The organism is Caulobacter sp. FW305-C-30-S16 (genome assembly GCF_058783025.1).
Genome location: NZ_JBYSYH010000002.1, coordinates 277,678 through 334,549, shown reverse-complemented (window position 1 = coordinate 334,549; position 56,872 = coordinate 277,678). Strand labels below are relative to the sequence as shown.

General features: G+C 69.0%; 49 protein-coding genes (2 of these 49 running past the window's edge). 23 read left to right on the top strand and 26 right to left on the bottom strand.

Features of this window, described 5'->3' with window-relative positions; all coding sequences use genetic code 11:
• The 3 genes from AC3WJT_RS08580 to AC3WJT_RS08570 form a co-directional block, all read right to left on the bottom strand.
• Positions 1-1,514 carry the 5' portion of a DUF885 domain-containing protein gene (locus AC3WJT_RS08580; RefSeq protein ID WP_492342691.1) on the bottom strand. 232 nt of this gene lie to the left of the window's left edge, so 1,514 of the gene's 1,746 nt are visible here — the first part of the coding sequence; the start codon lies at positions 1,512-1,514; the stop codon falls past the left edge of the window.
• Positions 1,515-1,582: 68 nt separating this feature from the next.
• On the bottom strand, positions 1,583-3,031 hold the full coding sequence (locus tag AC3WJT_RS08575; protein WP_492343338.1) for an MFS transporter: 1,449 nt from the start codon (positions 3,029-3,031) through the stop codon (positions 1,583-1,585).
• A gap of 155 nt (positions 3,032-3,186) precedes the next feature.
• Positions 3,187-4,344, bottom strand: a complete 1,158-nt coding sequence (locus tag AC3WJT_RS08570; RefSeq protein ID WP_492342690.1) for a saccharopine dehydrogenase family protein — start codon at positions 4,342-4,344, stop codon at positions 3,187-3,189.
• A 122-nt stretch (positions 4,345-4,466) separates the two neighbouring features.
• On the opposite strand from AC3WJT_RS08570, the gene AC3WJT_RS08565 reads away from it, so the two are divergent.
• A complete protein-coding gene (locus tag AC3WJT_RS08565) occupies positions 4,467-5,567 on the top strand; it encodes an acyl-CoA dehydrogenase family protein (RefSeq protein WP_492342689.1) in 1,101 nt (366 codons plus the stop codon).
• Between the two features lie 11 nt (positions 5,568-5,578).
• Entirely contained in the window at positions 5,579-6,772 is a 1,194-nt protein-coding gene (locus tag AC3WJT_RS08560; protein ID WP_492342688.1) for an acyl-CoA dehydrogenase family protein, read from the top strand.
• A 6-nt stretch (positions 6,773-6,778) separates the two neighbouring features.
• Here the strand turns inward: AC3WJT_RS08560 and yghU are convergent, their stop codons facing one another.
• The gene (gene yghU, locus AC3WJT_RS08555) at positions 6,779-7,657 is read right to left on the bottom strand and encodes a glutathione-dependent disulfide-bond oxidoreductase (protein ID WP_492342687.1); all 879 of its coding nucleotides are present in this window, start codon (positions 7,655-7,657) and stop codon (positions 6,779-6,781) included.
• A gap of 160 nt (positions 7,658-7,817) precedes the next feature.
• On the opposite strand from yghU, the gene AC3WJT_RS08550 reads away from it, so the two are divergent.
• Positions 7,818-8,588, top strand: coding sequence for an SDR family NAD(P)-dependent oxidoreductase (locus tag AC3WJT_RS08550; protein ID WP_492342686.1), 771 nt, complete (start codon positions 7,818-7,820; stop codon positions 8,586-8,588).
• A gap of 3 nt (positions 8,589-8,591) precedes the next feature.
• On the opposite strand, the gene AC3WJT_RS08545 is transcribed toward AC3WJT_RS08550, so the two are convergent.
• The 5 genes from AC3WJT_RS08545 to AC3WJT_RS08525 all read right to left on the bottom strand — a co-directional run bounded on the left by AC3WJT_RS08545 (position 8,592) and on the right by AC3WJT_RS08525 (position 15,510).
• On the bottom strand, positions 8,592-9,824 hold the full coding sequence (locus tag AC3WJT_RS08545) for a cytochrome P450 (RefSeq protein ID WP_492342685.1): 1,233 nt from the start codon (positions 9,822-9,824) through the stop codon (positions 8,592-8,594).
• Positions 9,825-9,883: 59 nt separating this feature from the next.
• Entirely contained in the window at positions 9,884-11,641 is a 1,758-nt protein-coding gene (locus AC3WJT_RS08540) for a carboxylesterase/lipase family protein (protein WP_492342684.1), read from the bottom strand.
• A gap of 86 nt (positions 11,642-11,727) precedes the next feature.
• The gene (locus AC3WJT_RS08535; protein ID WP_492342683.1) at positions 11,728-12,732 is read right to left on the bottom strand and encodes a zinc-dependent alcohol dehydrogenase family protein; all 1,005 of its coding nucleotides are present in this window, start codon (positions 12,730-12,732) and stop codon (positions 11,728-11,730) included.
• Between the two features lie 25 nt (positions 12,733-12,757).
• Complete coding sequence (locus tag AC3WJT_RS08530) at positions 12,758-14,497, bottom strand: N-acyl-D-amino-acid deacylase family protein (RefSeq protein WP_492342682.1); 1,740 nt, start codon at positions 14,495-14,497, stop codon at positions 12,758-12,760.
• 125 nt (positions 14,498-14,622) lie between these two features.
• Complete coding sequence (locus AC3WJT_RS08525; protein ID WP_492342681.1) at positions 14,623-15,510, bottom strand: LysR family transcriptional regulator; 888 nt, start codon at positions 15,508-15,510, stop codon at positions 14,623-14,625.
• A gap of 127 nt (positions 15,511-15,637) precedes the next feature.
• On the opposite strand from AC3WJT_RS08525, the gene AC3WJT_RS08520 reads away from it, so the two are divergent.
• The 4 genes from AC3WJT_RS08520 (at position 15,638) to AC3WJT_RS08505 (ending at position 19,579) form a co-directional block, all read left to right on the top strand.
• Entirely contained in the window at positions 15,638-16,072 is a 435-nt protein-coding gene (locus AC3WJT_RS08520; protein WP_492342680.1) for a PaaI family thioesterase, read from the top strand.
• Positions 16,073-16,167: 95 nt separating this feature from the next.
• The gene (locus tag AC3WJT_RS08515) at positions 16,168-17,868 is read left to right on the top strand and encodes a class I adenylate-forming enzyme family protein (RefSeq protein ID WP_492342679.1); all 1,701 of its coding nucleotides are present in this window, start codon (positions 16,168-16,170) and stop codon (positions 17,866-17,868) included.
• 103 nt (positions 17,869-17,971) lie between these two features.
• A complete protein-coding gene (locus AC3WJT_RS08510) occupies positions 17,972-19,180 on the top strand; it encodes an amidohydrolase family protein (RefSeq protein ID WP_492342678.1) in 1,209 nt (402 codons plus the stop codon).
• Positions 19,181-19,222: 42 nt separating this feature from the next.
• Complete coding sequence (locus tag AC3WJT_RS08505; RefSeq protein WP_492342677.1) at positions 19,223-19,579, top strand: thiol-disulfide oxidoreductase DCC family protein; 357 nt, start codon at positions 19,223-19,225, stop codon at positions 19,577-19,579.
• A 6-nt stretch (positions 19,580-19,585) separates the two neighbouring features.
• On the opposite strand, the gene AC3WJT_RS08500 is transcribed toward AC3WJT_RS08505, so the two are convergent.
• The 3 genes from AC3WJT_RS08500 to AC3WJT_RS08490 form a co-directional block, all read right to left on the bottom strand.
• On the bottom strand, positions 19,586-21,082 hold the full coding sequence (locus AC3WJT_RS08500) for a sulfatase-like hydrolase/transferase (RefSeq protein ID WP_492342676.1): 1,497 nt from the start codon (positions 21,080-21,082) through the stop codon (positions 19,586-19,588).
• Between the two features lie 87 nt (positions 21,083-21,169).
• Positions 21,170-21,412 carry a hypothetical protein gene (locus AC3WJT_RS08495; RefSeq protein WP_492342675.1) on the bottom strand — a complete coding sequence of 81 codons (243 nt, stop codon included), beginning with the start codon at positions 21,410-21,412 and terminating at the stop codon, positions 21,170-21,172.
• Between the two features lie 95 nt (positions 21,413-21,507).
• A complete protein-coding gene (locus tag AC3WJT_RS08490; RefSeq protein ID WP_492342674.1) occupies positions 21,508-22,989 on the bottom strand; it encodes a flavin-containing monooxygenase in 1,482 nt (493 codons plus the stop codon).
• A 175-nt stretch (positions 22,990-23,164) separates the two neighbouring features.
• On the opposite strand from AC3WJT_RS08490, the gene AC3WJT_RS08485 reads away from it, so the two are divergent.
• Complete coding sequence (locus AC3WJT_RS08485; RefSeq protein WP_492342673.1) at positions 23,165-24,592, top strand: amidase; 1,428 nt, start codon at positions 23,165-23,167, stop codon at positions 24,590-24,592.
• Between the two features lie 135 nt (positions 24,593-24,727).
• On the opposite strand, the gene AC3WJT_RS08480 is transcribed toward AC3WJT_RS08485, so the two are convergent.
• Positions 24,728-26,143: a protein adenylyltransferase SelO gene (locus tag AC3WJT_RS08480; RefSeq protein WP_492342672.1), complete on the bottom strand. Its 1,416-nt coding sequence runs from the start codon at positions 26,141-26,143 to the stop codon at positions 24,728-24,730.
• Between the two features lie 82 nt (positions 26,144-26,225).
• Between AC3WJT_RS08480 and nhaA the strand changes: the two genes are divergently transcribed.
• Positions 26,226-27,416: a Na+/H+ antiporter NhaA gene (gene nhaA, locus AC3WJT_RS08475; protein WP_492342671.1), complete on the top strand. Its 1,191-nt coding sequence runs from the start codon at positions 26,226-26,228 to the stop codon at positions 27,414-27,416.
• Between the two features lie 187 nt (positions 27,417-27,603).
• Positions 27,604-30,147: a TonB-dependent receptor gene (locus AC3WJT_RS08470; RefSeq protein ID WP_492342670.1), complete on the top strand. Its 2,544-nt coding sequence runs from the start codon at positions 27,604-27,606 to the stop codon at positions 30,145-30,147.
• Positions 30,148-30,341: 194 nt separating this feature from the next.
• Here AC3WJT_RS08470 and AC3WJT_RS08465 read toward each other — a convergent pair whose 3' ends face one another.
• The 9 genes from AC3WJT_RS08465 to AC3WJT_RS08425 form a co-directional block, all read right to left on the bottom strand.
• Positions 30,342-31,271: an alpha/beta hydrolase gene (locus AC3WJT_RS08465; protein WP_492342669.1), complete on the bottom strand. Its 930-nt coding sequence runs from the start codon at positions 31,269-31,271 to the stop codon at positions 30,342-30,344.
• Between the two features lie 4 nt (positions 31,272-31,275).
• The gene (locus AC3WJT_RS08460) at positions 31,276-33,153 is read right to left on the bottom strand and encodes an AMP-binding protein (RefSeq protein WP_492342668.1); all 1,878 of its coding nucleotides are present in this window, start codon (positions 33,151-33,153) and stop codon (positions 31,276-31,278) included.
• A 79-nt stretch (positions 33,154-33,232) separates the two neighbouring features.
• Positions 33,233-35,248: a beta-propeller domain-containing protein gene (locus AC3WJT_RS08455; protein WP_492342667.1), complete on the bottom strand. Its 2,016-nt coding sequence runs from the start codon at positions 35,246-35,248 to the stop codon at positions 33,233-33,235.
• A 65-nt stretch (positions 35,249-35,313) separates the two neighbouring features.
• Positions 35,314-36,279: an alpha/beta fold hydrolase gene (locus AC3WJT_RS08450; RefSeq protein ID WP_492342666.1), complete on the bottom strand. Its 966-nt coding sequence runs from the start codon at positions 36,277-36,279 to the stop codon at positions 35,314-35,316.
• A gap of 102 nt (positions 36,280-36,381) precedes the next feature.
• The gene (locus AC3WJT_RS08445) at positions 36,382-37,953 is read right to left on the bottom strand and encodes a long-chain-fatty-acid--CoA ligase (protein WP_492342665.1); all 1,572 of its coding nucleotides are present in this window, start codon (positions 37,951-37,953) and stop codon (positions 36,382-36,384) included.
• 236 nt (positions 37,954-38,189) lie between these two features.
• A complete protein-coding gene (locus AC3WJT_RS08440; protein WP_492342664.1) occupies positions 38,190-39,629 on the bottom strand; it encodes an aldehyde dehydrogenase family protein in 1,440 nt (479 codons plus the stop codon).
• A gap of 76 nt (positions 39,630-39,705) precedes the next feature.
• Positions 39,706-40,047 (bottom strand): hypothetical protein, encoded by a 342-nt coding sequence (locus AC3WJT_RS08435; protein ID WP_492342663.1) that lies wholly within the window; start codon positions 40,045-40,047, stop codon positions 39,706-39,708.
• Between the two features lie 4 nt (positions 40,048-40,051).
• On the bottom strand, positions 40,052-40,999 hold the full coding sequence (locus AC3WJT_RS08430; protein ID WP_492342662.1) for an SMP-30/gluconolactonase/LRE family protein: 948 nt from the start codon (positions 40,997-40,999) through the stop codon (positions 40,052-40,054).
• A 29-nt stretch (positions 41,000-41,028) separates the two neighbouring features.
• Positions 41,029-41,502, bottom strand: a complete 474-nt coding sequence (locus tag AC3WJT_RS08425; protein WP_492342661.1) for an NUDIX domain-containing protein — start codon at positions 41,500-41,502, stop codon at positions 41,029-41,031.
• A gap of 169 nt (positions 41,503-41,671) precedes the next feature.
• Between AC3WJT_RS08425 and AC3WJT_RS08420 the strand changes: the two genes are divergently transcribed.
• From AC3WJT_RS08420 to AC3WJT_RS08400, 5 genes are all read left to right on the top strand, one after another.
• Positions 41,672-42,418, top strand: coding sequence for an SDR family oxidoreductase (locus AC3WJT_RS08420; protein ID WP_492342660.1), 747 nt, complete (start codon positions 41,672-41,674; stop codon positions 42,416-42,418).
• Between the two features lie 12 nt (positions 42,419-42,430).
• On the top strand, positions 42,431-42,835 hold the full coding sequence (gene folB / locus AC3WJT_RS08415; RefSeq protein WP_492342659.1) for a dihydroneopterin aldolase: 405 nt from the start codon (positions 42,431-42,433) through the stop codon (positions 42,833-42,835).
• Between the two features lie 38 nt (positions 42,836-42,873).
• A complete protein-coding gene (locus AC3WJT_RS08410; RefSeq protein ID WP_492342658.1) occupies positions 42,874-43,392 on the top strand; it encodes a hypothetical protein in 519 nt (172 codons plus the stop codon).
• 64 nt (positions 43,393-43,456) lie between these two features.
• Positions 43,457-43,852: a DUF4870 family protein gene (locus AC3WJT_RS08405; RefSeq protein WP_492342657.1), complete on the top strand. Its 396-nt coding sequence runs from the start codon at positions 43,457-43,459 to the stop codon at positions 43,850-43,852.
• A 134-nt stretch (positions 43,853-43,986) separates the two neighbouring features.
• Positions 43,987-44,985: a tetratricopeptide repeat protein gene (locus AC3WJT_RS08400; RefSeq protein WP_492342656.1), complete on the top strand. Its 999-nt coding sequence runs from the start codon at positions 43,987-43,989 to the stop codon at positions 44,983-44,985.
• Here AC3WJT_RS08400 and AC3WJT_RS08395 read toward each other — a convergent pair.
• Entirely contained in the window at positions 44,982-45,869 is an 888-nt protein-coding gene (locus AC3WJT_RS08395) for a branched-chain amino acid aminotransferase (protein WP_492342655.1), read from the bottom strand. The genes AC3WJT_RS08400 and AC3WJT_RS08395 overlap by 4 nt on opposite strands.
• An 80-nt stretch (positions 45,870-45,949) precedes the next feature.
• Here AC3WJT_RS08395 and AC3WJT_RS08390 point away from each other — a divergent pair, with 80 nt between their 5' ends.
• Genes AC3WJT_RS08390 through AC3WJT_RS08380 form a run of 3 tightly spaced genes read left to right on the top strand, consistent with a single transcriptional unit; the run spans position 45,950 to position 48,475 of the window.
• On the top strand, positions 45,950-46,435 hold the full coding sequence (locus AC3WJT_RS08390; RefSeq protein ID WP_492342654.1) for a MarR family winged helix-turn-helix transcriptional regulator: 486 nt from the start codon (positions 45,950-45,952) through the stop codon (positions 46,433-46,435).
• A 1-nt stretch (position 46,436) separates the two neighbouring features.
• The gene (locus AC3WJT_RS08385; protein ID WP_492342653.1) at positions 46,437-47,129 is read left to right on the top strand and encodes a response regulator; all 693 of its coding nucleotides are present in this window, start codon (positions 46,437-46,439) and stop codon (positions 47,127-47,129) included.
• The gene (locus AC3WJT_RS08380; RefSeq protein WP_492342652.1) at positions 47,129-48,475 is read left to right on the top strand and encodes an ATP-binding protein; all 1,347 of its coding nucleotides are present in this window, start codon (positions 47,129-47,131) and stop codon (positions 48,473-48,475) included. Before AC3WJT_RS08385 ends, AC3WJT_RS08380 begins: the two co-directional genes overlap by 1 nt.
• A 113-nt stretch (positions 48,476-48,588) precedes the next feature.
• On the opposite strand, the gene proC is transcribed toward AC3WJT_RS08380, so the two are convergent.
• The 3 genes from proC to AC3WJT_RS08365 form a co-directional block, all read right to left on the bottom strand.
• Positions 48,589-49,386, bottom strand: a complete 798-nt coding sequence (proC, locus tag AC3WJT_RS08375; RefSeq protein WP_492342651.1) for a pyrroline-5-carboxylate reductase — start codon at positions 49,384-49,386, stop codon at positions 48,589-48,591.
• A 10-nt stretch (positions 49,387-49,396) separates the two neighbouring features.
• Positions 49,397-49,906, bottom strand: coding sequence for a type III secretion system chaperone family protein (locus AC3WJT_RS08370; RefSeq protein WP_492342650.1), 510 nt, complete (start codon positions 49,904-49,906; stop codon positions 49,397-49,399).
• 124 nt (positions 49,907-50,030) lie between these two features.
• On the bottom strand, positions 50,031-50,312 hold the full coding sequence (locus AC3WJT_RS08365; protein ID WP_492342649.1) for an accessory factor UbiK family protein: 282 nt from the start codon (positions 50,310-50,312) through the stop codon (positions 50,031-50,033).
• Between the two features lie 117 nt (positions 50,313-50,429).
• Between AC3WJT_RS08365 and lgt the strand changes: the two genes are divergently transcribed.
• The 5 genes from lgt to AC3WJT_RS08340 form a co-directional block, all read left to right on the top strand.
• Entirely contained in the window at positions 50,430-51,266 is an 837-nt protein-coding gene (lgt, locus tag AC3WJT_RS08360; protein WP_492342648.1) for a prolipoprotein diacylglyceryl transferase, read from the top strand.
• Entirely contained in the window at positions 51,266-52,330 is a 1,065-nt protein-coding gene (locus AC3WJT_RS08355; RefSeq protein ID WP_492342647.1) for a class I SAM-dependent methyltransferase, read from the top strand. Before lgt ends, AC3WJT_RS08355 begins: the two co-directional genes overlap by 1 nt.
• A complete protein-coding gene (pgeF, locus tag AC3WJT_RS08350) occupies positions 52,327-53,103 on the top strand; it encodes a peptidoglycan editing factor PgeF (RefSeq protein ID WP_492342646.1) in 777 nt (258 codons plus the stop codon). The genes AC3WJT_RS08355 and pgeF overlap by 4 nt, the downstream gene beginning before the upstream one ends.
• Before the next feature lie 266 nt (positions 53,104-53,369).
• Entirely contained in the window at positions 53,370-54,452 is a 1,083-nt protein-coding gene (locus tag AC3WJT_RS08345) for a mannose-1-phosphate guanylyltransferase (protein WP_492342645.1), read from the top strand.
• Positions 54,453-54,553: 101 nt separating this feature from the next.
• Positions 54,554-56,872, top strand: partial view of a glycosyltransferase family 4 protein gene (locus tag AC3WJT_RS08340; protein ID WP_492342644.1) — the 5' portion only. 132 nt of this gene lie beyond the right edge of the window; 2,319 of the gene's 2,451 nt are visible here — the first part of the coding sequence; it begins with the start codon at positions 54,554-54,556; the stop codon falls past the right edge of the window.

Genomic DNA, 56,872 nt, shown 5'->3' with positions numbered 1-56,872 from the left:
ATCGCCGTGTTTTCCGTCAGGCAGGCGGCGGCCTGGTCCCGGCTCCAGCCCATGGCGTGCAGGCCGGTGTCCATGACCAGACGGCAGGCGCGCCACATCTCCATCGACAGGCGGCCGAACTGCTCCTGCGGCGTGCGGTAGACGCCCATCTCCTCGCCGAGGCGTTCGGCATAGAGCGCCCAGCCCTCGACGTAGGCGGTGATGTCGTCGTTGCGGCGATATTCCGGGAGGCCGGTGTTTTCCTGCGCCAAGGCAATCTGCAGGTGATGACCTGGAACGCCTTCGTGGAGCAGCCAGGCCGGGAGGTTGTAGAGCGGCTCATGGGGTGCGGCGGTGGCGCTGTAGACGACGATCCCGGCCTGGCCGCTTTCGGGACTGCCCGCCAGATAGCCGTCCGACGTGCTCTCCAGCGCCGCCGGCTTGGCCCGGACGCCGTAGGTCAGGCGGGGCAGCAGGCCGATGTAACGCGGCAGCAGGTAGTCGATCCGCTTGGCGATCTCGCCGGCCTTCTCGGCATAGATTTCCGCCGTCGGCGCGTAGGAGGCAGGGTCGGCGCGCAGATGGTCTGAAAAGGCGCGCGGATCGCCGACGAAGCCGGCTTCATCCATCACCACCTGCATCGCTGCGCGGATGCGCGCCACCTCGGCCAGACCCAGCTCGTGGATCGCCGCGGGCGTCATGTCGGTGGTGGTCTCCTTGCGGACAACGAAGGCGTAGTAAGCCGCGCCGTCGGGCAGTGTGGTCGCGCCGAGCGCCGGCCGCGACGCGGGCAGGTATCGATCGCGGAGGAAGACGGCCAGGCGGCGCTGCGCCGGCTTCACCTGGGCCTCGATGATCCGCAGGCCCTCGGCGCGAAGCGCGGCCTGCGCGGTCTCGCTGACCGTCGCCGGCAGGGTGGCGAACGGCAGCATCAGCGGGCTCTGGTCGGCGGGCAGTTCAGCGGCCTTTTCCAGCACCTCGATCGCCCGCCGCGTCACCAGCGCCGGTTGGGTGAAGCCGGTGTCGACGCCGCGCTGGAGATTGACCGTCTCACGCTCGAAGTAGGCGGGAATCGCCGCAATCCTGGCCAGCCAGGCGCGGGCGTCCGCCTCGTCCCCCAGCCGCGTGACCTGCGCCGTGCCGTCGGGCGTGGTGTAGAAGCCCTCGCCGTTGCGGAAGGCCATGCGCTGTTCGTCGAGGGCGACCCCCTCGAGCGCGACGTCGATCTGGCGAGCCATGATGGCGCGGCTCAACACCTCGTCGTCGCCGGCGCCGCCCGCCGGGATCGCGGACAGTCTGGCCCGAAAGCCTTTCAGGGCGGCGGCCTGTGCGGCGATGGCCGCCGGCGAATTGTCCGGCCATCGGGTCAGCGCATCAGGGTCGCCCCGCGCGCCGGCGCGAATGGGGTCCTGAAGGTGGATGAAGGCGACATAGTCCCGGTCAAGATCACGCCACATCGCCGGCTTCGCTCCTGTCAGTCCGATCGCCAGGACGACGGCGAGAACCAGGGATGCCCCGGTATGAAGACGGATCATCGGAGACGACTCCCGGCGGCGGATGTCGCGAGCTTTGTCCGACCCTGCGACCGACGCAATACGTGACCTTACTCGCCCGCTGGCCTCGCCCGCAGCGCCCGGGTGATCTCGTCGTGGCGCGCGCGGGTGATGTTGTAGACCGCGAAGATCGCCATCGCGACGAGTGCGATGATCGCCGCGACCGGCCCCCAGATCAGCACCAGCCGGAACTGCACGTCGGCGGGAAGCTCCGCGCCGACGACACGGCCGACGTCCTCCGGAAAGCGGATCAGGTCCAGCGCGACGCCCGCGACCATGACGCCCAGGCCCGTGGCCGCCTTGCCGGCGAAGCCGAGGCCGGAGAAGTAGAGGCCCTCGCGCCGACGGCCGTAGAGGTGCTCGTGCTCGTCGGCCGCATCGCCCATCATCGAGGGATAGGCGACCGAGACCAGACCGACGCCGATCCCGGCGACGAAGGAGTTGATCTCCATCGGCAGCAGGGCCGCGTCGCCGAGGGGAACATCGACCCCCATCAGCATCAGCGTCTGCAGCACCACCCAGTTGCCGATGAGCATCACGAAGCCGATCAGGACGATGTTCTTCTTCTCCATCGCCTTCTGCAGCATGGGCGCGCCCATCACGCCGAGCAGGATGCCGAACAGGTAGGCGTAGCCGATGAACTGCAGCTGCTCGCTCTTCAGCCGCCAGACGAAGATGAAGGCGTGATTGTTGAGGCTGGCGTTCAGGCCGATGGCGATGAACACGACCACCGCCGAGATGAACAGCACGCGGAACGACCGGTTGGAGAAGATTTCCGCCACCTCGCCGGGCAGGCGCTTCCACATGGCGTGGGGGACCTGGTCGGGTTGCGGCAGCGCTGCGGCGTAGCGGCGCACGCCGAGGCAGCAGAGCGTCATGCAGACCATCAGCAGGGCGGCGACGAACCAGCCGAAGCCCGGATAGCCCTCCGGACGCTGGAGGGCGCCGTTGGCGAAGAACACCGAATAGCCGACCGCGTTGATCGCCACGCCGGCGCAGATCCCCGCCATCGCCCGGTAGACCACCACGCTGGTGCGGCCCGCGTAGTCGCTGGCCATCTCCGCCCCGAGCGCGATGTAGGGCACATTGAACAGCGAGATGAAGCTGCGGGCGGCGACCGACATGACCGCCAGCCAGCCGAACAGGGCCATCTGGCCGAGGCCCGGCGGCGGCGAGAACAGCAGCCCGACCGAGATGGCGATCAGCGGCGCCGCAACAATCATCAGCGGCAGCCGCCGGCCGAGGCGCGACTTGATGTTGTCCGACCAGGAGCCGACCACCGGGTCGACCACCGCGTCGAACGCGAGACTGACCGCCAGGGCTGCGCCGACCAGCGCCCCTGAAAGGCCGAGCACGGCGGAGTAGTAGAAGAAGATGAAGGCGATCGCCGCGTCGAAGCCGCCGCTCTGGGCCGCCTGGCCGAGGCTGTAGGACAGTTTCACCAGGGCCGAGGGCTTGTGCTCAAGCGGGGTCGCGGTCGGTCCGACCGGCTCTTCCATGATCGACAAGCGCTGCCCCCCAAGGCTGATTTTCTTTCGGGGAAGCCTAGCGGTCGGGCGGCGTAAGGCAATGACCTGACGCCCGATTCCGCCTTGCAGGCTTGGGAATTCTGGCTTCCCCTAGGTGATCCGGGCGTCTCGTCAGATCGCGGGCGTCAGGCGGTCTCGTCCTTGAACGTCAGGCCGGCGTTGGCGGCAAGGCGGTCGATCAGAGCCTGCCCCAGGGCCGCGCCCGGCACCCAGATGCCACCGGGGACTTCCGGCCGGTCCTGGACCAGGCAGATGGCGGTTTCGGCGATGATCTTGGAGGTCGAGCCGTAGCCCGGATCCTTGTCGCCATAGACCGAGCCGCGCACCTGCTTGCCGTCGGCGTCGACGCCGATGAACAGCAGGTCGTAGAAGCCGGCCTCGCGGTCTTCCTTGCTCGGCCCCTCGCCCGGCTTGGGCGCGCCCGCGCCGCCCATGCTGGTGAAGGACGTGTCCGCGCCGGGCAGGATCACGCTCATCTCGTCATAGACGAAGTCCGCGCCCCAGGGCTGACCCGCCAGGAAGTTGGAGCGGTGGACGTTCTTGGTGTTGATCGTCGCCATCATGAACGGCCCGACCTCCTGGCCGAGGTCCGGGTCGACATGCTTGTCCATGCCGGTCGGCTGGGCCGGGCCGGTGAAGCCGGGCGTCAGGGCGAACGGGTTGAACATCAGCATGCCGAGCGCCGGGTTCTTCTGGATCGCCGCCATGGTCGCCGCCCCGCTGGCCGCCGTTCCACCGGAGAGGCCGCCGCGCATCGACCGGACCCGGCCCTTCACGCGCGGAACCGCATGGCCCAGGTGTTTGACCGCCAGGAGCTGGGTGTAGAGGACGCCCAGTTCGAAGGGGATCGAATCGAAGCCGCAGGAGAAGACGATCCGCGCGCCCGAGGCCTTCGCGGCGGCCTCATGCGCCTCGATCATCTCGGCCATCCAGTTGGGCTCGCCGGACAGGTCGAGGTAGTCGGTCCCCGCTGCGGCGCAGTCGGCCACGAGGTCCGAGCCGTAGAGCTGGTAGGGTCCGACCGTGGTCAGGATGGCTTTCGCCCGGCCGACCATGGCCTTCCGCGAGGCCGCATCATTGGCGTCCGCGACGATCAGCGGGGTGTCCTTCGGGGCGCCGATCTCGTCGCGCACCTCGGCCAGCTTGGCGGCGCTGCGACCGGCCATGGCCCATTTCACAGACCCGCCGACGCCGTACTTCGCGGCGAGATACTCCGCGACCAGACGGCCGGTGAAGCCGGTGGCGCCATAGACGATGATGTCGAATTCAGCCGAGGGATTCATGACGGGCGCTCCGGTTTGTGGCGCGCAACCTCGCTGGACTTACAACGTAAGGCAATAGGGCGCAGACCCCCTCTTGCCTTCCCCGCCGTTCGCCTGCCATCCCTTGGAACAGGGAGAACGCCATGATCACATTCGCGCTCGATGAAGAGCAGGCCATGATCCGCGACAGCCTCAGGGCTTTCGCCGCGGAGGTGCTGGCGCCGGGGGCCCGGGCCATCGACGAGGCCGGGGAGACACCCGCCGATATCATCAGGCAGGGCTGGGACTTCGGGCTGATCGCGGCCTCGATCCCGGAAGCCTTCGGCGGCGGCGGCGGCGAGCGGTCCTGCATCACCAACGCCGTGGCGCTGGAAGCGCTCGGCGGGGGCTGCGCCAGCCAGGCCGTGGCCATCATGGCGCCGGGGCAGTTCGTCGGCGCGCTGATCGACTTCGGCACCGAGGAGCAGAAGGCCGAACACCTGCCCCGCTTCGCCGGCGCCGACCCGGTCGCGGCGGCCGTGGCCATCCAGGAGAGCCAGTTCGGCTTCGCCGCCGAAGCCCAGCGGACGACGGCCACCCGCAAGGGCAACGGCTGGGTGCTGGACGGCGAGAAGCGGCTGATCCCGCTGGGCGACCGGGCCGAGACCTTCCTGGTTCTCGCGCGCGAGGCCGACGGCGCTGTTCAGGCCTTCCTCGTGCCGCGTGACGCCGCTGGCCTGACCGTGGCGGCGGAAGCGGGCACCCAGGGCCTTAAGCCCGTTCCGAAAGCGAAGATCACGCTGAGCGCGGTCGAACTGCCCGGCTCGGCCCGCCTCGGCGGCGACGCCGGGATCAACGCCCAGCGGCTGGTGAACCAGGCCCGGATCGGCGCCGCCGCCGTGGCCGTGGGCCTGTGCCGCCAGGCCACCGACTTCGCCATCCCCTACGCCAAGGAGCGTGTCGCGTTCGGCGAGCCGATCGGCAAAAAGCAGTCGATCGCCTTCATGCTGGCCGACATGCACATCGAGTGCGAGTCGATGCGCTGGATGGTCTGGAAGGCCGCCAGCCTGCTGGAGCACAACGACCCGGGCGCGGCGAAGGCGTCGGTGCTGGCGCAGGACTATGTGCGCCGCAAGGCCGTGAAGATCGCCGATGACGCGCTGCAGATCTTCGGCGGCCACGGCTTCATCCGCGAGTTGCCGCTGGAAATGTGGCTGCGCAACGCCCGCACCCTGACCGTCCTCGACGGTCCGGTCTCGGTTTAGGGAGAACGACCATGGCTGATTTCCGTCTCTCCGACATCGACCAGCAGATCCTCGACAAGGTGGTCGAGGTCGGCAACTCGACCGTCCAGCACACCCGCTACTACGAAGATCACGAGCACGAGACCCCGCCCGCCCGGCTGGATGGCGAGGTCGGCTTCGAAGCGGTCTTCCCGCTGTTCGGTCAGCGCAAGCCGGACGACACCCCGCTCATGACCTTCATGATGGCGGTCAGCATGGTGCGCGGTTCCACGAACGGCGTCGTGCGGGGCCTGGGCCTCGGCATGCCCAACGGGCGCGCCGGCGGTCTCGGCAACGCGGCTTTGCAATCGGCGGGCACCGCCGAGCAGAAGGCCAAGTGGGGCAACCTGTTCCTGGCCATGTCGATCACCGAGCCGGGCGTGGGCTCGGACACCAAGGCCATCCAGTCCACGGCCCGCCTCGACGGCGACGAATGGGTGATCAACGGCGACAAGATCTTCGTCACCGACGGGGTGAAGTGCGACGGCGCCATCGTCTGGGCGACCATCGACAAGTCGGCCGGCCGGGCCGGGATCAAGTCGTTCCTGGTTCTGAAGGACGCGCCGGGCTTCCACCTGGTCCGCCAGGAGAAGAAGCTGGGCATCCGCGCCAGTGACACCGCCGCCTATGCCTTCGTCGATTGCCGCGTGCCGCGCGACGCCCTGCTGGGCGGCGACGAGACGGTCCCCAAGGACGGCGGCTCGGCCGGGTACAAGGGGGTGATGAAGACCTTCAACATGACCCGCCCGGCGGTCGCCTCCGGCGGCGTGTCCAAGGCGCTCGGCGCGTTCAACTTCGCCAGGGACGCCCTTGCGGCCGAGGGGGTCGAGGTCGACTGGAGCAAGAGCTTCAACCAGCGCAGCGCGGTCGAGCAAAAGCTGATCGAGATGGAGGCCGACACCGAGGCCGCCGCCCTGACTGTGCTGCACGCCGCCTGGCTCAGCGACACGCGCCTGCCGAACAACCTCGAAAGCTCGATCTGCAAGGCCAAGGGAGGCGAGGTCTGCCGGACCATCCCGCAGGCCGCGATGGACCTGCTGGGCGGCATGTCGGTCAGCCACGACCATCTGGTCGAGAAGTACCTTCGCGATGGCCGCATCAGCGACATCTACGAAGGCACCGGCCAGATCCAGCGGCTGATCATCGCCCGCGAGATCCTCGGCTACTCGTCCGAAGAGCTGACCTGACCGGGGTCAGTCCTTCGGAAGCAGCTTGTCCTGGGTCCGCAGGTCGAAGTCGCTGGCGTCATGGCGTTCGAGCAGTTGGCTGGCCGGGTCGCCCATCGCGCGATTGACCATGCGGCCGCGCTTGACGGCGGGGCGTTCAGCGATCTGGTCGGTCCAGCGCAGGACGTTCTTGTACTCCTGCACCTGCAGGAACTCGCCGGCCTCGTAGACGAGACCTTTGACCAGCGCGCCGTACCAGGGCCAGACCGCCATGTCGGCGATCGTGTAGTCGGCTCCGGCCAGGTACTCGCTCTCGGCCAGCCGGCGGTCGAGCACGTCGAGCTGGCGCTTCACCTCCATGGCGAAACGGTCGATCGGGTACTCCATCTTGGTCGGGGCGTAGGCGTAGAAGTGGCCGAAGCCGCCGCCCAGGTAGGGCGCGCTGCCCATCTGCCACATCAGCCACGACAGGGTTTCGGCCCGGGCGCCCGGCTCGGTCGGCAGGAACTCGCCGAACTTCTCGGCCAGATGGATCAGGATCGCGCCGGACTCGAAGACGCGGATCGGCTTGTCCGGATTGCTGCGGTCCAGCAGGGCCGGGATCTTCGAGTTGGGATTGATCGAGACGAAGCCGCTGCTGAACTGGGCGCCGGAGCTGATGTTGATCAGCCAGGCGTCGTACTCGGCGCCGCTGTGTCCCTTGGCCAGAAGCTCCTCGAGCATCACCGTGACCTTCACGCCGTTGGGCGTCGCCAGCGAGTGCAGCTGCATCGGATGTTTGCCGACCGGCAGGTCCTTGTCGTGCGTCGGACCGGCGATCGGCCGGTTGATGGCGGCGAAGCGGCCGCCGCTCTCCTTGTTCCAGGTCCAGACCTTGGGCGGGACGTAGTCGGTGGCGTCAGTCATCGGTCGGGCTCCCGGAATGTTGCGGGCCCGTCAGCGGCCCGTTCGTCTTTGCATGTGGGTGGCACACTCCCGATTGACGAGTCGAGTGCAGGATTTCTGGGGTCGCCCCCCGCTCACCGCCCCGCCTATGCTTCGCTCAAACCACACAAAGGGGAAACACATGGACCTCCAGCTCAAGGGCAAGACCGCCGTCGTCCTCGGCGGGACGCGCGGCATCGGCCGGGCGATCGCCGAAACCCTGGCCGCGGAGGGCGCCAATGTCGCCGTCTGCGCCCGCAACGCCGACCAGGTGGCCGAGACGGTCGCCGCGCTGAAGGCCACCGGCGTCAAGGCCACCGGCGCTTCGGTGGACATCATGGACGGCGCCGCGCTCAAGGCCTGGATCGCCTCGGCCGGCGACGAGCTGGGCGGCATCGACATGCTGGTGTCCAACGCCGGCGCCATGGCCCAGGGCGGAGACCCTGCCTCGTGGGAGCAGAACTTCCGGCTCGACGTGCTGGGCATGGTCAACGCCTTCGACGCGGCCAAGCCCTATCTGCTCAAGGCCGCCGAGACCCACGGCGACGCCTCGTTCGTGATCATCGCCTCCGTCTCGGCGGCCGAGACCGACAACGCCAGCTCCTATGGCCCGATCAAGGCCGCCCTGATCCACTACGCCAAGGGTCTGGCCCGGCAGTACGCGGGCCGCCACATCCGGACCAACGTCGTCTCCCCCGGCACCGTCTATTTCAAGGGCGGCGTCTGGAACATGGTCGAGACCAACATGCCGGAAATGTTCAAAGGCGCCATGGAGCGCAATCCGATGGGCCGCATGGCCACGCCGGACGATATCGCCAAGGCGGCGGTGTTCCTCTCCAGCCCGCTGTCGTCCTTCACCACCGGCATCAACATGCTGGTCGACGGCGCGATCAGCCGGCGGGTGAACTTCTAGGCGTCAGACCCGCACCGGCAACGTCTCCATGCCCCGGAAGAAGGGCATGGTGCGCCAGGCGGGCGTCTCGTCGGGGTTGGCCAGCGTCAGGTTCGGGAACCGCTCGAACAGCTTGACCAGGGCCACGCTCGCTTCGAGGCGGGCCAGCGGCGCGCCGATGCAGATGTGGGCGCCGCCGCCGAAAGCGATGTGCGGCTTGTGCTTGCGGCTGACATCGAAGCGGTGGGGTTCGGCGTAGGTCTCCGGGTCGCGGTTGGCGGCGCGCAGGGAGACCAGCACGGACTGCCCCTGCTTCATCGGACAGCCGCCCACCTCGGCGGGCGATGACAGCACCCGGCTGGTGACGTCGATCGGCGGCTCGTAGCGCAGCACCTCCTCGACCACCGCGTTGATGATGCCCGGATCGGCGCGCAGCTTGGCCAGTTCCGAGGGGTTGAGCACCAGCAGCCGCACGGCGTTGCCGATCAGGTCGGTGGTGGTCAGGTTGCCGCCGACCAGCAGCGCCTGGAGGTTCAGCCGGACCTCCTCGTCGTCGAGCGGCGCGCCGTCGGCGATCAGCTGGACCATGTCGCTGATCAGGTCGTCGCGCGGATTGGCGCGGCGGTCGGCCATGGCGTCGGTGAAATAGGCGTTCAGCGCGACCGCCGCCGCCTCCATCTGCGCCGTCTGTTCGGCGTTGCGGAACGGGTTCAGGCCCTGGATCACGCCCTCGGACCAGGCGCGGAAGTCCGCCAGCCGGCTGTGTTCGACCCCCAGGATCCGGGCGATGGCGTCGATCGGGATCGGCACGCAGAACCGGTCCATCAGATCGAACGCGGTCTCGCCCTCCAGCGCGTCGAGCGTCTCGTCGACCAGCGCCTCGACCTGCGGCCTGAACTTCGCCACCCGCGCGTACAGGGCCTGGGCCAGCGGCTGACGGATGCGGCTGTGGTCCGGCTCGTCGAGGGTCAGGATGCTGGTGATGTGCGTGCGCGGCACGCCGGCCATCACCTGGTCGCTGAAGTTGCGCCGCAGCACGCCGCCGCTCTCGCTGCGGACCGGGTCGCGCCAGAGATCGCGGTTGTTCACGATGCTCCGGACGTCAGCGTAGCGGGTCAGGATCATGCTGCCCGACATCGGATCATCGAGCACCGGACAACGGCTGCGCAGGTCGTCGAGCACGACATGCGGGTCGACCTGATACTGCGGGTTCGCCGGTGTGATGTCGACGATCGTCGGGATCGGCCGCTCGGTCATGGTCGCGTTTCCTCGTGCAGGACAACCGGCGCTTCGACGCGGCGCCGGTTCGTCCGGACCTACTGTCTTCCAGCCACGGTCGCAGGACAACCGGCTGGACCGGAGGACCGCAGTTCCGGGTTGTCGCGCACCAGCCGGGTGAAGATCTCGCAGCGTTGGGCGGACGTCTTCAACGTGGTGTCGGCGAGCAGATCGGCGACGATCCGCCCGCCGGTTTCGCGATCCGCGGACATGCGCACGCCGCCGCCCTTTTCCGTGTCGAACAGGATCAGCCGTTCGACCTGCGGGGCGCTGGACCAGGCCTTCCACTCCGGCAGGTCGCCCGCGACGCCCTTGCCCGGCGAACCGGTGGCCGCGAAGTTGACCCAGTAGCTCATCATCGCGTCGGACAGCTTCGTTCGGGTCGCCCGGTTGCCGGCGGTGAAGGCGTATTTGTCGAAGGCGCCGAGCAGCTTGAAGTTGCCGAAGACGAACGGGATTTCCAGGCTGTGGCCGGCGCCCAGCAGCTCGCCCAGATCGGAGCCGAGGATCTTGCCCTCCTCGTCCCAGTCGAACCGATAGGCCCAGACCGGCGCATGGCCGCCCTCGGTCATCCGGGCGGCCGGTTCATCGACCGCATTGGCTCGCCACATCCGGCTGGGGTAACGGGAAATCGCCGCATAAAACGGCTTGTCGCGGATACGCGGCAGCTTGCCCAAGACGAAGTTCACCAGCTTCGGATTCAGCGCATTGAACAGCTTCATCTCGTCGAGGTTGGCCCCGGTGATCACCGGAACCGCGTTGTAGCCGGCGGGATCGGTGAGCACGGCGTCCAGGCCGGCCGCCGGCAGCACCAGGCCATCGGCGATGACCCGGATGGGATCCAGGTCGCCGTCAGGCCGCTTGTAGGCGTCGTAGATCGCCTTCACCGGCGCTGCTCGCAGCGCCTCGCCCGTCACAGGCTTGCCGGCGCCGAGGATACGCGGCGCGATTGCGAGGCCGGCCTCGGGCTTGTCGCCCTCCAGCCCCTCGGCCTGCGCCAGCGGGGTGGAGCGGAACGAGCCGGACTGGATAATCGCGCGGTGGAACAGGCCCTTCGCGCGCGGGCTGACCAGCAGGCTGGCGACGTTGTGACCGCCGGCGCTCTCGCCGAAGATCGTGACGCGGCTCGGGTCGCCGCCGAACGGGGCGATCTCGTCGCGCACCCATTCCAGCGCGCGGATCTGGTCCAGCGTGCCGAAGTTCGGCGAGGCGTCGTCCGGAAGGGCGCCGCCTTCGCGCAGCGCCGGATGCGCCATCCAGCCGAGGGCGCCGATGCGATACTGGATGACGACCACGATCACCTGATGCTGCGAGACCATCACCGAGGCGTCGTACTGTTCGGCCCGGCCCCAGGTGTTCGAGCCGCCGTGGATCCACACCATCACCGGCAGCTTCGCCTGCAGGGCGTCGGCCTGGCTCATCGGCGGGGCGTAGACGTTGAGGTAGAGGCAGTCCTCCTGGCCGACGATCTCGCCGAAGCGCGACTTGTCGACGCCGTCGAGGGCGCTGAGCTGCTGGGGGCACCAGGGCGCGGGCTTCACCGCCTCGCGCCAGCCCGTCCAGCGTTCAGGGGGACGCGGCGCGCGCCAGCGCAGATCACCGACGGGCGCCTTGGCGTAGGGAATGGAGCGCCAGATGTGAGCCTGGGTGTCGGAGTCGATGAATCCGACGATGTCGCCCTGGGGCAGATTGCGGGTGGTCAGCCGGTCGACCTGGGGCGGTCCCGGATCTGCCGGGGGCGGACTCGCACAGGCGGCCAGAGCGAGCAGAGCCAGCAGCATGGCGACGCGTTTCATGTAACCCCCCGGTATTGTCCGCCCCTTGAGCTAGGGCGAGTTTGGAAAACGCCCAGCCGCCGGACGGCGACCGGGCGTCTCCGTCATCAGAACTCGAGACAGATCTTGCCGAAGTGCTTCTGCGACATCTGGTGCGCGAAGGCCGCCGCGATGCCTTCCAGCGGGAAGGTCGAGTCGATGATCGGCTCGAACGGATTGGCGTCGATGGCCGCGATCATCTCTTCCTGGTCCGTGCGCGAACCGACCGTCAGCCCCTGAATGCAGACGTTCTTGGACATCGCCAGCGCCGTCGGCACGTCGCCGTTGATCCCAGCCAGCACGCCGATCAGCGAGATGTGGCCGCCGATGGCGCAGGAGACGATCGACTGGGGCATGGTGCCCGAGCCGCCGATCTCGACGACGGCGTCCACGCCGCGGCCACCGGTCGCCGCCATCGCCGCCGCGCCCCAGTCGGCGGTCTCCTTGTAGTTGATCAGGTGATCGGCCCCGAGCGCCTTGAGCTTTTCCAGCTTCTCGGCCGAGGACGAGGTCGAGATGACCGTCGCGCCGGCCGCCTTGGCCAGCTGCAGCGCGAAGATCGACACCCCGCCCGTGCCCTGGGTCAGAACGATCGAGCCCGGCTTGATCTTCGCCTCGACGAACAGCGCCCGCCAGGCCGTGAGGGCCGCGCAGGGGAGCGTCGCCGCCTGCTTCAGCGACCAGCCCTTGGGGATGCGGGTGAAAGCCGTCGCCGGCATGGCCACGTACTCGGACGCGAAGCCGTCGGCGCCGTCGCCGGGCACGCCCATCAGGCGCGGCAGGGTCGGCTTTCCGGCATCCCAGTTCGGGAAGAAGGTCGACAGGACCTCGTCGCCGACCTTGAAGCGGGTCACGCCCTCGCCGACCGCCTCGACGACGCCCGCGCCGTCAGACATCGGGATGCGGCCGTCCGGGCAGCGGATCATGCCGGCCACGACCGCGAAGTCGTGGAAGTTCAGCGAGCTGGCGCGCACACGGACGAGCACCTCGCCGGCCTTGGGCGAGGGCTTCTCGCGCTCCTCGATCAGAATCTTGTCCAGCCCACCGGGGGCTTTCAGGGCGGCGACCTTCATGACGCGTATCTCTCTGTTCTGATGACTATTCCGCCGCCATGGCGGCAGATGTGTATTGCGGTCCGCGGATCAGCTTGCCGGGCATTTCGCCGGTCGCCTCGCCGTTTTCGTAGGTGACGACGCCGCTGACGATGGTGGCGACATAGCCGCTGGCCCGCTGGATCATGCGGCGGCCGTCGGCGGGCAGGTCGAAGACCATTTCCGGCGGCTGGATCGCCAGCGCGTCGAAGTCGATGATGTTGACGTCCGCCTTCATGCCGACCGCCAGCACGCCGCGGTCGTTCAGCCCGTAAAGGCGTGCGGTGTCGCGCGTCTGCATCGCGACCACCTTCTCCAGCGGCAGGGTCGGCCCGCGCTTCCGGTCGCGCACCCAGTGGGTCAGCATGTAGGTCGGGAAACTGGCGTCGCAGATCACCCCGCAGTGCGCCCCGCCGTCCGACAGGCTGAGCACCGTGTTGGGATCATGCATCATCGCGTGGATGTGGTCGAAGTTGAACTCGGTGTAGTTCAGCAGCGGCAGGTAGATGTAGCCCCGGCCATTGTTCTCCATGAGCATGTCGTAGACCACCGCGTCGGGCGCCAGGCCGCCGGCTTCCGCCAGCGCCTTGATCGAGTCCTCGGCGCGGGGCTCGTAGTCGAGATTCCCGTCCGGCTGCTGCAGCCGGAACATCCGGTCGAAGCCCTGGGTCATGATGGCGCCCAGCGGCCCCATCTTGCGGCTCGGGTCGGCCAGGATAGCGGCGCGGACCGCCGGGTCCTTCAGCTTCTCGAGGCGTTCCTCGAACGGCAGGTGCGCGAGATCGCGATAGGTCTGGCGACCGACGAAGGGGTGGATCGTGCTCTGCCAGCCCAGCACCAGGCCGGTCGGGCGGCAGGCGATCTGGGCGGCGATGCTCGCGCCCTGGGCGCGCGCCTGGCGGGTCAGCTCCAGCAGCTTGATCCAGTTGCCGGGCTGCAGGGGCGACTGCAGCAGGCTGTAGGTCACGGTCACGCCGGTATCCATCGACATGGACTTCATCCAGTCGAACTCCGCCTCGGCCGGGTTCATGTCCGACGACATCTCGAACACGCCAGGACCGACAGCAGCCATGGCCTTGCCGATCGCCAGCAGTTCGTCCGCGGCCGCCGTGGTGCCCGGCATGACCGTGCCGTCCTTGGTCGTGTGCACCACGGTGCGCGAGGTGGAGAAGCCGAGGGCGCCGGCCCGCATGCCCTCGGCGACGATGGCGGACATCGCGGCGATGTCCGCGGGCGTGGCGTCCTCGTTGCGCGCGCCGCGATCGCCCATGACGTAGGCGCGGACGGCGCTGTGCGGGACGTGGGTCGCCACATCGAGCACGCGGGGTTTGGCGTCGAGGCTGTCGAGGTATTCGGGGAAGGTCTCCCAGTCCCAGCTGATGCCCTCGGCCAGGGCCGAGCCGGGGATGTCCTCGACACCTTCCATCAGCTCGATCAGCCAGTCGTGGCGGTCGCGCTTCACCGGCGCGAAGCCGACGCCGCAGTTGCCCATGACCGCGGTCGTCACGCCGTGCCAACTGGACGGGGACAGATAGGGATCCCAGGTCACCTGGCCGTCGTAATGGGTGTGAATGTCGACCCAGCCCGGGGTGACGATCATGCCGGCCGCGTCGATCTCGCGCCGACCCTTGCCCGCCACCGTCCCAATGGCGGTGATCCGGCCGTTGTCGATGGCGATGTCGGCCGTGAAGGCGGGCGTCTCTGCGCCGTCGATGATCCGCCCGTTGCGGATAACCAGCTCATGCATGTCGCTCTCCCGTCGGCGGCCAGCCTCGATCAGACGACCGGGCGACCCTCGTTGGGCGCAATCATGAACGTGTCTTACGTGCGCGGAAAGTATGACCCGACGTCAGGTCCGGCGCCGCGCGCCGGTCAGGTCAGGTCCCGGGGGCGCGGCCAAGCGAAGGACCGCGCCTGGCGGATGAAGGCGCCGACAGCCGGCGAATGCGGGCGGCCGCGCACCGTCACCAGGCTGATGGTCCGCTCGAATTCCGGATCGATCAGCCTGCGGGCCACCAGCGCCGGGTCGGTGACGCAGAACTCCGGAATGAAGCCGATGCCGAGGCCGGCCCTGATCATCCCCTGCACCCAGTCGTCGCGCTCACTCGAGAACATCTTGCGCATGAGGACGCCCTGGCTGTGGAACGCCTGCCGCGCATGGTCGAAGTATTCGCAGCTGGCGCGGCTGACGTAGTTCTCCTCGTGAAGCTCTTCCGCACGCACGACATTCTGGGCGGCGAAGCGGTGCTCGCGCGGCACGGCGACGACGAACCGCTCCTGGAACAGCGGCAGGGCGTGGAAGCGGTCATCGATCGGACCGGGCAGGCCGAACAGGCCGACATCCAGATCGCCGGCGTCGAGCCGGTCCATCAGCACGGCGGCGGCCATGTCGCTGACCCGCAGGTCAACACCCGGATTGGCGGCCCGGAACGCCACGATCAGGTCCGAGACGATCGCCGGCCCGACCGTGCACATGGCGCCGATGTGCAGCGTCGCCTGTCCGAGGCTCTTCAGCGCCATCGCCTGCGACCGGGCCGCGTCGGCCTCGGCCTGGATGCCCTCGAAGTAGGGCAGCATCATCCGGCCGAGCTCGGAGAGGTGGGTCTTCTGGCGTTCGCGATGAAACAGCGGCCCGCCCAGTTCGGCCTCGAGCTGCTGGATGGCGCGGGTCAGGGCCGGCTGGGAAACGCCGGCCTGTTCGGCGGCGCGCGTGAAGTTCAGCGTCCGGGACAGCGCCAGGAAATACCGGATCTGCTGCATTTCCATCGTCATTCCCCCGCGCTCGACGGGACCCTAACGCGCGCCGCGCCAGAGACCAGTCCCTGACGCCTTGAGGCGCCCCTACGGCATGCGGATATAGAGATCTCGCGAAGCAGGGGGAGCCCATATGTCCGAGACCACACAGACCGGCGTCGAAGACCTGAACCGTACGCTGGGACTGGTCCGACGGATCGAAATGAATCCGGAAGGCCGGGCCACCCTGGAGTACGAGGCCGGGCTGCACATGTGCCATTCCGGCGGCGTCGTGCAGGGCGGATTCGTCACCGGCTGGATCGACGCGGCCATGGCGCATGCCGCCATCGCCATGTCGGGTCCCGGCATCGTGCCGATGTCGCTGGAGCTGAAGGTCAGCTTCTTCGCCCCGGCGCGCCCGGGCAAGGTGATCGCCGAGGCCTGGGTGGAGAAGCGCGGTCGCACGACCTGCTTCTTCGAGGGCCGGTTGCTGGATCCGGCGGGCAAGGTCCTGGCCAAGGCCAGCTCGACCCTGCAGATGGTCGACCGGACCAAGGTCGAGGCCGCCAGCCGCGCCGCCGCCGGCTGACAAGAATTCTCGCCCGGCGACACCGTCAGGCGCTATGACACCGCAACGCAGCAGGCCGCCAGAAGCCCGCGCAATCACACCGGGATGGAGACGAGATGCACTACGCTGAACTGAACGACGCCTGGGCCGAACTGACCGCGCCCGGCGCGGCCTTCGAGATCGCTGAAATCGAGGTCCGGGGCGCCCGCATCCGGTCGTTCAAGAACGCGCCGCCCAGCGTGCGCGAAGTCTGGCTCTCCACCCTGCCCTTCGCCGAGCGCGACTACCTGGTCTACGAGGGCGAGCGGTTCACCTACGCCGACGCCCACGCCCAGGTGGCGTCGATCGCCAACTGGATGCTGGCCCAGGGCGTGAAGCCCGGCGACCGTATCGCGGTGGCGATGCGCAACTTTCCCGAATGGATGCTGATCTACTGGGCGGGCTGCTGCATCGGCGTCGCCGTGGTCGGCATGAACGCCTGGTGGACAGCGCCGGAAATGGCCTACGGCCTGAAGGATTCCGAGCCGAAGCTGGTCTTCGCCGACGAAGAGCGGATCGCCCGGATCAACGAGGACCCCGCCATGCTCGGCGGCGCCCGGCTGGTCGCCGTCCGCGCGGACACCCTGCCCGCCGGCGCGACGCCGTGGTCGGAGGTGATCGCCACGGGCGGTGATCTGCCCGACATCCAGATCGATCCCGACGCCGACGCCTGCATCTTCTACACCTCGGGCACGACGGGCTTTCCGAAGGGCGCGCAGCTGACCCACCGGGGCTGTGTCAGCAACCTGTTCAACATGATGTTCGCCGGCCAGGTCACGGCCCTCGCCACCGCGCACGGCACCGGCGTCATGCCCGACCCTGACGCGCCGGTCCCGGTCCCCGCCACGCTCGTGACCACGCCGCTGTTCCATGTGACGGCCAACAACTGCGGCGCCTACGCGACCACGGCGGCCGGCGGCAAGATGGTGCTGATGTACCGCTGGGACGCCGGCGAGGCCCTGAAGCTGATCGAGCGCGAGAAGATCAGCAGCGTCAGCGGCGTGCCGGTGATGGCGCGGGAGCTGGTTACTCACCCCGACTTCGGCAAGTACGACACCTCCAGCCTGATGAGCGTCGGCGGCGGCGGCGCACAGATCCAGCCCGACCTGGTCGAGAAGATCGAGAGCACCGTGGCCACGGCCCGGCCGAACACCGGCTACGGCATGACCGAGACCTGCGGGATCATCACCTCGATCAGCGGCGACTTCTTCGTCGACAAGCCCGCCAGCTGCGGCCGCGCCATGCCGAGCTTCGAAACCAAGGTCGTCGACGACGCCGGGAACGCCCTGCCTCCCGGCGAGCCGGGCGAGCTCTGGGTGCGCGGCTCTTCGGTCATCAAGGGCTACATCAATCGCCCGGACGCCACGGCCGAGTCGATCACGGACGGCTGGCTGCACACCGGCGATGTGGCCAAGCTCGACGAGGAAGGCTTCATCTTCCTGGTCGACCGCAAGAAGGACATGGTCCTGCGCGGCGGCGAAAACATCTACTGCGCCGAGGTCGAGGCGACGATCCACCAGCACCCGGCGATCGCCGAATGCTGCGTGTTCGGGGTCGCCGACGCGCGGCTGGGCGAGGAAGTCGGCGCGGCCATCGTGCTGCGGCCCGGCGAGTCCCTGACCGCCGACCAGATCCGCGAGCACTGCGTCAGCCTCGTCGCGAAGCACAAGGCGCCGCGCTACGTCTGGCTGCTGACCCAGTCCCTGCCCCGCAACGCGAGCGGCAAGTTCCTCAAGCGGGAGCTGCGCGAAAGCCTGAAGGTCGAGGACGCCGCCTGAGGGAGCGGGTGACACCGCGCCCGCGACATTGAATACTCTCCGGACGTGACGCCCCGCCCGCCACCCAAGGCGCAGGATCGGGGCGGACGTCCGGGAGAGAACCATGACCTACGCCCCCGCCACGCGCGCCTTCTATGACGCCGACAGCCACATCATGGAGCTGCCGGACTTCCTGAAGCGGTACGCCGATCCGGCGCTGCGGGAGGAGATTCCGGAGGTCAGCTATTCCGCCTCCATCGTCACCGACGAGGAGGTGGCGGTGATCATGGACCAGGGCGGGCGGCACAGCGACGACCACGTCGCCGCCCAGATCGCCCTGGGCGACCGGCTCATCGAGGCGTCGAAAGAGATCCAGGCGCTGGGCGCCTTCAACAGCAGCGACCGCAGCAAGGCCATGGACCTGCTCGGCTTCCGCAAGCAGCTGGTCTTCGCCACCCACAGCGTGGCCATGCCCTTCTCACCCAGCAGCAAGCTGGACCCGCGCCTGCGCTATGGCGGCGCCCGGGCGCACAACCGGCACATGGCCGACTTCTGCAGCGCCGACGACCGGCTGATGGGCGTGGCGATCATCCCGCTCGACGATCCGGACCTGGCCATGGCCGAGCTGAAGCAGGTGCTGACCAGCGGCCTTGAGGCGGTCTGGATTCCCCACCGGCCGAGCGGCGACCGCTCACCCGGCCACGTCGACTTCGACCCCTTCTGGGCGACCCTGGCGGAAAGCGGCCTGCCCTTCCTGCTGCACGTGGGCGGCGCGCCGCTGCAGCTGGCCAAGGCCTGGATGAACAACGGCCGTCCGCCGACCAAGGACTGGTTGGGCGGCGGCGAGAACCTGCGCACCAAGGACGTCGCCCTGTTGCACGAGGGGCCCGAAGCCTTCCTGACCATGATGGTGCTCGACGGCGTGCTCGAGCGGCATCCGGGCCTGCGCGGCGCCAGCGTCGAGCTGGGCGCCGGCTGGGTTCCCGAGCTGCTGCGCCGCCTCGACTGGGTGGTCAAACACTGGAGCCGCAACGACGCCAACCTTCAGGGCCTGAGCCGCATCCCGTCGGAGCAGATCACCCAGCAGCTGGCCTTCACGCCGTTCGTCTTCGAGGAGGTCGGGCTGTTCATCGACCAGTCGAACCCGGACCTGTACCTGTTCTCCAGCGACTATCCGCACATCGAGGGCGGCAGGAACCCGATCGGCCGGTTCGAGGCGGCGCTGGGCGATCGCAGCGAGACCGTGCGGGAGAAATTCTACGCCGAGAACTTCCTGCGCATCTTTCCCGGCGCGCGGGTCGACACGCCGCGCGTGGTGACCGCGACGGCGTGACGCCCGCTTGAGATCGGGGCCGACCGCCCTAGATCCGAACGGATGGCCAAGGTCACCGTCTGGTTCGATGGATCCTGCCCGCTCTGCCGCCGCGAGGTGGCGTTGATGCGGCGGCTGGACCGCGACGCCGCTGTGGATTTCATCGACATCGGAACCGGCGACGGGGCCTGCCCGATTGACCGGTCCGACCTCCTGAACCGGTTCCACGCCCGCGAAACCGACGGCCCGCTGCTGTCCGGGCCCGCCGCGTTTGCCGCCCTGTGGCGCGTTTTGCCCCTGCTCAGGCCGCTCGGTCTGGTCGCCCGCCACGCCGCGATCCTGGCCGTTCTGGAACAGCTCTACCGGCTGTTCCTCAGGCTGCGCCCGCTCACGCCGGCGCAGAGAGCCTGCATCCGATAGGCGCCGCTAGTTGAACAGCTGAACGCCCCGGCCGCCGATGACGGTCTGAACCTGACGACGACTGGTGAACATCGGCGCGACATTTCCCCGGTCCCACACGGTGAACCGCGCCGCCAAACGCCGGACGACCTCCGGGTGCTCGGCGGCGACATCACGGGTCTCGCCCGGATCGGCCTGGAGGTCGTAGAGCAGGACCCACTGGCCCAGCGGCCCGACCGTCGCCGGCACGCCGTCCGGCACCGGCGAGCCGAGAATGCGGCTGAGGTCGTCGCTGGTCTCGGACTTGTTGACCACGATCAGCTTCCAGCGCCCCTCGCGGACGGCGTGATTGGGGCCCATCCGCCACATCAGCGCCGGGTGGAAATCGCCGCGCCGCCGCCCGGCCAGGCCCGGAAACAGATCAACGCCATCGAGGTTCGCCGGCTTGGCGGCGCCGGCCATGGCTACGGCCGTCGGCAGGACATCGAGGCTCGACACGATCCGGCCATCAACCCGCCCGGCCGGAAGACGGCCCGGCGCAGCGATCACGAAGGGCACCCGGAGGCCGCCTTCCCAGGGCGTAGCCTTGGCCCCCTCCAGCGGCGCATTGGTGCAGCCGCCGTTGATGTAGCCAGCGCAGCCGTTGTCGCTGAGGAAGATCACCACCGTGTCCCGCTCCAGGCCCTGGGCCCGGAGTTCGGCCATCACCGCGCCGATGCCGTCATCAAGCGCGGAGACCATCGCGGTGTAGGTGCGCTTGTACGGCGAGGCGATGTCCGGGAACCGGTCGGCGTACTTCTTCGTCGCCTGCAGCGGCGTGTGGGGGGCGTTGTAGGCCAGGTAGAGGAAGAACGGCCGGTCGCGGTTGGCGCGGATGAAGCCGCGGGCCTCCTCGGTGAAGGCCTCGGTCAGATAGCGCGGCTCGTCCACCGGCTGGCGGCCCCGGTACACAGGGAAGGCGGCCCGGGTGGTCTGGGCGTCGCCGTAGACCTTGGCCGAGATGTCGCCCTCCGCCGGCCGGGTGATGTAGTCGGTCGCCCCGCCCTGGAGGCCGAAATAGCTGTCGAAGCCCCGGTCCAGCGGGTGGTAGCCCGGCGCCTGGCCGATGTGCCACTTGCCGACCATGCCGGTGGCGTAGCCGGCCCGCTTGAGCAGCAGGGCGAGCGTGGTCTCGGTCAGCGCGAGACCGGTGAGTTCGTCGCGGCCGACGGGATTGAACTCGAAGCCGTAGCGGGTCGGCGAGCGGCCGCTCATCAGGGCGGCCCGCGAGGGCGCGCAGACGGCGGCGGCCACATAGCCGTTGGTGAACTTCACGCCAGAGGCGGCCAGGGCCTCCAGGTTGGGCGTCGGCGCCGACCCGCCGTAGGCCGAGGTGTCCCCGTAGCCCAGGTCGTCCGCGAGGATGACGATCACATTGGGCTGGCGCGCCGGCGCGCTCGCCACCTGTTTGCCGCCCCCGGCGCAGGCCGCCAGGCCGAGAAGCGCGGCGGCGGCCGCAAAACCCGCAATCAGCCGGTGTGTCATGGTCGTTCCCCCGCCGTTGCGCCCTCGAGGGCGTCGTTCTGGCGAACAGGAGTGTCCGACCGCCGGGCGACGCGGTCAATCAACCGATCAGCGACGGGCGCGGATCTTCGGGCTGGGAGGATCGCTGAGGAATTGGCCCACCAGGCCGAGCTTGGCGTTGCAGGCCGGGCAGCGGACTTCCTGGTCTTCGGGCTCGGCGCCGGTCAGCACCACCGCGGCGCCGCAGGGCTTGCACTTCCAGCGCGACTCCTTCGCCGGCGGCGGGGGCGGCGCCTTGGGGGCCGGTGGGAACTTCAGGCTGAGAATGGGCCTGCGGGGCGCGTCGGTCATGAGGTCACAGAAGTCACGGCTGAAGGCGGCTCGCTACCACGAACCGGGCTCAGCCTTGTGACAGGATCGCGATCGCCGCGAAAGACGGCGCCCGATCAGGCGGCCGTCTTGAGCCCTGCCTTCGGCGCGGGGTTGGAGAAGACCATCGCCGAGTCGTTCACGGAACCGAACTTCAGCGCCATCAGGTCACGGGCGTAGTTCTGGTGCAGCTTCCACGGGGCCTTCGAGCCCTGCCGCGGGAACTTGCCGATCGTCCGCTGGACGTAGCCCGACGAGAAGTCGAGCCACGGCTCTTCCTGGATCGACGGATCGGTCCGGCGCGGCGTCGCCTGGCGTTGCCCGGTGCGGCTCATGTGGTTGAGCAGACGGGTGACGTACTCGCAGGTCAGGTCGCACTTCAGCGTCCAGGACGCGTTGGTGTAGCCGAACGAGGAGGCCATGTTCGGCACGTCGCTGTACATCATGCCCTTGTAGCTCAGGGTCTTCGCGGGCTCGATGACCTGGCCGTCGACGACCAGTTCCAGACCGTTGAACACTTCGAGGTTCAGCCCCGTGGCGGTGACGATGACGTCGGCCTCCAGCTCCGCGCCGGACTTCAGCTTCAGGCCCTTGCCGGTGAAGCTCTCGATGTGGTCGGTGACCACCGAGGCCTTGCCGGTCTTGAGGGCGTCAAACAGGTCGGCGTCCGGCACCAGGCAGAGGCGCTGGTCCCAGGGATTGTAGGTCGGCGTGAAATGGGTCGCGACGTCGTAGTCGGGGCCCATCTGTTCCCGGACCATCCCGACCAGACGCTCCTTGGTCTTCTCCGGGTTCTTCCGCGCCAGATTGTAGAACACCATGTTGAGCAGCACGTTCTTCCAGCGCGTCACGCCATAGGCGGCCATCGGCGACAGCTTCGTGCGCAGCCAGTTGGCGATGGAGTCCTCGGCCGGGCGCGAAACCACATAGGTCGGCGAGCGCTGCAGCATGGTCACGTGGCCGGCCGCCTTGGCCATTTCCGGGACCAGCGTCACCGCGGTCGCGCCGCTGCCGATCACCACGACCTTCTTGCCCGTATAGTCGAGGTCCTGCGGCCACTTCTGGGGATGGACGATGGCGCCCTTGAAGCTGTCCATGCCGGTCCAGTCGGGCGTGTAGCCCTCGACGTAGCTGTAGTAGCCGCCGCACAGGAACAGGAAGTTGCAGGTGAATTCGAGGGCCTCGCCGCCCTTGTCGACCTCGACCGTCCAGGTCGCCGTCCCGGTCGACCAGCTGGCGCGTTTGACCATGCAGCCGTAGCGGATGTGCTTGTCGATGCCGTAGTGGGCGGCGGTGTCCTTGACGTATTTCAGGATCGAGGGGCCGTCGGCGATGGCCTTGGCGTTCGTCCAGGGGCGGAACGAATAGCCCAGGGTGTACATGTCCGAGTCCGAGCGGATGCCGGGATAGCGGAACAGGTCCCAGGTGCCGCCCATCGTGTCGCGGCCTTCGAGGATCACATAGGTCCGGTCCGGCGACTTGTCCTGCAGATGATAGCCCGCGCCCACGCCCGAAAGGCCCGCGCCGATGATCACCACGTCGAAATGCTCGGTCGCCATGTGCGCCTGAATCCTGTGCCGGAAGATGCTTGTGCCCCAGCGTCATACTGCCGTTCGAACGACTGTTTGTCTTGTTCAAACTGATCAGCGTTTACATCATCCGGGTCACCCGGCCGTTGGCGCGACGCGCGGACTGTGGTCGGATCGCCGCAACAAGAAAAGCGGGAGCGGCGGCATGAACCAGGACGACTATCAGGCGCAGGACGCCACGGGCCTCGCGGCCCTGATCGCGGGCAAACAGGTCAGCGCCGCCGAGGTGCTCGACGCCGCCATCGCGCGAATGGAGCAGGTCAATCCGACCCTCAACGCCGTGATCCTCGATCTGACCGATCAGGCCCGGGCGCAGCTGAAGCAGGGAACGCCCGCCGGCCCGCTCGGCGGGGTGCCCTGGCTGATCAAGGACATCGGCGCCCTGGTCGCCGGAACCCCGACCACCAGCGGCTCGCGCCTGATGAAGGACGCGGTCGCGCCCGCCGACAGCGCCATCGTCACCCAGTACCGCGAGGCAGGCCTGGTGATCTTCGGCAAGACCAACACCCCCGAGTTCGGCCTGGAGCCGGTGACCGAGCCGGAATTCTTTGGTCCCACGCTCAATCCCTGGGATCTGACCCGCACGCCGGGGGGCTCGTCGGGCGGGGCCGGCGCGGCGGTGGCAGGCGGCATCGTCCCGGCCGCACACGCCAGCGACGGCGGTGGGTCGATCCGCACGCCCGCCGCCTGCTGCGGCCTGTTCGGCATGAAGCCCTCGCGGGGCCGGGTCTCTTCCGCTCCCGCGGGTGAAGGCTGGGGCGGCGCCTCGGTGCAGCATGCCGTCACGCGGTCGGTGCGCGACAGCGCCCTGCTGCTGGACGTGATCTGCGCGCCGCAGCCGGGCGATCCGTATTTCCTCGCCCCGCCCGCGACGCCCTTCGTCGAGGAGGTTCGGCGCGATCCGGGCAAGCTGCGCATCGGCGTCATCTCCGGCGCGCTCGACGGCGGGTCGATCGACCCGGAATGCAGCGCCGCGGTGGCCGATGTGGCCAGGCTCTGCGAGTCGCTCGGCCATTCGGTCGATGAGGTCGCGCTCGGCCTGGACTTCGACGCGATCCGCGACGCCGCCGGCGGGGTGATCGCCGCGAGCGTCCACGCCACCCTCGAGATGGTCACCGCCCAGCGCGGGCGCCCGCTGGAGGACGGCGAGGTCGACCTCATCACCCGGGCCATGGCCTCGCGCGGCGCGCGGGTGACCGGCGCAGCCTATGTGCAGGGTATGCAGACGCTACACGCCGCCGGACGAGCGGTGGCGGCGATCCATGAGCGGTTCGACGTCCTGCTCAGCTCGACCCTCGGCTCTCCGCCGATCCCGAAGGGCTCCCTGCGTGGCGACCCTCTGGATTTGGGCGGCTATGGCCCGCGCCTGTTCGCCTTCATGCCCAACACCCAGCTGTTCAACGTCACCGGCCAGCCGGCGATGACCGTGCCCCTGGCCTGGAGCAAGGCGGGCTTGCCGATCGGTATCCAGTTCGTCGCGCCCATGGGCGACGAGGCGACCCTGTTCCGGCTGGCGGGCCAGCTTGAACAGGCGCGGCCCTGGGCGGACCGGCGAGCGCCGTTCGGGGGGTGACTTCCACACACTGTCATCCCGGCCGAAGCGAAGCGCAGAGCCGGGACCCAGATTCGAGCTCAAGCACGCAGGGTGGGATTCAATCTGGGTCCCGGATCGCCCCTTCGGGCCGTCCGGGATGACAGTCGGAGTTGGCTAGCGCAGTCCCCAGCCCACTCGCGCGGCCTCGATGCGCTCAAGTTTGGCCGCCAGCGGGGTCCAGTCGTCGCGCTCGGCGATGGCGGCCCAGAGCGCCTCGACCTCATCCACCAGAAGCTCCTCGGGTTCAGCGCCGGCGAAGAACGGATGCGCCAGGCGCTCGGGCCGGTCGGCCTCGAACCCGGCCAGCAACGCGCGGAACGCCTTGAAGGCCTCGCCGTCGTAGAGACCGGCCCGCGGCCCGGCGAGCGCCCGGCCCTCGTCGCCGCAGAACCAGTCGAAGAAGAACGGCTCCCAGCGCAGGGCCTCGCCGCCCTCGGCCAGGGCGCGGAAGGCGGCGTTGACCAGGTCGATGTCGGCCTCGCCGCCCTGCCCCTTCAGCCCCAGCCGCGCCAGCATGGCCGCCCGCAGCTCATCGCGGTAGGCCGGGGCGAACCCGTTCAGCGCGGCGATCAGCGCGTCCGACTCCGCGACCAGTGACAGGCATCCCGCCAGTTGCTGCAGATTCCAGAACGCCGCCTCCGGCTGGCGGCCGAAGCTGTAGAGGCCGGTCTCGTCGAAATAGGCGGCGGTGAAGTTCGGATCATTGCGCGGCAGGAACCGCCAGGGGCCGTAGTCGAAGCTCTCGCCGGTCACCACCATGTTGTCGGTGTTGAGCACGCCATGGACGAAGCCGGCGCTCATCCAGCGGGCGGCCAGCCGTGCGGTGCGGCCGACGATCGCCTCCAGCAGGGCGACAGGCCGATCTGACGCACCCGTCAGTTCCGGAAAATAGGCGTCGATGCAGTGCTCGACGAGGAGGCCGACATTGTCGGCGCGCTGGAAGAAGGCCTGCCGCTGAAAGGTGCCGAAGCGCATGTGGCTGTGCGACAGCCGCACCATCACCGCCGAGCGCGTCGGGCTGGGCTCGTCGTTGCGCTCCAGATCTTCGCCGGTCTCGATCAGGGAGAAGCAGCGGCTGGTCGGCACGCCGAGCGCCTCCAGCAGCGTCGCCGCCAGGATCTCCCGCATCCCGCCCTTCAGGGTCAGCCGGCCGTCGCCGCGCCGCGACCAGGGCGTCTGGCCGGAGCCTTTGGTCGCCAGGTCCAGCAGTCTGTCGCCGCCCGCCTCGCGCAACTGCGCGAACAGGAACCCGCGCCCGTCGCCGAGATCGGGGTTGTAGTTGCGGAACTGGTGGCCGTGATAGCGCATGGCCAGCGGCCCGGGCTGGTTGTCCGGCAACGGCGCGAACCGGCCGAAATGGCTGATCCACTCCGCATCGGTCAGCGCGCCTAGACCCACCGTTTCGGCCGCCCGCTGGTTGCGGTGGCGCAGGATCGTCTGCGGAAAGTCCGCCGCCGCGACCGGGTCGGAAAACTCCGGGCCAAGCTGCATGAACTTCGGATCAGGGCGGTAGTCAGGGGAAACGGGCATGCTTCGCAGATGACCGTCGAAACCGGTGGGCGCAAGTCCGGTTTAGATTGGGACCCATCGGGCCACATGGTAGTTTGTCGCCATGACACGCCGGTTTACGCTCGATTTCCTGAAGACCGAAGCTGCTTCCGGTCTGGTTCTGGCCGCTGCTGCGCTCGCCGCGATCCTGCTGGCCAATTCGCCCTGGCGGGAGGCCTATTTCGGCTTCGTGAAGTCGCCCTTCACCCTGCAGTTCGGCAGCTGGGAAGAGACCAAGTCGGTCCTGAAGTGGACCAAGGACGGCCTGATGGCCGTGTTCTTCTTCGTCGTCGGGCTGGAGATCAAATACGAGATTCTCAGGGGAGAGCTGTCCAGTCCGCGCAAGCTGGCTACGCCGGTGCTCGCGGCGCTCGGCGGGATGGTGGTCCCGGCGCTCATCTTCCTCGCCTTCAATCTCGGCGACGGCGGGGAGCTGCGCGGCTGGCCGATCCCGACGGCGACCGACATCGCCTTCGCCCTGGCGGCGCTGGCCATCGCCGCGCCCCGGTTGCCCGCCTCGCTGAGGGTGTTCCTGCTGACCCTGGCCATCGCCGACGACCTTGGCGCGGTGCTGCTGATCGCGGTGCTGTTCAGCGCCGAGATCGACCTGGCGGCCCTGGCGGGCGCCGGCGTCGGGCTGGCGCTTCTGGCCTGGTTCGGGCGCTGGAAGGGCGATCCGACGCTGCTCTTCGCCCTGGTCTTCCTCGGCGTCTGGGCGCTCACCCTGATTTCGGGCGTCAACACCTCGCTGGCCGGCGTCGCCGCGGCCCTGACCGTTCCGGTCGCCGGCCATCGGCCCGGCGAGGAGGGGCAGCTGAAGCGGTACATGGAAGCGCTCCATCCCTACGTGGCCTACGCCGTGCTGCCCTTCTTCGCCTTCGTGGCCGCCGGCTTCGCGTTTGACGCCTTCCCGGCGGGCGGCCTGCTCGCCCCGCTGCCGCTCGGGATCGTCGCCGGGCTGGTGATCGGCAAGCCGCTCGGCGTGCTCGGCGCCACGGCCCTCGCCTGCGCGCTGAAGCTGGGACACCGGCCGAGCGGATCGACCTGGCTGCAGATTCTCGGGGTTTCCATGCTCTGCGGCGTCGGGTTCACCATGAGCCTGTTCATCGGCGGCCTGGCCTTCCACGACGGCGCGGCGGCCTCGCAGGTGCAGCTCGGCGTCATCGCCGGCTCAGTGCTTTCCGTCCTCGCGGGCGCCATCACACTGCGTCTCGCCCAGCCTCCTGTGCCAAAAATGGCGAACGCCGATTTTTGACACCTGTGCTGTTACATAAGCGACACGAAACGGGCATTTCCCCTTATTTGTAAGGGATTGACGCTTGCGCAGGTTTCACCACACACCGTAGGTGAACGCCGTCAACTTTGACGGAGCCGTCAGGCTCTCAAGTGTCAGTAATCCGCGCTGCTCCTCCCCGAGCGCGCCAAGAACTTCAGGACAGGAAATGCGCTTTTCACAGTTGCTTCGCGCGTCGGCTTCGGCCGCCGTGCTCTCGGCGGTCATCTCTGGCGCCGCCTACGCCCAGGAGGCCGAAGACGCCTCGACCGTCGACGCCATCATCGTCACCGCCACCAAGCGTGAGCAGAGCCTTCAGGACGTGCCGGTCGTGGTGACCGCCGTCAGCGGCCAGCTGATGCAGGACGCGGGCGTCAAGGACATCAAGGATCTGACGATCCTGACCCCGGGCCTCACCGTCACCTCGACTTCGAACGAAACCGTCACCACCGCCCGCATCCGCGGCGTGGGCACCGTCGGCGACAACCCCGGCCTGGAATCCTCGGTCGGCGTCGTGATCGACGGCGTCTACCGCCCCCGCAACGGCGTCTCGTTCGGCGACCTCGGCGAACTGCAGCGCGTCGAAGTGCTGAAGGGTCCGCAGGGCACGCTGTTCGGCAAGAACACCTCGGCCGGCGTCATCAACATCCTGTCGGTCGCTCCGTCGTTCAACTTCGGCGCCCAGGGTGAAATCACCGTCGGCGACTACGGCGCGCAGGGCGTGTCCGGCTCGGTCACCGGCCCGATCACGGCGGACGACAGCGTCGCCGGCCGCCTGTTCTTCGCCACGCGCAAGCGCGACGGCTACCTCGACGTCGTCACCGGTTCGGGCGGCCCGCGCTCGCAGGACGACGATGTGAACCAGGACTTCTGGACCATTCGTGGCCAGCTGCTCGCGGTTCCCACCGACTCCCTGACGTTCCGGATCATCGGCGACTACACCGCCCGTGACGAATCCTGCTGCCTGGCCACCCAGCTGCAGGTCGGCAACGCCGTCAACTCGCGCGCCGCCTTCATCAACCAGGTCCGCGCCGGCTCGATCGACGTCTCGGAATCGCCGTTCGACCGTCAGGCCTACGCCAACCGCGACACCGGCCAGTACATCGTCGACACGGGCTTCTCGCTGCAGGCCGACTGGGACATCAATGACGACGTCACGCTGACCTCGATCACCGCCTGGCGCAACTGGCGGGCCGAGACCGGTCAGGACTCCGACTTCACCGGCGCGGACATCGCCTACCGCCCGAACGACGGCAAGAACTTCACCGAGTTCGGCCAGATCTCGCAGGAAGTCCGGCTCGCCGGCACGACCGAGCGCTTCGACTGGCTGGTCGGCGCCTTCTACGCCAAGGAAGACCTCGAATCCCGTTCGGTGCTGAACTACGGCTCGGACTTCTACGCCTACTTCGACACCCGCGTTCTCGGCGGCGCGCCTGGCCTGATCGGCCTGCTCCCCGGCACCATCCACCAGGCCGGCAACGGCTCGGATGACCGCTACGACCAGACCGACACGACCTTCGCCCTGTTCACCGACAACACCTGGTCGGTTACGGACGCGCTGAAGCTGACCATGGGTCTGCGCTTCTCGAGCAGCGAAAAGTCGCTGACCACGCGCTACTCCACCACCGGTGCCTCGTGCGACCAGGCGGAGAGCTTCTACGGTGCGTTCGTGGGCGCCGTCGGCGTCGCCGGCGCGCGCTCGATCGTCGGCGGTCTGTGCCTCAACGCCCAGAACAACGACTTCGACGGGCTCGGCACGTTCAAGCAGAACAGCGCCGAGGAAGAACTGACCGGCACGGTCAAGCTGTCGTACAAGATCTCGGACGACATCATGACCTACGCGTCGTTCGCGCGGGGCTACAAGTCGGGCGGCTTCAACCTCGACCGTTCGAGCCGCGCGCGGATCACCCCGCTCGGTTCGCCGCTGCCGTTCAACACGGCCGTCAACTGCGCCGTGGCGACCGGCTGCCTGGACTTCGCGGTCCTGAGCAACACCAGCTTCGCCCCGGAGTTCGCGGACTCCTACGAACTCGGCGTGAAGACCAAGTGGTTCAACAACTCGCTGCTGCTGAACGCGACCGTCTTCTACCAGGAGTTCACCGACTTCCAGCTGAACACCTTCGTCGGCACCGCCTTCATCGTCGAGTCGATCCCCGAGCTGACGTCCAAGGGCGTCGACGCGGACTTCGTCTGGTTCACCCCGGTGGACGGCCTGGCCGTGCAGGGCGGCGTGACCTACGCCGAGACCCAGTTCGGCGAGTTCACGGCCGCTGACCTCAGCGACCCGACCCGCTTCAACGGCGTCTTCCGCCTGCCGGGCGCCCAGGCGGCTTTCGCGCCGCGCTGGTCCTCGTCCGTGGCGGCGACGTACGAGCGTGACCTGACCGAGTCGCTGGTGTTCCGCACCAACATCTCGGCCAAGTACTCCTCGCGTTACAACACCGGCTCCGACCTGCACCCCGTCAAGGAACAGGAAGGCTTCACCCTGGTGAACGCGCGCGTCGGCATCGGCTCGACGGACGAGCGCTGGACGGTCGAACTGTGGTCGAACAACCTGTTCGACCAGGACTACCTGCAGGTGGCCTTCAACGGTCCGTTCCAGGTGGACACGTCCAACCCGTACAGCCTGACGGCCGACAACAACATCTCGACCTACGACACCTTCCTGGGCGCGCCCCGGACGGTGGGCCTGACCCTGCGCGGCAAGTTCTAGCCCTCGCAGACATCGCTGAAATAGCGAAGGGCGGCTCGGGGAAACCCGGGCCGCCCTTTTCTTTGGCTGCAAGGTGCGTCCTTCGAGACGCGAGCCTGAGGGATCGGTCCTCAGGATGACGCAGAGGGTTGGGCGTCATCCCCGTTCGTCATGGTGAGGAGCGGGCCCTCAGGCCCGCGTCTCGAACCACGCAATCACCCCAGCGCCGCCTTCAACGCCGCCGCCGTTTCCTCGATCGCCGGGACCACGCCCGGGCAGATGGCGGACAGGGTGTAGAAGTCGTGGACGAAGGTCGGGTACTCGATGTGCCGGGCCGTCCCGCCGGCCTTGTTGAGCGCCTCGGCGTAGGCCTTGCCCTCGTCCTTCAACGGATCGAAGCCGGCGGTGACCACCAGCGCCGGCGGCAGGCCCGACAGGTCGGTGGCGTTGACCGGCTCGGCCCGCTTCGCCTGCGGATGCGCGCCCGCGCCGTAGTGGTTGCCGAACCACTCCATCACCTCGGCGGTCAGGACGTAGCCCGTGGCCAGCGCGCGGCGCGAGGGCGTGTCGAGGGTCATGGCCGTGGCGGGATAGAGCAGCAGCTGGAACGCCAGCTTGCGACCGGCGTCACCACGCATCTCCAGCGCCATGCAGGCCGACAGATTGCCGCCGGCGGAGTCGCCGCCGACCGCGATGCGGGCCGGGTCGAAGCCGATCTCGGCGGCATGATCGAACGCCCAGCGGGTCGCGGCCAGCGCGTCGTCGTGGGCCGCCGGGAACGGGTGCTCTGGTGCGAGGCGGTAGTCCACCGACAGCACCCGCACGCCCGAGGCCTTGCAAAGCCGGCGCAGGAAATCGTCGTGGGTGTCGAGGTTGCCGATGACGAAGCCGCCGCCGTGGAAATAGACCAGCCCCGGCCCCGCGCCTGTCGCGCCCTGCGGCTTGTAGAGACGCGCCTTCAGCGGGCCGTCGGCGCCGGCGACGTCCAGATTGCGGACATCGAGATCCTTCGGCGCGCCCATGTCGAGGCCCGAACGCTGGGCGATGTAGCCGGCGCGGACCATCTCGGCGGGCAACTGGGCCAGCGGCGGCATCTGGATCGCCGCGGCGGCGTCGAGCATCGCGCGGAAAGCTTGATCGAGCATGGGGTCAGTCCTGAACAGAGATGACGCCTTCGCCGGCCGGCGTGGCGTAGAGGGCCTGGACCAGGGCGTCGCGGCGTTCCAGCGTGGCCCGCTGGTTGACGTAGCCCTTGTCGGTGATTTCGCCGGCGTCGATCGACGGCGGCTCGGTCATGATCACGAACTTGCCGACCCGGCGGGAGGAGCCGCCGGCCGTGGCGTTGAAGGCGGCCAGCCTGGTCTTGAGGATCTCGGCCAGCTTTTCGATCGGCGTTCCGGGACCGCTGTCGGCGGCGAGCGCCTGCATGCCGGCCATCGAGGGCCAGAACAGCGCGCCGATGAACGGCTTGTCCTGGCCGGCGATCACCGCGTCCATCACATAGGGGCTGGCGGCACCGACGAGGTCGGGCCGCAGCGTGCCGACGCTGACCCAGGTGCCGCTGTCGAGCTTGAAGTCCTCGGTCACGCGACCGTCGAAGATCATGCCCTGCGACGGGTCGTTGTCGTCGACGAACTTCGCCGCGTCGCCGAGCTTGTAGAAGCCCTCCTCGTCGAAGGCGGCGGCGGTCTTTTCCGGATCGTCGTGATAGCCGGTGGTGACGGTGGGGCCCTTGACCCGGACCTCCATCTTGGTCCCGTTCGGCACCAGCTTGATGGTCACGCCCGGCACCGGCAGGCCGACCAGGCCGACCCGCTCGGTGGCCCAGTGGGTGACCGTGACGCCCTGGGTTTCGGTCGCGCCGTACATGGTGGTCAGCGGGATGCGGTGACCGGTCTCGGCCACGGCCAGGGCCTGCAGCCGGTCATTGACGTCATTCGACAGCGTCGCCCCGCCATAGCCCATGTAGCGCAGGTTCTTGAAGAAGGACGCGCGCAAGACGGGGTCGCGCTCCATGGCTTCAGCCAGCATGCCGAAGGCGATCGGCGCCGAGCCGAACACGATCGGGGAGACCTCGTAGAGGTTCCTGATCGTCGTATCGAACATGCCGGGGATCGGCTTGCCCTCGTCGAGGTGGACCGTGCCGCCCGACCAGAGCACGCCGTTGAAGCCGATGTTGCCGGCGCTGATATGGCTCCAGGGCATCCATTCGAGGCTCTGGGGGACGACGTCCGGATCCGCGTCCTCGGCGCGCAGCCCCTCGCCGCCGGCGATGGTCGCCGACATCATGCCGAAGGTCTGGGGCACGCCCTTGGGCATGCCGGTCGAGCCGGAGGTGAACAGGTACTTGGCCACGGTCGCATGACCGAGGGTTTCGCGCGCGACCTCGACCGCGGCCGTCGGCGCCGTGCCGGTCAGGTTCGACAGCGCAATGGCGCCCTCGCCCGTTCCGTCCGCCGTGACGAACACCAGGTTCGGCATCGCCGCCCGGAGGGTGTTGAAGGCGTTCTGGAACATGTCGCCGGACTGGGCGAACACCACGCGCGGCTTCACCACGGCGGCGCAGTGCTTGAGCTTGCCGTGGTCGCTGGAGATCAGGCTGTAGGCCGGGCTGATCGGCGCCACCGGCACGCCGGCGGTGTAGCAGCCGAGCGTCACCAGCGCGTGCTCGATGGAGTTGGACGACAGCACCATGACGCTGTCGGCGCCGGTCAGGCCGTGGTCCAGCAGCCACTGGGCGATGCCCTCGGCGGCCTTCAGCGCCTCGCCGTAGGTGATCTGGCGCCAGGGGCCGTGCCCCGGTTCGCGCTGCTTCATCCAGGGGCGGTCCGGGTGCGCCTGCGCCTTGTCCTTCAGCAGGTGGGCGATCGAGCGGGGCCCCTCGCCCGGCGCATGGTTCGACCAGATCAGCACCGACCCGTCGGCGCGGCGCTCGACCGACACGTCCGGTCCCTTCTGGGGCAACGGTTTGAAGGCCGGCTTCGCGGGAGCCGCGGCAGCCGTGGCCGCACCGTCAGCGGGGGTCATGAGCGTTTCCTGGAGCGTTTGTTATCGTTGTTCCCTTGAGACTATTCCTGCCCCTAGGGGAGTCAAACGCCTGTTGGGATCAGGGGGCGGCCCGGCCCACCGCGGGCGCCTTCGGGGCGAAGCTGACCCGGCCGATCTCGCGAATATCGCCGTCTCCGACCTTGCCCTCGACCAGCTCATAGCCGAGCAGGGCGAACACCCGGCCATAGAGGAAGATCGGCCGGGCGTTGCCATACCAGTCCGAGCAGGAGGCGATGCAGGCGTCATCCTCGAAGCCCTCCGCCGAAGCGGTCAGTTCGCCCAGCGGCGACAGCCGACGTTCCTTGCGCCTCAGGAACAGCATCGCCGCGGAATTCTGGAACAGCTGGTTGTAGGCCGCCCGCCCCGGACGGGCGACCGGCAGGCCCAGAAGGCCGGAGTCACCCTGGGGCGAGGCCACATCCGGGCTGTAGAAGAAACCGTGACTGCGGGTCTCGCCCTCGGAGGCGGCGGGATGCAGGTAGCGGTCGCCCAGACGAGGCGGCGCGCCAGCGTCCAGTTCGATAGCGGAAAAGATGAGGTTTTGCCGACCATCGCCCCCGACGACGATGGCGTCGCGCCCGGTGATCTCGATGCGGTCTACCGCCTGGGGCAGCGCCAGCCGCGTTATGTCGCCGCCGGTGAGCGGCACGGCCCAGACGGAGGCCGCCGTCACCCCCTGCGGGGCCCAGCCGTTGCCGGCGCCGTAGAGCAGATAGGCGCCGACGTAGCGGTTGGTCAGGCTGGCGTCGTCGTCGGCAAGAGCCGGCAGAATCCGGTAGCGGGACTTTTCGACCTCCGCCATGCCGTCGCCGAATCCGGAGAGCGGCACGCGTACGAGCGCCAGGGCGCCCTCGGCGAAATCCGACCGCCACATGCCATCGCCGCCTCCTTCGGACTGGACCAGCACGTTGAGGACGCCGTCACGCCGGTCTTCGCGGAAGGAGAACTGGTTGACCGGTCCGCCGCGCACGCCGACGGCGCCCGGCAGCTCGTCGCGGTCGAAGGGAAGACGATAGATCTGCGACTCCGGACCGGCGTCATCGCGGTCGGACCATCGGTCGCCGACCCACAGATAGACCGCTGAACTGGAGACGTAGAAGCTGCGCGACTCCGGGCCCAGCACGCCCATCGCCGAGCAGCGCAGGGTCGGGGCGGTGAGGTTGCAGGTGGTGACGCTGTGCAGGGTGTCGACCGACTCCGGGTCGCGGCGGGAATCCGGAGCGATGTAGATCTTCTGGGCCTGGGCGATGCGCTGGAAGCGCTCCTCCGACTGGCCCGCCACCCGTTTGCGGATCGCCGGCATCACGTCGAGCGGGTTGGTGTTCCAGTAGAGCGGCAGCGGCGCGTAGAACACCAGGTTCCGGCCGATCAGGCGCGAGGCGTAGTTGTCCGAGGAATAGTAGTCGTCCGACCGCAGGTAGTAGGTGTCGGCATAGGTCAGCCTGCCCTCCGGCGATATGCGGAAGCGGTTCAGCTCCGTGCCCGGCCCCTCGTAGTTGTAGCCGATCACCACGACCCACCCGTCGGCGACGAGCATTTCGTCGTACCAGCCGTCGCCGTCCCCGCCGGGCGGGAAGGCGTTGATCTGGTCGACCGCCTTCATGCCGCCGCCCGCCACCGAGACGGTGAACAGCCTGCCGCGCCGGAGGACCACCAGGATATCGCCCTGGACCTTCACGATGCCGCCTTCGTCGACGTCGACTTCCTGGGTGTTGGTGATCGACGGCGAGGCGAGCCGTGAACCGGTGACGACAATCGACTCGGAGACAGCGCCGGCGATGGCGGGGGTCGAAATCGATGGCGAGGGCAGGGATGGCGGCGCCATCATGACCGGCGGCGGCGGGGGTGGCGGTGGCGGTGGCGCAACGCCCGCTAATATCGCGGGTTGTTCCCGGCCCTGACTGCGCTTGAGGAACCGGATCAGTTCGCCTTCAGAGCGGAAGGCGTAGAGCTTCGCGCCCGCGCCGGCGTAGCTCGGCGACGCAGCGGAGGTCGCCGCCAGCAACATCAGCGTGACCGCCGCGATCAGCCTGCGAACCCGGCGCGCCGCGCCCGTCGTTTTTCTGATCGTCATGGCTTTCCCCGGAGCGTTCCCGTCGACGATCCTCCGCGCAGAAAAAGGCCCGCTTGTGGCCTTTCTCAAAGCCCCTTCAGCCACCCCAGCAGCAGATCCGTCACAGCTTCCGGCGCTTCCTGCTGCGTCCAGTGGCCGATGCCGGGCAGGACGTGGGCGCCTTGCAGGTTCGGCAGGTGGGGCTTCATGAAGTCGAGCGGGTTCACGCCCGGAATCATCTTCAGCACCAGGTCGCGGTCGCCGCCGATGAAGAAGCTGGGCTGCTCGATCCTGCGGTCCTTGAACTGCTGCAGCCAGTCGAAGTCCCGCTCGTGATTGCGGTAGCGGCTGAGCGGCCCGAAGAAGCCCGAGCGGTGGAATTCGGCGGTGAAATAGTCCTCGTCCTCAATCGTCAGCCAGGCCGGGAAAGGATCGGGGTCCGGCAGCCGGTCGAGCAGGCGCTCGCCGTGCGGCTTGTCGACCGGCCAGGTTCCGTCAGGCGCGTCGCCGCTGATGGCATAGTAGAACTTGCGGATCGCCGCGCGCGGATCGCTGCCCAGCTCGGCCTCGGCCGGACCGACGTCCTGGAAATAGACCTGGTAGAAGAACCGGCCGCGGTCAGTGAAGGCGGCCTTGATCACGTCCATGAACTGCACCGCCGGCACGCCGGTGTAAGGCACCGACAGCCCGGCCACCGCCCGCACCCGGTCCGGCCGCGTCAGGGCCGTGTTCCAGACGATGGGCGCGCCCCAGTCGTGACCGATGAGCACGGCCTTGTCGTTCGGCGACAGGTGCTCGATCACCCCGGCGACGTCGGCGGTGATCTGCTGGAGGCTGTAGTCCTCGACCCGGCCGGGCTTGTCCGAGCCGCCATAGCCGCGCACGTCGATGGCGCAGACGGTGAAGCCGGCGGCGGCGATCGGCGCGATCTGGTGACGCCAGCTGTACCAGCTCTCCGGGAACCCGTGGACCAGCACCACCAGCGGCCCGGCGCCCTGCACGACCGCGCGCAGATTGATCCCGTTGGTCGGGATGGTGGTGAAGTCTGTCATGGCGTTTCCCCGTCTTTCCGCCAGCCGATCATGCCGGACGCTGGGTCAGGCAACCCTGCGGTGGGCCTGCAACGATCAGAACGGCCAGGCGGCGGAGCGCCCTCACCCCACCAACCGCTCCCGACCCTTCCAGAACGGCTCGCGCAGTTCCCGCCGGAGCACCTTCCCGGACGGGTTCCTCGGCAGCGCGTCAACGAAGTCGATGGACTTGGGGGCCTTGTAGCCGGCGATCTTCGTCCGGGCGTGAGCGATGATCTCGTCGGGGGTGGCGGTGGCGCCGGCCTTGAGGACGACGATGCCCTTGACCGCCTCGCCCCACTTGTCGTCCGGCACGCCGATCACCGCGGCGTCGGCCACGGCGGGGTGGCTGAACAGGGCGTTCTCGACCTCGGCCGGATAGACGTTCTCGCCGCCGCTGACGATCATGTCCTTCACCCGGTCGTAGATGTAGAGGTAGCCCTCGTCGTCGAAGTAGCCGGCGTCGCCGCTGGAGAACCATCCCTCCGGGCAGACGGCCTCGGCCGTCGCATCGGGCCGGTTCCAGTAGCCCTTCATCACGCCCTTGGCGCGGATCTGGATCTCGCCGACCTCGCCGGTCTTGCCCGCCTCGCCGGTCGGGGTCAGGACCCGCACCTCGAAGCCCGGCCAGGGCTTGCCGCAGGAGCGCAGCTTGTCCCGCTCGGGCGTGTGGTCCTCGGGCGGCAGGAAGGTCGCGCCGCCGATCGTCTCGGTCAGGCCGTAGAGCTGGGTGAAGTCGCAGCCGAAGCGGGCCTGGGCCTGGCGCAGCACCGACTCCGAAATCGGCGAGGCGCCGTAGAAGATGCGCTCCAGCTTGCTGAAGTCGGCGGTCTCCACGCCCGGCGTCTGAAGCAGCATGTTGATGATCGTCGGGGCCAGGAAGGCGTAGGCGACCTGCTTGTCCTGCAGCCGGGCGATGATCTCGACCGGATTCACCTCGCGGGTCAGGATGTTGCGGACGCCCTGCAGCAGGGCGAGCAGGCCGCAGTTGGTGCCCGCCACGTGGAACAGCGGCATGACCACGAGGTTGGTCTTCTCCGCCTCGTACTTCGCCCAGCCGGCCTCGAGCGCCAGCGCGAACAGGGTGAGGAAGTTGGTCTGGGTCAGCTGCACGCCCTTGGGCAGGCCGGTCGTGCCCGAGGTGTAGAGCTGGATCACGTCGTCGTCGGGCTGGATGGCGAGCCTGGGGTCGCTCGCGTCGTGACTGCCGATCCAGTCTCGGAAGGCCGGCCAGCGGAGGTGGCCGGGCTCGAACTGCACCAGGCCCTTGATGTCCGGCAGGTCGCCGATGATCATGTCGACCACGCCGCCCAGATCCTCGCCGACGACGAGCAGCCTGGCCCGCGCATCCTTCAGGATGAAGGCGATCTCCGGCGGGGCCAGCCGCCAGTTGACCGGCGCGAGCGTCACCCGCGCCTTGATGCAGCCGAACCAGAGCACGAAGAAGTCGTCGATGTTCTTCGCCAGCACGCCTACCCGGTCACCGGGCTTGAGCCCCTGGGCCAGCAGCGCCTGGGCGCACTGGTTCGAGGCGCGGTCCAGCTCGCCGAAGGTGGTCACCCGGCCCTCGAACCAGATGGCCTCCGCGTTTGGCCGCAAGCGGGCCTGAACACGGGTGACGTCGGCCACGGACTGGATGTCGGCGAGTAGGGTCATGCTGCTTCCTCATAGGCCGCTGCCTCTGTCGGGCGCTGGCGGGACAAGCATGCACAGGATTCCCCAAAGCAAAAGGGCCGCCGGTGCGATCCGGCGACCCTTCGCTCGTCCTGGTGCGTCCTTCGAGACGCTCGCTTGAGGCTCGCTCCTCAGGATGACGATGAGGGGTTGGCTTCAACCCTGTTCGTCATGGTGAGGAGCGGACCCTCAGGTCCGCGTCTCGAACCACGCAACGCCTACTCAGCCGCTTGCGGCGGGGCGTAACCGAGCATGGCCTTGGTTTCGAGGAACTCGTGGAAACCGTAGTCGCCCCACTCGCGCCCGTTGCCGCTCATCTTGTAGCCGCCGAAGGGAGCCATCAGGTCCCCGCCGCCGCCGTTGATGCTGACCTGACCGGCGCGCAGCTTCGACGCCACTTCGCGGATCTTGGTCACGTCCGTGCCGCTGACGTAGGCGGCGAGGCCGTATTCGGTGTCGTTGCCGACGGTGACGGCTTCATCGACCGTGTCGTAGCCGATGATCGAGACGACCGGGCCGAAGATCTCTTCCTTGGCGATGGTCATGTCGTTGGTCACGTTGGCGAAGACGGTCGGCTTGACGAAGTAGCCCTTTTCGATGCCGTCCGGACGGCCGACGCCGCCGCTGACCAGGGTCGCGCCCTCGTCGATGCCGGCCTGGATCAGCTTCTGGATCTTGTTGAACTGGACCTCGGAGACCACCGGACCCATCTGGGCGTTGCCCTTGGGGTCGCCGACGGTCGTGGAGTCAGCGGCGGCCTTGGCGATGGCGATCACCTCGTCCATGCGCTTGCCGGGGACCAGCATGCGGGTCGGGGCGTTGCAGGACTGGCCCGAGTTCATCATCACCGAGCGGACGCCGCCGGTGACGGCCGACTGGAAGTCCGCGTCATCGAGGATGATGTTGGGGCTCTTGCCGCCCAGCTCCTGGGCCACGCGCTTGACGGTCGGGGCGGCGTTGCGGGCCACCTCGATGCCGGCGCGGGTCGAGCCGGTGAACGAGACCATGTCGATCTCGGGATGGCTGGAAATGGCCGCGCCGACGGTCGGACCGTCGCCGTTGACCAGGTTGAACACGCCGGCCGGCACGCCGGCGGCATGCAGGATCTCGGCCCAGACGTAGGCGGAGAACGGCGCGATTTCCGACGGCTTGAGCACCATGGTGCAGCCCACGGCCAGGGCCGGGGCGACCTTGCAGGCGATCTGGTTCACCGGCCAGTTCCAGGGGGTGATCATGCCGCAGACGCCGATCGGCTCCTTGACCAGACGGGTCGGGCCGCGATCCTCGACGAACTTGAAGCTCTTCAGGACGCCGATGGCGGTCTGGGTGTGGGCCAGGCCCATGGCCGCCTGGGCGCGCTGCGCCAGCGAGGCGGGGGCGCCCATTTCCTCGGTGATCGCGTCGGCCATGTCGCCGTAGCGCTTCTGGTACTCGACGACGATCCGCTCGAGCAGATCGATGCGTTCCTCGACCGAGGTCAGGGAGAAGGTGGCGAATGCCTTGCGGGCGGCCTTGGCGGCCTGGTCGACATGCTCGGCCGTGCCCAGCGAGATCTTGCCGCAGACCTCTTCATTGGCCGGGTTGATGACGTCGAGCGTCTTGACGCCCGTGGGCTGGACCCATTGGCCGTCGATGTAGAACTTCGTGTAGTCGCGCATCACGTCTCTCCCTGCGGACCGCCGAGCGGCCTCTTCAAACGTCAGTTTAGTTATCGCGGTTCATGTGGGGAAGGGGTCACGACAGGTCGAGGCTCTGAATCCAGAAGTACAGAGGGATACAGAACGCGAGGATCACCGCTTCGCCGACCAGCGCCCTGCGCCAGGCCCGGGCCCAGTTTTCGCGCGTGCGCGGCTGCAAAAGGCCGGTCTCGGAGTCTCGCTCCTCGGGTCTAGGGTTGAACAGCACCAGCATGAAGAACCACGGCTGCATGCCCAGCGCGCTGCCAATGCCCATGTTCACGTTGAAGACGACGTTCAGCAGAACGGGACCGGCCAGAAACCATGCGAGCGCGCTCCAGCCTGCCCATGCAGGCCAATAGGTGCGGAGCGGCGCCGTATCGGCGGGCCTGTTCGTCATGGCGTCACAGCTGATGCACGTGCGGCTGACCGGCGACCGGGCTGCGGGCCTTGAGCACATAGCCCGCGCGGATCGAGCCAATATACAGGTCCTTCAGGTCCGCCCCGCCCCAGGTGACGTTGGTCGGGTGATTGACGATCTCGCCGGAAGGGTCGTGGACCACGGTCTCGACGACGCCCGACGGACGGATCATCACCACCTTGTTGGCGGCGGGCAGGCAGACCCAGAGGTTGCCGTTGGCGTCCATGCCGACGCCGTCGGTGTAGCCGAGATCGCCCGGATGATGCTCTGCGGCGGCTTCGGCCTGGACCTGTGTCGCGTCGACCAGCCGGCCCAGCACCGGGCCGTAGCGTTCGCCCGGGCCCAGCTTGCCGCCGGGCAGGATCTCGAAGCGCAGCACGTCCGCGCCGCTCGTCTGGGCGCAGAACAGGTAGCGGTCGTCCGCCGACAAGGCCGTCCCGTTCGGGAACTTCAGACCCTCGGCGACGATCTCGCTCGAGCCATCCGGCCGCAGCACGAAGATGAAGCCGTCGGTGCGGCCGTCCAGCGCCTGGGGCCAAGTCTCGGCGTGGGTGGAGTTGGCGCACCAGATGTTGCCGGCCCGGTCGAGTACCGGATAGTTGGCGCTGGTCAGCCGCTTGCCGCCGACCTCCGCGACCAGGGTCTCGTGCTTGCCGGTGGCCGGGTCGAACCGCTGCAGCGGCCCCTCTTCCTTGTCGTAGATGCCGAAATTGGCGATCAGCACCCGGCCCTGCAGGTCCATGTTGATGCCGTTCGGCGCGCCGCCCTTCGGTCCCATGCGGGTGAAGCTGCCGTCGGGATGAATCTCGGCCACGGCGCACTGGTGGTCGGAGGCGAACACCCGGCCGTCCTTGCCGACAACCACATCCTCCGGCCGGTCAATGCCGACAGCGATCTTGCTGAAGTCTTCGGGCCTCATCCAATCGGGCATCTGCGCCTCCCTTGTCTTGCTTGTTGCCCCTACCAGAACAGGTCAGGCGGCCCGCCGTCCAGCATCTCGGCGATCCGGCGCCGGACCCCGCCGACGGTCCCCTCGGGCAGGGCGCGGGGGTCGAACCACTCCGCCCGGAGTATCTCGCCGCGCGAGGTGGCGGCAACGGCGGTGTAGGTCTCGACCCGGAAGAGCAGGACGTGGTCGCCCTTGAAGCTCGCGCCATTGGAATGAATCGACAGCAGCATCGGCCGGCCCTCGACCCGGATGCCGCCCTCTTCCTCCAGCTCGCGGATCACCGCCTCTTCGGTCGTCTCGCCGGACTCGACGCCGCCGCCGGGCAGGTGCCAGCCCGGCGTGTAGCTGTGCTCGATCAGCAGCACCCGCCCCTCGCCGTCCAGCACGATGGCCCGCGCGCCCAGCGTCAGCCCCCGCACCCGCCGCATCGCCATGCGGTAGGCCGGCAGCAGCAGGCGATAGAGGCGACGCTTGAGGGCGGACATGGCCGCCAGCCTAGAACGCCCGCTTGCCCGGGGCGAGAGCGGCGGCTAAAGCCGGGGCGTGTTTTCAACCGGAGCCGCGTCATGCTCGCCATCGGCGTCATCGCAATTTTCATCGTCGTCCTGGCTGGCCTGAACCTGTTCGAGTTCGGCCGGGTCGACTGATCCCGTCTTGAGCGGCGCGGCCGTCATCACCGGTGCTGCGCGGCGCATCGGCCGCGTGCTGGCCGTTCAGGCCGCTCGCTCCGGCTATGACGTCGCCGTCCACCACCGCGACTCCGCCGACGACGCCGAAGAAACGGCCGCGCTGGTGCGCGCCGAGGGCCGCCGCGCCTGTGTGCTCTCCGGCGATCTGACGGACCGCGACGCCGCCGACCTGATCGGTCGGGCCGCGGCGGACCTGGGTCCCGTGACCCTGCTGGTCAACAATGCCTCGCTGTTCCTCGAAGACCGGCTGCAGACTCTCGACGCCGAGGGACTGGACGCCCACATGGCGACGAACCTGCGCGCGCCGGCCGTGCTGGCCCAGGCGTTCGCGGCGCAGCTGCCCGCCGACAGGGCCGGCCTGATCGTCAACATCCTCGACCAGCGGGTCTGGCGGCCCAATCCGCAGTTCTTCAGCTACAGCCTGTCCAAGGCGGCGCTCTGGCATGCGACGCAGACGATGGCCCAGGCGCTGGCGCCCCGTATCCGCGTCAACGCCATCGGACCCGGGCCGACCCTCGGCTCGGTGCATCAGGTCCCGGGCGAGTTCGAACAAGAGGCCGCCGGCACGCCACTGGCCCGCGCCGTCTCGCCGGACGAGATCGCCGGGGCCCTGCGCTATCTGATTGACGCTCCGTCAGTGACCGGTCAGATGATCGCCGTGGACAGCGGCCAGCATCTGGGCTGGCGAACGCCCGACATCATCCACCCCTGACCCCGAGGAGTCGTGGCCGCCACCCTTCCCGAAACGCCTTTCGAGCCGGCCGCCGCGGCGCGCATCGTCGTCGCCCGCGTTTTCGTGCGCGGCCTCAAGGTCGAGGCCGAGGTCGGCGTCTACGCCCATGAGCACGGCAAGACGCAGCCGCTGATCGTCGATGTCGAGCTGGACGTGACGACGGTGCATGCCGAGCGGCTGGCGCAGACGGTCAACTACGAGACGATCGCCACCGCGGCCCGCGAACTGGCCGCCGAGGGCCATATCGAGCTGGTCGAGACCTTCGCCGAACGACTGGCCGAGCGCTGCCTCGTCGATCCGCGCGTCACCCGCGCCCGGGTGCGGGTTGAAAAGCCCCTCGCCCTGGCCCCGCACGCCGAGGCGGCCGGGGTCGAGATCACGGCGGTCAGGGTCTGAACGGCCCCGCGCCAACGCACGCCGCCCGCCTCGCGCCGTTGAGGCCCGAGACCGTCTGGACGCTCTCCGACGACAGCCTGATCGAGACCGGCGGCAAGCGCGAACGCCGCTTGCTGCTGAAAGACCTGCGCACCGTCAGGTTCGCCGGCCTGCCCGGCAGCCCGCGCCGCGCGGTGGTGCTTCAGTTCGCCCGGGGCCGCTGCGTGATCGCTTCGCACAGCTGGCGCGGGCCGGGCCGGTTCGACGATCGCACGGACACCTATTCGCCGTTTGTCCGGACGCTGGTCGCCCAGGCCGCAGACCATGCGCCACGGGCCAGGTTCGCGACCGCCGGTCTCGAGATCGGCGAGGCCTTCCTGTGGACGATCGGCCTGCTCGGGATCGGCGCCGTCGTGCTCCTGGTCACCTCGATTTCGGCCGGCGCCGCCTCGCTCGGCATCGCCCTGGCGGCGCGGCTGGTGTTCGTCCTGATCCTGATGCTCGCCGCCCAGCCCTGGCTGGCCGGCCGCACCGGCGCGCTCGATCCCGCCGCCCTGCCCGGGGACCTGCTCCCGTGAGTGTGAACGGCCGGCGTTTGCCAGCCCGGCCGAAACCGTCCAGCATCGCCCCTGGAGGCCCTGCATGACCGAAGTCACTGATCGTCCGCACGAGGACCGGGTTCTGCCCCTGGTCGTCTATGGTCTGTATCTGCTCAGCGTGCCGTCGGTCTGGGTGGCGGTGCTGCTCGGCCTGGTGCTGGCCTATGCCAACCGCGAGCATGCGGGCCCGCGCATGGAGACCCACTACCGGTTCCTGATCCAGACGTTCTGGAAATCGATCTGGTGGGCGGTGATCGGCGTGGTGCTGTGCATCGTCGGCGGCATCTTCTCGGTGATCCTGATCGGCATCCCGTTCCTGATCGCCGGCGTGCTCATTCTGGCGGCCGTGCACATCTGGTTCTACATCCGGCTGGCGGTCGGGCTGATCTATCTGGCGCAGGACGAGGCCCACCCGCGTCCCGACGCATGGCTGTTTTAAAGGCAGTCCCCCCCCCTTCTGCACAACGAACGAACGGTCCGGGGACTGGCCTTCCCCTGACGGTTGCAGCGTTTTGACCCGCCCCCGGCGACGACCAAGCTTCGTCCTGCGTTGGGGAAAAAGCGGGGAAAACCATGGGCGCGCGTATCCTGAGCTTTCTGCTGGGAGTGATGCTGAGCGGCATCGGCTGGGCGATCGTCGACCCCTCGGGGCTGGCCGGCGCGAAGCTGGGCGCGCTCGATCTGGGGATGTTCGAGGGGCATCGGCCGTTCATCGGTTGGGGCGTGCTGGCGCTGGGGATCGTCGCACTGCTCTCGGCGGTGCTGCCGCGCGGCGACGGGCCGGGGGCGCGCAAGCGCAAGGGGCCGCCCGCCGTCGACTTTGATGCGGTGATCGATCCGCCGGCGGACTCGGCGCCACACCATCCGGAGGGGGCCGGCAGCCGTCTGGCGGAGGAGGTCGTGGCGAACCTGACGTTCGCGGAGGCGGAGCCGGCGGCTCCGCCGCCGCAGCCGCCGCCGCGCGCCGAAGCCGCCGGCGACGCGCCCTTCCCGGTGCTGCGCGAACAGTTCAAGGCCCTTGTCCAGGCGGAGTCCTGGACCGAAGCCGCCGCCCTCGCGCGGCGGCTTCCTGCATCTGCGACCACCGACGCCGAGCGCCTGACGGCCGCGAGCGAAGTGGGCGATTTCCACCGTTCGCTGGGCGCGTCCGATGACGCCGCCGAGGCCTACGAGACCGCACTGGGCTACGCGCGCATGCTGCACGAAGCCAGCCCGAAGGACGCCGGCGCGATGGCCGCGCTCGCGGGCGCGCTGACCGGCGTCGGCGACGCCGCCCAGGACGAGGCGCGGCTGGAGGTCGCCGTCGACGCTTATGAGGAAGCCCTCGCCCTGCGCCGCAAGGTGGCGGCGGCGAAGACGGACGGACCGAGCCTGCGGGCCCTGTCGCTGGCGCTCGAACGCCTGGCCGACGCCCGCGAGGACCGCGGCCACCGGGTGCGCGCCCTGGATCTGTATCGCGAGAGTTTCGATATCGCCGGCAAGCTGGCCGTGAAGGACCCGCAGGCCTACGGCGCGGACCTTGCGATCACGCGCCGCCGCCTGGCCGAGCTGGAAGCCCGGCTGGCGCTTTAGGCGTCTACGAGTTCACGCCGCACGAGACGGGCGTAGTCGTCCATCAGCGTCAGCGAGATCTGGCCGGGGGTGAAGCGGTACTCGCCGACCTCGGCCACCGGAGTGACCTCGGCGGCGGTGCCGACGATGAAGCATTCCTGGAAACCCGCCATCTCTTCCGGCTTGATGTGGCGCTCCACCACCTCATAGCCGCGCTGCTTCGCCAGCTTCATCACCGACTGGCGGGTGATGCCGTTCAGGAAGCAGTCCGGCGTCGGCGTGTGGATCACCCCGTCCTTGACGAAGAACACGTTGGCGCCCGTCGCCTCGGCCACATAGCCGCGGTAGTCGAGCATCATCGCGTCCGAATACCCGTCCTTCTCCGCGGCGTGCTTGGAGATGGTGCAGATCATGTACAGGCCGGCCGCCTTGGCCGCCGTGGGGGCGGTCTTCGGCGAGGGGCGGTCATATTTCGCCCAGGCCAGGCGGATGCCCTTCTTCTTCTGTTCGGGATCGAAGTAGCTGGGCCAGTCCCACACGGCGATCGCCACGTGGATTTTCGACTGCTGGGCCGACACGCCGATCATCTCCGACCCGCGCCAGGCGATGGGACGAAGGTAACAATCAGTGAGGCCGTTCTTCGCGCAGGTCGCCTTGCAGGCCTCGTCGATCTCCGACACCGTGTAGGGGATCCTGAAGTCGAGGATTTCCGCCGATTTGAACAGCCGCTCGGTATGAGCCGTCAGCTCGTAGATCTCTCCGCCGTACATCCGCTCGCCCTCGAACACCGAGGAGGCGTAGTGGAGGCCGTGCGTCAGTACGTGCACCTTCGCCTCGCGCCAGGGCACGAACTGACCGTCCAGCCAGATCCAACCGTCGCGATCATCGAAGGGAACGAGAGACATCGGGAAAAGCCCTCCTTTCAAGGGAAGGGCGACCTTAGACGCTCCACCCTCTATGGCGTCAAACAAAATGGTGCAGTGCAGTGACCCAGACCGCTGATCCGCGGCTGATCCTTCGGGACGAGGAACTCGACTCCGGGCTTGAGCTGATGCTCCTGGCCGAGGCCAGCCTGTGGGCGGCCGTCGACGCGGCGCTGGAGGCGGAAACGGGGCTGGGGCGCCCCCACTGGCGCGCGGCCTTCCTGCTGCGGCTGCGGCCGGGGCTCGGCGTCCGGGACCTGTCGCGGCTGACCGGGCTGTCGAAACAGGCCGCCAGCCGGACCCTCGCCGACCTCGTACGGCGGGAGCTGGCCGAGACCGAAGCGGGCGATCTCGACGGACGACGCCGGCCCATCCGGCTGACCGCGGCGGGACGCGCCTTCGAGGACCGGATCGCCGAGCGGCTGCGCGCGCTGCTCGGTCGGGCCTATCGCACGGGCGGGCTTGACGGGGTGGCCGGCGCAAGGCGGATTCTCGCGGCTCTGGCCGGACCGCGCACGGGCGTCGGTCTTCGCCGGGAGGAGAGCTGACGTGAGCCAGCCGGACCGACATCTGCTGGTGGTCGACGACGACGATCGCATCCGCGACCTGCTGCGGGAATTCCTGGCGCGCGCGGGCTTTCGGGTCACGACCGCGGCCGACGCGGCGGCGGCCTGGCGGCTGATCGAGACGCTCGACTTCGACCTGATGGTGCTGGACGTGATGATGCCCGGCGAGGACGGCCTGTCCCTGGCCCGCCGGCTGCGCGCCCGCACCGACCCGCCGGGCCGCACGCCGGTGCTGATGCTCACCGCACGCGGCGACTCCGCCGCCCGCATCGAGGGCCTGACCGCCGGGGTCGACGACTACCTGGCCAAGCCGTTCGAGCCCCAGGAGCTGTTGCTGCGGATCGAGGCGATCCTGCGCCGCACCGGCCCCCGCGATACCGGGCCGACCAGCCTGTCTCTGGGCGACTGCGTGTTCGATCTTGAGCGCGGCGAGCTGACCCGGGGCGGCGTTCCGATCCGTCTGACCGAGGCCGAGGTGGAGCTGATGCGGCGGCTGGCGCAGTCGGCCAACGCCCCGGTCGACCGGCTCGAACTGGCCCGCGACACCGCCGACGTGACCGGCCGGGCCGTCGATGTCCAGGTCACCCGCCTGCGCCGCAAGATCGAGCCGGACCCGAAGAACCCCCGCTATCTGCAGACCGTGCGCGGCGTCGGCTATCGCCTGGCGCCCGACTGATGCAGCTGCGCGCGCTCAAGATCATCATTCCACGCCAGATCAAGCGGTGGCTGCCGACCTCGCTGTTCGGACGCAGCCTGCTGATCATCATCCTGCCGATCGCCCTGATGCAGATCGCGGTGACCTGGGTGTTCTTCGACGCCCACTGGCAGACCGTGACCAGTCGCCTGTCGGACGGGCTGGCCGGCGACATCGCCTGGGCGGTCGAGAGCTACAGCGACGACCCGCGCCCGGAATCGCTCGCCCGGATCGCGGAGCGGGCGCAGGATTCGATGTCGCTCTCCATCGCCATCTCGCCGATCCGGGACCTGCCGCCGCGCCGGCCGACCTCGCTGTTCGGGGCGCTGGACCGATCGCTGGACAAGGCGCTCTCCGAGCACCTCGAGCTGCCCTACTGGTTCGATACGGTCCGCTTCCCCGGCTACGTCGACATCCGCGTGAAGGTGCAGGGGCGGGTGCTGCGGATCATCGCGCCGGCCGACCGCGCCTGGGCGACGCAGGGCGGCATCTTCGTCTTGTGGATGACGGTCGCGACCTTGCTGCTGACGGCCATCGCCATCCTGTTCATCCGCAACCAGGTGCGCGCCATCGAGCGGCTCGCCGAGGCGGCGGAGGCCTTCGGCAAGGGCGGCGATGTGGCCGAGTTCAAGCCCCATGGCGCGCGGGAGGTGCGCCAGGCGGCGCAGGCCTTCCTGGCGATGAAGAGCCGGATCCAGCGCCACCTGGAACAGCGCACCGCCATGCTGGCGTCGGTCAGCCACGACCTGCGCACGCCGCTGACCCGACTGAAGCTGGAACTCGCCCTCGCCGAGCCGTCCAAGCGCGTCGAGGCGATGAAGACCGACCTCTCCGAAATGGAGCACATGATCGACGAGTATCTCGCCTTCGCCCGCGGCGAGGGCGGCGAGTCGGTCGAGGTCACCGCCCTGCGCGACCTGATCCAGGAGGTCAGCGAGGGCGCCGCCCGGGCGGGCACGGAAGTCTCCATCGACGCCGAGCCCGGCCTGTCGCTGGCCGTGCGGCCCAATGCGCTGAAGCGGGCCCTGTCGAACCTGGTGATGAACGCCGCCGTCCATAGCGAGCGGATCACCATCACCGCCGCACGGACCACGGCCGGCGGGGTGGAGATCACCGTCGACGACGACGGGCCCGGGATCCCGCCGGAACAGTTCGAGGCGGCGTTCCGGCCATTCAACCGGCTCGATGACTCGCGGAACCAGAACGACAAGGGCGTCGGCCTCGGCCTCGCCATCGCCCGGGACGTCGCCCGCAGTCACGGCGGCGACCTGACGCTGGACCGCTCGCCGATGGGGGGGCTGAGGGCGGTTATCCGGTTGCCGGGGTAAATCGATGCTCCCCATCGGGGGAGCTGTCGGCGCGTAGCGACGACTGAGGGGGTCCGCTCAGATTTCGGGTGACCCCCTCCGGCCCTTCGGGCCACCTCCCCCGATGGGGAGGATTACCCCAACTCCCGCGACCGCTTCACCGCCGCGGCGACCGCCTCGTTCAGCAGGTCGCGCAGGCCGCCATCGCCCATCAGCACCTCAAGCGCCGCCTGGGTCGTGCCGCCGGGCGAGGTGACCTGGGCGCGGAGCTCGGCGGGGGAGGCCTGGCTCATGGTCATCAGCTGCGCCGCGCCGGCGATGGTCGACTGCGCCAGGGTCGCGGCGGCGGCGGGTGCGAAGCCGGCCTCGATGGCGGCCGCCTCCAGCGCTTCGACGAAGGCGTAGAGATAGGCCGGGCCTGATCCCGACACGGCCGTGGCGGCGTGCATTAGGTCCTCGTCCTCGATGTCGACGGTGTTGGCGATGGTGTCGAACAGGTCGTGGGCGCGCCGGCGGGCCAAATCCGAGTTGGCGGCGATGCTGGCGGTGCCCTGGCCGATGGCGACCGCGGTCGTGGGCATCACCCGGGCGATGTCGCGGTCGCCGAAGACCTCCGCCAGGGACGCGATCGAGACCCCGGCGGCGATCGAGATGATCACGGCGTCCTGCGCAAGGTGGGGCTCCACGACGGTCGCCACCTCGCGCCACATCTGCGGCTTCACGGCGACGATCACCGTCGCGGCCTGCCCCAGATCGGAGTCGGACGGGTTGAGCGTGGCGCCGTCGCCAGCAGCGGCCAGCGCCTCGGCGCCCGGATGCGGATCGCGGATCAGCAGTTCGCCGAGGGCGACCGGACCGGCGCCGGTCCAGCCCTCGATCATCGCGCCGCCCATGCGGCCGGCGCCGAGCAGGAGAACAGTCGTCGGGTTCATGGCCGCGAGCTTACGCCTCGCCGACGGTCTCGAACATGCAGGCGGCCATGGCCTCGTCCGGGGTCTTGGCGCCGGCCAGCAGGAAGTCGAACGCCGGGTAGAAGCGGTCCGCCGCCTCCACCGCCGCATCGATCATCGAGGCCGCGGCGGCCAGGGTCGGACGCTCGCCGCCCGGCAGGCTGAGGGCGTGGCGGAAGACCACCTCGCCGTCGTCTGCCCAGACCTCGAAGTGGCCGAGCCAGACGCGCTGGTTGATCAGCGCCAGCAGTTCATAGGCGGACGGGCGCTTGGCTTTGGGCGTGGTCATGCCCATGGACAGGCACAGCTGCAGGCAGTCGGCCTCCGGCCGCCAGGCGAACCACAGCTCGTAGTCCTTCCAGTCACCGGCCAGGGCGAAGGCGAGATCGCCGTCGTCAGTCCGGTCAAACGTCAGATTTTCGGCAGCCAGGACATGCTCGACGACTTCGAGCGGATCCAGCGCCAGCAGGGCGTCGTCTTCTTCGGGATGGGGCGTGTCCATAGGGCCTCTGTATCCCTCCGACCTGAGGCCGAGCGGGGAAGCGCCCGGCGGAAGCAGCGTCCTTGAACAAGGAGCCTAGACTGCTTCGCGGCGGGCGTAAGGGGGTTCTTGCCGGGCGCGAGCCCTACTCGCCCTTCTTGGCCGGTTTGGCCTTCGGGGCGGATTTGGCGGCGGGTTTGGCCGGTGCGCTGCTGCTCTTCAGGGCGGCCACTTCGGCGCGCAGGGCGGCGATCTCGGCCTTCAGGGCGTCGAGATCGTCACGACGGACCAGGTCCATTTCCGCGACGAAGCGGTCGGCCTGCGAGCGGAACTGCGTCTTCGCCTCTTCGCCGGCGGCCTGTGCGAGGCCCGCGGCGGCGGTGGTGAGCTTGGCGATCTCGTCGAGGAAGGGGTTCTTGGTCTGCATCGGGGCCCTGTCGGACGCGAAATGGCGCGCCCACTCCCCCTAATATGGGAAACCGGGGGTGAAAGCGAAGGGGATCACCGCTATCACAGGCGCGAAGTCGTCCATCCGGAGAGAGACGTGCAGTTTCCGAACTTCGATCCCGTCATCTTCAGCATCGGTCCGCTGGCCATCCGCTGGTACGCACTGGCCTATGTGGCCGGCATCCTGCTGGGCTGGCGCTATGCTGTCGGCCTCATCCGCAAGACCGGACTGTGGGGCGGCGAAAAGCCCATCGCCACCGCCGAGCAGATCGACGACCTGATCCTCTGGATCACGCTCGGCGTCATCGTCGGCGGCCGGATCGGCTACATCCTGTTCTATGCGCCGAACCTGGTCTGGGACGACCCGCTCGAGATCTTCCAGGTCTGGAAGGGCGGCATGAGCTTCCACGGCGGCTTCCTGGGCGTGGTCGTGGCGATCATCCTGTTCGCCCTCGGCAACAGGATGGACATGCTGAAGCTGGGCGACCTGGTCGCGCCGGCCGTGCCGATCGGCCTGTTCTTCGGCCGCGTGGCCAACTTCATCAACGGCGAGCTGTGGGGTCGTCCGACCACCGTGCCCTGGGGCATCCAGTTTCCGGCGGCGGGCCCCGAGTACCGCCACCCGAGCCAGCTGTACGAGGCGGCGCTGGAGGGCCTGGTGCTGTTCTTCATCCTGCGCTTCGCCACCCACCGGCTGGGCTGGCTGCAGCGGCGCGGCGCGATCTGCGGCCTGTTCATGATCGGCTATGCGGCTTTCCGCATCTCGCTGGAGAGCGTACGCGAGCCGGACGCGCAGATGCTGCCGTTCCTGCGTGATGTGGTGACCATGGGCACCCTGCTGTCGATCCCGATGCTGCTGGTCGGCGTCTGGCTGGTCTGGCGCTCGCGCCGGACGCCGGTCGCCGCCCCGGCGCCGGAGCAGGTCGAAGGCTGATGAGCTTGATGGAACGCCTGCGCGCCGAGATCGCGCAGACCGGCCCGATGACGGTGGCCGACTACATGACCCGCTGCCTGCACGACCCGCAGGAGGGCTACTACGCGACCCGGCCCGCGCTGGGCGAAGGCGGCGACTTCATCACCGCGCCGCTGATCAGCCAGATGTTCGGCGAACTGCTGGGCGTCTGGGCGGTCGAGACCTGGACGCGGATGGGCAAGCCGTCCGCCTTCCGTCTGGTCGAGATGGGCCCGGGCGACGGCACGCTGATGAGCGACCTGCTGCGCACCGTGCGGCTGGCGCCGGACTTCGTCGCTGCCGCCGAGGTCTGGATGATCGAGACCTCCTGGCCGCTGCGCGCGGTGCAGAAGGCGAAGCTGGCAGACGTCAGCCCGGAGCCGAACTGGACCGGCTCGCTGGGCAATCTGCCGGACGGCCTGCCGGTGATCCTGATCGCCAACGAACTGCTCGACTGCCTGCCCGCGCGGCAGTTCGTCCACGCCGGCGACGCCTGGATCGAGCGGCTGGTGGGGCTGGGCGAAGACGGTGGCCTGGCTTTCGGCCTCGCGCCGTCGCCTGATGGCAAGACGCCCTCGCCGGACAGCCCGGTCCTCGAAGTCTCCGCGGCGCAGGAGGCGCTGGGCAATGACCTGGGCGCCCTGATCGCCCGCGAGGGCGGCGCCGCCCTGCTGATCGACTACGGTCGTGGCGGGCCCGAGTTCGGCGATACGCTGCAGGCCATCCGGGCGCATGAGAAAGTCGATCCCCTCGCCTTCCCGGGCGAGTCCGACCTGACCGTCTACGCCGACTTCCCGACCGTGCGCGACGCGGCCCGCGCGGCCGGCGCGGAGGCGACCGATCCGATCGCCCAGGGCCTGTTCCTCGGGATGCTGGGGATCCAGCATCGCGCCGAGGCGCTGAAGGCTGCGCGCCCCGACCGGGCCGACGTCATCGAACGGCAGCTGATCCGCCTGATCTCGCCCGACGAGATGGGCGAGCTGTTCAAGGTCGCCTGCATCCATTCGGCGGAACTGATCCCGCCGGGCTTCGAGGCCTCGACGTGACCGGCCTGCCTGTCCTGCAGAGCGACCTGCTGGCCGGGCTGCCGGGCGTTCGCCACGCATTCTTCACGCGGCAAGGCGGGGTGTCGAAGGGCATCTATGAGGGCCTGAACGTCGGGCGCGGCTCGGGCGATGATCCCGCCGACGTGCTGGAGAATCGCCGGCGCGCCGCCGACTGGTTCGGCGCGACGCCTGACGCGCTGAACACCTGCTACCAGATCCATTCCGCCACCGCCGTCACCGCCGACCAACCCTGGTGCGGACAGTTGCCGGAAGGCGACGCCGTCGTCACCGACAGGCCGGCGATCGTCTGCGCGGTCCTGACCGCCGACTGCGCGCCGATCCTGTTCGTCGATCCCCAGACCAGGGTCGTCGCCGCCGCGCACGCCGGCTGGCAGGGCGCGCTCAACGGCGTGGTCGAGGCGACGGTACAGTCGATGACGGCGCTCGGGGCGGACCGGTCGCGGATCATCGCCGCCGTCGGCCCCTGCATCGCGCCACGGTCCTACGAGGTCGGGCTGGAGTTCCTCGACCGGTTCGAGACCGCCTGCCCGGGCTCGGCGCGCTTCTTCAGCGCCGGCGCCGCGCCGGAAAAGCGCCAGTTCGACCTGCCGGCCTTCGTGCTGGACCGCCTGGCCGAGGCCGGCGTCGCCCGCGCAGAATGGATCCGACGCGACACCTGCGCCGAAGGGGACGTGTTCTTCTCGAACCGGCGCGCCTTCAGGCAGGGCGAGCCTGATTACGGACGTTTGATGTCCGCCATCATGATGAGCTGAGGCCGCGCCGCCACATTGCCTGAACCCTCGCGGCGTTCACGCGTTGTGGTGGCGATGAAGAACTGCGGCAGACAAGCCTATCGCGAACGCGCCGTCAGGGCGGTCCGGCTACCAGCCGCGCCGGCCCTGGACCTGCCGTGGCGGCCGACCGCCGTCAGCGCGCGAGTCGCCATTGAGTCTCAATGGTTGCAATTTGTCCGAACTATACCCTTGAATGCGTCGCGCGTAGTCACCCGTCCCGGGTGAAGCGGCCAGATCGGTGAACCGTGCTCTATCCTGTGATCATGAGTGGAGGATCCGGCCAGCGTCTTTGGCCTGCCTCCCGCCCGCACTTTCCCAAGCCGTTCATTCCGCTTGTCGGCGCCCGGTCGACCTTCGACGAGGCGCTTGAGCGCAGCCATGCCCTGCCCGACGCCGCGCCGGTGACCGTCGTCGCCGGTCGCGCCCACGCTCCGGCCATCCGTCGCGCGCTGCAGCGGGCCGGCGGCGGCGGCCTGCTGTTGCTGGAACCCGAGGCCCGGGACTCCGCCCCGGCGATGGCGGCGGCGGCTCACCTGATCGCGGCGAAGGACCCCGAAGCGGTGATCCTGTTCCTCGCCGCCGACCACCACATTCCCGACCACCATGCGTTCGCCGAAGCGGTCGGCATTGCCGAGCGGCACGCCCGCGACGGCTGGATCGTGACCCTGGGCGTGCAGCCTGATGCACCGTCGACGGCCTATGGCTACATCCGCCCGGGCGAGCCGCTCGGCGGCATCCATCATGTGGCGGCGTTCGTCGAAAAGCCCGACCTCGCCCAGGCGGAACGGTTCCTGCGCGACGGCTACCTGTGGAACAGCGGCATGTTCATCACGCGGGCGGATGCGTTCATCGCCGAGCTCGATCTGCATGCGCCCGAGGTCAGCATCGCGGCGCGTGACGCTGTCGAGCAGGGTGAGCACGAACCTCATCAGGTGACCCTCGGCGCCCGCTTCCGCGCCGCGCCGAAGATCTCCATCGACTATGCGGTGATGGAGAAGACCGACCGCGCCGTCGTAGCGCCGGCGCATTTCGCCTGGTCGGACCTGGGCGCCTGGAACGCCGTTCTGGCGGCGTCGAAGCGCGACGCCAGCGGCAACAGCGCCGCCGGCGAGGTGGTGCTCGAGAACGTCGAGGGGTGTCTCGTCCGCGCCGGCCAGGGCATGACCGTGGTCGTCGTCGGGGGTCGCAACCTGGCCGTCATCGCCGATCGCGAGGCGGTGATGGTCTGCGATCTCGACTCCGCCGAAGGGCTCAAGGCCGCTGTCGATCGCGCGTCGCGCATGGGCAATGTGGTGCTAGGGGAAACCGGCTTTCCGCCCCAGCGCTGACCCGCGCACGGCAGCGTGACGGCGCGCCGCGCATCCAATCGGCCCTCTCCCGCGTTGCAACATGGACAGGCGCCGGACGGGCCGCGCCGCCGGGGACCGCCATGCCACGTTCGACCGCCGCCACGTTTGCCGTCAATCCTTCGATGACACCGCTTCCGCCGGCCCGGACGCTGCGCAGCGTCGTGCTGATCGGCAGCTTTCCGCCGCGCCGCTGCGGGATCGCCACCTTCACCTGTGATGTGCTGGACGCGCTGAAAGCCGCCGCGCCGGCGCTCGACTGCCGCGTGATCGCCATGACCGACGAGGGCGGCGGTTACGAGTACGGCCCCGAGGTGATGTTCCAGGTCCACCAGAACCGCGCCGCCGACTATCTCGAGGCCGCTCGCCGGATCAACGACGCCGCGCCGGATTCCGTCTGCGTCCAGCACGAGTTCGGCCTGTTCGGCGGCCCGGCCGGCGAGCATCTGATGCTGATGCTGGACGCCATCCGCGCGCCCGTCACCACCACGCTGCACACCGTCCTGACCGATCCGAACGCCGATCAGCGCCGCGTCTTCGAGCGGCTGATCAGGCGGTCGGCGCGGATCATCGTCATGGCCGAACGCGGCCGGCAGATCCTGACGGACGTCTGGAAGGTCCCTGCCGCGAAGATCATCGTGACACCCCACGGCGCGCCTGACCGCCCGCTGACCGACACCACCGACGCCAAGGCCCGGCTGGGACTGGCGGGGCATGAGGTGATGCTGACCTTCGGGCTGCTGTCGCCTGGAAAGGGACTGGAATCGATGATCCGGGCCCTGCCGGCGATCGTCGCCGCCCGGCCGGACGCCCTCTATGTCATCCTGGGCGCCACGCACCCGCACCTGATCGCCCGTGAAGGTGAGGCCTATCGCGAGGGCCTGTTCGCCCTGGCCCGCGACCTGGGCGTCGGCGAGCATGTGCGGTTCCACAACCAGTATGTCGACACCCCGCTGCTGCTCGACTGGCTGGAGGCGGCCGACCTCTATGTGACGCCCTATCCCAACGTCGCGCAGATCACGTCGGGGACGCTGTCCTACGCTGTGGCGCTGGGCAAGGCGGTGATCTCCACCCCCTACTGGCATGCGCAGGAGCTGCTGGCCGACGGCCGCGGCGTGCTGACGCCCTTCAACGATCCGGACGCCATGGCGACCGCCGCGGTGGCGCTGCTCGGCGATCCGGAGCGGATGAACGCCCTGCGCCAGCGGGCCTGGGACGCGGGTCGCGAGACCCTCTGGAGCCGGCTGGCCGAGCGCTATCTCGCCGTGTTCGCCGAGGCCCGCGAGCAGCGGCCGCCCGCCCGCGCGGCCGGCGCGGAACCGCGCAGCTTCGCGACGAACCCCCTGCCCCGCCCGTCGCTGGGCGGCGTGCGGCGGATGACCGACGGCGTGGGCATGCTGCAGCACAGCGTCTACGCCGTCCCCGACCGCAACCACGGCTACTGCGTCGACGACAACGCCCGCGCGCTGCTGTTGATGCACAGACTGCGGGCCGTGGGCATGAACACGCCGGAGACGGCGGCGCTGGCGGAGACCTATTCGGCCTTCGTCCACCACGCCTGGAACGGCGATGCGGGCCGGTTCCGCAACTTCATGGCCTATGATCGCACCTGGCTGGAAGACGTCGGCTCCGACGACAGCGTCGCGCGAGCCTGGTGGTCGGTCGCGGTCACCGCGTCGGAGGCCGGCTCCCCCGCCCTGCGTCTCTGGGCGCGGGAACTGGCCGACAAGATCGCGCCGCATCTGGACAGCTTCACCGCCCTGCGCACCTACGCCTTCCTGGTGCTCGGTCTGGCCAGCCTCGTCCGCGCCGAGCCCGGCCTGACGCATGAGCGCGAACTGCTTCAGCGGCTGGCCCGGGGTCTGGCCGGGGTGCTGCGCGGGTCGGAGACCGACGACTGGTGCTGGTTTGAAGACGGCCTGACCTACGACAACGCCCGCCTGCCGGAAGCGCTTCTTCGGGCCGGGATGGTGCTGGACGACGAGTCCCTGACCCAGGCCGGCCTGAACGCGCTGCACTGGCTCTGCGGCCGGCAGACCGGCGTCGGCGGCGTCTTCCGCGCGGTCGGCACCCAGAATTTCGGCCTGCCGTTCACCGTCGCCGCGCCGTTCGACCAACAGCCGCTCGAGGCAGCCGCGACGGTCGACGCCTGCGCCGCCGCCTTCGCCGCGACCGGCGATCGCTGGTGGCTGGGCGAGGCCCGGCGCGCGTTCGACTGGTTCCTCGGCAAGAACGATCTCGGCGTCCCCGTCGGCGATCCTCTGACCGGCGACTGCTACGACGGCCTCACGCCTGATGGCCCTAACCTCAACCGGGGCGCGGAGTCCGTGCTGTCCTTCCAGCTGGCCGCCTGCGCCATGCTGGTGCTCGAACGCCTCGCCGAGCCCGTCGCCCGTCCCGCC

Bases quoted from the DNA above. Each gene is read 5' to 3' on its own strand.
- AC3WJT_RS08545 (WP_492342685.1), bottom strand. From the start codon at position 9,824: ATGACCGAGCGGCCGATCCCGACGATCGTCGACATCACACCGGCGAAC.
- AC3WJT_RS08405 (WP_492342657.1), top strand. From the start codon at position 43,457: ATGACCGAAGTCACTGATCGTCCGCACGAGGACCGGGTTCTGCCCCTG.
- AC3WJT_RS08500 (WP_492342676.1), bottom strand. From the start codon at position 21,082: ATGACACACCGGCTGATTGCGGGTTTTGCGGCCGCCGCCGCGCTTCTC.
- AC3WJT_RS08540 (WP_492342684.1), bottom strand. From the start codon at position 11,641: ATGAAACGCGTCGCCATGCTGCTGGCTCTGCTCGCTCTGGCCGCCTGT.
- AC3WJT_RS08440 (WP_492342664.1), bottom strand. From the start codon at position 39,629: ATGCGCGACTACACGAAGTTCTACATCGACGGCCAATGGGTCCAGCCC.
- AC3WJT_RS08575 (WP_492343338.1), bottom strand. From the start codon at position 3,031: ATGGAAGAGCCGGTCGGACCGACCGCGACCCCGCTTGAGCACAAGCCC.
- AC3WJT_RS08430 (WP_492342662.1), bottom strand. From the start codon at position 40,999: ATGCCCGATTGGATGAGGCCCGAAGACTTCAGCAAGATCGCTGTCGGC.
- AC3WJT_RS08485 (WP_492342673.1), top strand. From the start codon at position 23,165: ATGAACCAGGACGACTATCAGGCGCAGGACGCCACGGGCCTCGCGGCC.
- AC3WJT_RS08525 (WP_492342681.1), bottom strand. From the start codon at position 15,510: ATGCAGCAGATCCGGTATTTCCTGGCGCTGTCCCGGACGCTGAACTTC.
- AC3WJT_RS08520 (WP_492342680.1), top strand. From the start codon at position 15,638: ATGTCCGAGACCACACAGACCGGCGTCGAAGACCTGAACCGTACGCTG.
- AC3WJT_RS08505 (WP_492342677.1), top strand. From the start codon at position 19,223: ATGGCCAAGGTCACCGTCTGGTTCGATGGATCCTGCCCGCTCTGCCGC.
- AC3WJT_RS08535 (WP_492342683.1), bottom strand. From the start codon at position 12,732: ATGAAGGTCGCCGCCCTGAAAGCCCCCGGTGGGCTGGACAAGATTCTG.
- AC3WJT_RS08495 (WP_492342675.1), bottom strand. From the start codon at position 21,412: ATGACCGACGCGCCCCGCAGGCCCATTCTCAGCCTGAAGTTCCCACCG.
- AC3WJT_RS08510 (WP_492342678.1), top strand. From the start codon at position 17,972: ATGACCTACGCCCCCGCCACGCGCGCCTTCTATGACGCCGACAGCCAC.
- AC3WJT_RS08400 (WP_492342656.1), top strand. From the start codon at position 43,987: ATGGGCGCGCGTATCCTGAGCTTTCTGCTGGGAGTGATGCTGAGCGGC.
- AC3WJT_RS08395 (WP_492342655.1), bottom strand. From the start codon at position 45,869: ATGTCTCTCGTTCCCTTCGATGATCGCGACGGTTGGATCTGGCTGGAC.
- AC3WJT_RS08460 (WP_492342668.1), bottom strand. From the start codon at position 33,153: ATGACCCCCGCTGACGGTGCGGCCACGGCTGCCGCGGCTCCCGCGAAG.
- yghU (WP_492342687.1), bottom strand. From the start codon at position 7,657: ATGACTGACGCCACCGACTACGTCCCGCCCAAGGTCTGGACCTGGAAC.
- AC3WJT_RS08490 (WP_492342674.1), bottom strand. From the start codon at position 22,989: ATGGCGACCGAGCATTTCGACGTGGTGATCATCGGCGCGGGCCTTTCG.
- nhaA (WP_492342671.1), top strand. From the start codon at position 26,226: ATGACACGCCGGTTTACGCTCGATTTCCTGAAGACCGAAGCTGCTTCC.
- AC3WJT_RS08450 (WP_492342666.1), bottom strand. From the start codon at position 36,279: ATGACAGACTTCACCACCATCCCGACCAACGGGATCAATCTGCGCGCG.
- AC3WJT_RS08530 (WP_492342682.1), bottom strand. From the start codon at position 14,497: ATGCATGAGCTGGTTATCCGCAACGGGCGGATCATCGACGGCGCAGAG.
- AC3WJT_RS08570 (WP_492342690.1), bottom strand. From the start codon at position 4,344: ATGAATCCCTCGGCTGAATTCGACATCATCGTCTATGGCGCCACCGGC.
- AC3WJT_RS08560 (WP_492342688.1), top strand. From the start codon at position 5,579: ATGGCTGATTTCCGTCTCTCCGACATCGACCAGCAGATCCTCGACAAG.
- AC3WJT_RS08455 (WP_492342667.1), bottom strand. From the start codon at position 35,248: ATGACGATCAGAAAAACGACGGGCGCGGCGCGCCGGGTTCGCAGGCTG.
- AC3WJT_RS08465 (WP_492342669.1), bottom strand. From the start codon at position 31,271: ATGCTCGATCAAGCTTTCCGCGCGATGCTCGACGCCGCCGCGGCGATC.
- AC3WJT_RS08435 (WP_492342663.1), bottom strand. From the start codon at position 40,047: ATGACGAACAGGCCCGCCGATACGGCGCCGCTCCGCACCTATTGGCCT.
- AC3WJT_RS08515 (WP_492342679.1), top strand. From the start codon at position 16,168: ATGCACTACGCTGAACTGAACGACGCCTGGGCCGAACTGACCGCGCCC.
- AC3WJT_RS08365 (WP_492342649.1), bottom strand. From the start codon at position 50,312: ATGCAGACCAAGAACCCCTTCCTCGACGAGATCGCCAAGCTCACCACC.
- proC (WP_492342651.1), bottom strand. From the start codon at position 49,386: ATGAACCCGACGACTGTTCTCCTGCTCGGCGCCGGCCGCATGGGCGGC.
- AC3WJT_RS08355 (WP_492342647.1), top strand. From the start codon at position 51,266: ATGAGCTTGATGGAACGCCTGCGCGCCGAGATCGCGCAGACCGGCCCG.
- AC3WJT_RS08445 (WP_492342665.1), bottom strand. From the start codon at position 37,953: ATGACCCTACTCGCCGACATCCAGTCCGTGGCCGACGTCACCCGTGTT.
- AC3WJT_RS08425 (WP_492342661.1), bottom strand. From the start codon at position 41,502: ATGTCCGCCCTCAAGCGTCGCCTCTATCGCCTGCTGCTGCCGGCCTAC.
- AC3WJT_RS08470 (WP_492342670.1), top strand. From the start codon at position 27,604: ATGCGCTTTTCACAGTTGCTTCGCGCGTCGGCTTCGGCCGCCGTGCTC.
- AC3WJT_RS08370 (WP_492342650.1), bottom strand. From the start codon at position 49,906: ATGGACACGCCCCATCCCGAAGAAGACGACGCCCTGCTGGCGCTGGAT.
- AC3WJT_RS08480 (WP_492342672.1), bottom strand. From the start codon at position 26,143: ATGCCCGTTTCCCCTGACTACCGCCCTGATCCGAAGTTCATGCAGCTT.
- AC3WJT_RS08550 (WP_492342686.1), top strand. From the start codon at position 7,818: ATGGACCTCCAGCTCAAGGGCAAGACCGCCGTCGTCCTCGGCGGGACG.
- AC3WJT_RS08565 (WP_492342689.1), top strand. From the start codon at position 4,467: ATGATCACATTCGCGCTCGATGAAGAGCAGGCCATGATCCGCGACAGC.
- AC3WJT_RS08380 (WP_492342652.1), top strand. From the start codon at position 47,129: ATGCAGCTGCGCGCGCTCAAGATCATCATTCCACGCCAGATCAAGCGG.